61 protein-coding genes (2 of these 61 running past the window's edge) are annotated in these 56466 nt (G+C 56.8%); 27 read left to right on the forward strand and 34 right to left on the reverse strand.

All coding sequences use genetic code 11. From position 1 onward, the window contains the following. From efeB to putP, 4 genes are all read right to left on the reverse strand, one after another. Positions 1-1278 carry the 5' portion of an iron uptake transporter deferrochelatase/peroxidase subunit gene (gene efeB / locus FCL49_RS10480; RefSeq protein WP_174353551.1) on the reverse strand. The gene continues 15 nt to the left of window position 1, outside the view, so 1278 of the gene's 1293 nt are visible here — the first part of the coding sequence; its start codon is at positions 1276-1278; its stop codon lies beyond the left edge, outside the window. Between the two features lie 11 nt (positions 1279-1289). Next, positions 1290-2426: an iron uptake system protein EfeO gene (gene efeO, locus FCL49_RS10485; protein ID WP_135316999.1), complete on the reverse strand. Its 1137-nt coding sequence runs from the start codon at positions 2424-2426 to the stop codon at positions 1290-1292. An 18-nt stretch (positions 2427-2444) separates the two neighbouring features. Beyond that, positions 2445-3290: an iron uptake transporter permease EfeU gene (gene efeU / locus FCL49_RS10490; RefSeq protein WP_174353552.1), complete on the reverse strand. Its 846-nt coding sequence runs from the start codon at positions 3288-3290 to the stop codon at positions 2445-2447. Between the two features lie 392 nt (positions 3291-3682). Continuing rightward, positions 3683-5167 carry a sodium/proline symporter PutP gene (putP, locus tag FCL49_RS10495; RefSeq protein ID WP_174353553.1) on the reverse strand — a complete coding sequence of 495 codons (1485 nt, stop codon included), beginning with the start codon at positions 5165-5167 and terminating at the stop codon, positions 3683-3685. A gap of 545 nt (positions 5168-5712) precedes the next feature. On the opposite strand from putP, the gene putA reads away from it, so the two are divergent. The 3 genes from putA (at position 5713) to FCL49_RS10510 (ending at position 10473) form a co-directional block, all read left to right on the forward strand. After that, on the forward strand, positions 5713-9684 hold the full coding sequence (gene putA, locus FCL49_RS10500) for a trifunctional transcriptional regulator/proline dehydrogenase/L-glutamate gamma-semialdehyde dehydrogenase (RefSeq protein WP_174353554.1): 3972 nt from the start codon (positions 5713-5715) through the stop codon (positions 9682-9684). A 164-nt stretch (positions 9685-9848) separates the two neighbouring features. Beyond that, positions 9849-10031: a type II toxin-antitoxin system HicA family toxin gene (locus FCL49_RS10505; protein WP_174353555.1), complete on the forward strand. Its 183-nt coding sequence runs from the start codon at positions 9849-9851 to the stop codon at positions 10029-10031. Between the two features lie 28 nt (positions 10032-10059). Continuing rightward, positions 10060-10473: a type II toxin-antitoxin system HicB family antitoxin gene (locus FCL49_RS10510; protein WP_174353556.1), complete on the forward strand. Its 414-nt coding sequence runs from the start codon at positions 10060-10062 to the stop codon at positions 10471-10473. 31 nt (positions 10474-10504) lie between these two features. On the opposite strand, the gene tcyN is transcribed toward FCL49_RS10510, so the two are convergent. The 8 genes from tcyN to FCL49_RS10550 form a co-directional block, all read right to left on the reverse strand. Next, a complete protein-coding gene (tcyN, locus tag FCL49_RS10515) occupies positions 10505-11260 on the reverse strand; it encodes an L-cystine ABC transporter ATP-binding protein TcyN (protein ID WP_174353557.1) in 756 nt (251 codons plus the stop codon). Between the two features lie 2 nt (positions 11261-11262). Beyond that, entirely contained in the window at positions 11263-11925 is a 663-nt protein-coding gene (tcyL, locus tag FCL49_RS10520) for a cystine ABC transporter permease (protein WP_037419074.1), read from the reverse strand. Beyond that, positions 11925-12725: a cystine ABC transporter substrate-binding protein gene (gene tcyJ, locus FCL49_RS10525; RefSeq protein WP_174353558.1), complete on the reverse strand. Its 801-nt coding sequence runs from the start codon at positions 12723-12725 to the stop codon at positions 11925-11927. The genes tcyL and tcyJ overlap by 1 nt, the downstream gene beginning before the upstream one ends. Before the next feature lie 114 nt (positions 12726-12839). Beyond that, positions 12840-13832: a D-cysteine desulfhydrase gene (locus FCL49_RS10530; RefSeq protein WP_135317006.1), complete on the reverse strand. Its 993-nt coding sequence runs from the start codon at positions 13830-13832 to the stop codon at positions 12840-12842. 127 nt (positions 13833-13959) lie between these two features. After that, a complete protein-coding gene (fliZ, locus tag FCL49_RS10535; RefSeq protein ID WP_135317007.1) occupies positions 13960-14469 on the reverse strand; it encodes a flagella biosynthesis regulatory protein FliZ in 510 nt (169 codons plus the stop codon). Positions 14470-14526: 57 nt separating this feature from the next. Further along, complete coding sequence (locus FCL49_RS10540; RefSeq protein ID WP_012145661.1) at positions 14527-15249, reverse strand: RNA polymerase sigma factor FliA; 723 nt, start codon at positions 15247-15249, stop codon at positions 14527-14529. 183 nt (positions 15250-15432) lie between these two features. Further along, a complete protein-coding gene (locus FCL49_RS10545) occupies positions 15433-16488 on the reverse strand; it encodes a flagellin (RefSeq protein ID WP_174353559.1) in 1056 nt (351 codons plus the stop codon). Between the two features lie 44 nt (positions 16489-16532). After that, a complete protein-coding gene (locus tag FCL49_RS10550) occupies positions 16533-16757 on the reverse strand; it encodes a histidine kinase (protein ID WP_217434395.1) in 225 nt (74 codons plus the stop codon). A 12-nt stretch (positions 16758-16769) separates the two neighbouring features. Here FCL49_RS10550 and fliD point away from each other — a divergent pair, with 12 nt between their 5' ends. The 4 genes from fliD (at position 16770) to FCL49_RS10570 (ending at position 20187) form a co-directional block, all read left to right on the forward strand. Continuing rightward, a complete protein-coding gene (fliD, locus tag FCL49_RS10555) occupies positions 16770-18167 on the forward strand; it encodes a flagellar filament capping protein FliD (protein WP_174353560.1) in 1398 nt (465 codons plus the stop codon). Between the two features lie 27 nt (positions 18168-18194). Beyond that, the gene (gene fliS / locus FCL49_RS10560; RefSeq protein WP_012145664.1) at positions 18195-18605 is read left to right on the forward strand and encodes a flagellar export chaperone FliS; all 411 of its coding nucleotides are present in this window, start codon (positions 18195-18197) and stop codon (positions 18603-18605) included. Continuing rightward, on the forward strand, positions 18605-18973 hold the full coding sequence (fliT, locus tag FCL49_RS10565; RefSeq protein ID WP_174353561.1) for a flagella biosynthesis regulatory protein FliT: 369 nt from the start codon (positions 18605-18607) through the stop codon (positions 18971-18973). Before fliS ends, fliT begins: the two co-directional genes overlap by 1 nt. 347 nt (positions 18974-19320) lie before the next feature. After that, positions 19321-20187, forward strand: a complete 867-nt coding sequence (locus FCL49_RS10570; RefSeq protein WP_174353562.1) for a helix-turn-helix transcriptional regulator — start codon at positions 19321-19323, stop codon at positions 20185-20187. A 547-nt stretch (positions 20188-20734) separates the two neighbouring features. Here the strand turns inward: FCL49_RS10570 and FCL49_RS10575 are convergent. Then, positions 20735-21649, reverse strand: coding sequence for a LysR family transcriptional regulator (locus FCL49_RS10575; RefSeq protein WP_174353563.1), 915 nt, complete (start codon positions 21647-21649; stop codon positions 20735-20737). A 145-nt stretch (positions 21650-21794) separates the two neighbouring features. Between FCL49_RS10575 and FCL49_RS10580 the strand changes: the two genes are divergently transcribed. Further along, complete coding sequence (locus tag FCL49_RS10580) at positions 21795-22394, forward strand: FMN-dependent NADH-azoreductase (RefSeq protein WP_174353981.1); 600 nt, start codon at positions 21795-21797, stop codon at positions 22392-22394. A 45-nt stretch (positions 22395-22439) separates the two neighbouring features. Here the strand turns inward: FCL49_RS10580 and fliE are convergent, their stop codons facing one another. Next, positions 22440-22754 carry a flagellar hook-basal body complex protein FliE gene (gene fliE / locus FCL49_RS10585; RefSeq protein ID WP_174353564.1) on the reverse strand — a complete coding sequence of 105 codons (315 nt, stop codon included), beginning with the start codon at positions 22752-22754 and terminating at the stop codon, positions 22440-22442. A gap of 314 nt (positions 22755-23068) precedes the next feature. On the opposite strand from fliE, the gene fliF reads away from it, so the two are divergent. The 14 genes from fliF to sra all read left to right on the forward strand — a co-directional run bounded on the left by fliF (position 23069) and on the right by sra (position 34327). Further along, positions 23069-24757: a flagellar basal-body MS-ring/collar protein FliF gene (gene fliF / locus FCL49_RS10590; RefSeq protein WP_174353565.1), complete on the forward strand. Its 1689-nt coding sequence runs from the start codon at positions 23069-23071 to the stop codon at positions 24755-24757. Continuing rightward, positions 24754-25746 carry a flagellar motor switch protein FliG gene (gene fliG, locus FCL49_RS10595; protein WP_012145670.1) on the forward strand — a complete coding sequence of 331 codons (993 nt, stop codon included), beginning with the start codon at positions 24754-24756 and terminating at the stop codon, positions 25744-25746. Before fliF ends, fliG begins: the two co-directional genes overlap by 4 nt. Then, complete coding sequence (gene fliH, locus FCL49_RS10600) at positions 25739-26443, forward strand: flagellar assembly protein FliH (protein WP_135317017.1); 705 nt, start codon at positions 25739-25741, stop codon at positions 26441-26443. Before fliG ends, fliH begins: the two co-directional genes overlap by 8 nt. Next, a complete protein-coding gene (gene fliI, locus FCL49_RS10605; protein WP_012145672.1) occupies positions 26443-27804 on the forward strand; it encodes a flagellar protein export ATPase FliI in 1362 nt (453 codons plus the stop codon). Before fliH ends, fliI begins: the two co-directional genes overlap by 1 nt. 22 nt (positions 27805-27826) lie before the next feature. Continuing rightward, a complete protein-coding gene (gene fliJ / locus FCL49_RS10610; protein WP_174353566.1) occupies positions 27827-28273 on the forward strand; it encodes a flagellar export protein FliJ in 447 nt (148 codons plus the stop codon). After that, entirely contained in the window at positions 28270-29490 is a 1221-nt protein-coding gene (locus FCL49_RS10615) for a flagellar hook-length control protein FliK (RefSeq protein WP_174353567.1), read from the forward strand. The genes fliJ and FCL49_RS10615 overlap by 4 nt, the downstream gene beginning before the upstream one ends. Before the next feature lie 136 nt (positions 29491-29626). Further along, a complete protein-coding gene (fliL, locus tag FCL49_RS10620) occupies positions 29627-30112 on the forward strand; it encodes a flagellar basal body-associated protein FliL (protein ID WP_174353568.1) in 486 nt (161 codons plus the stop codon). Between the two features lie 5 nt (positions 30113-30117). Beyond that, positions 30118-31119 (forward strand): flagellar motor switch protein FliM, encoded by a 1002-nt coding sequence (fliM, locus tag FCL49_RS10625; protein ID WP_012145676.1) that lies wholly within the window; start codon positions 30118-30120, stop codon positions 31117-31119. Next, entirely contained in the window at positions 31116-31529 is a 414-nt protein-coding gene (fliN, locus tag FCL49_RS10630) for a flagellar motor switch protein FliN (RefSeq protein ID WP_135317022.1), read from the forward strand. The genes fliM and fliN overlap by 4 nt, the downstream gene beginning before the upstream one ends. Further along, complete coding sequence (gene fliO / locus FCL49_RS10635) at positions 31529-31933, forward strand: flagellar biosynthetic protein FliO (protein ID WP_174353569.1); 405 nt, start codon at positions 31529-31531, stop codon at positions 31931-31933. The genes fliN and fliO overlap by 1 nt, the downstream gene beginning before the upstream one ends. Then, positions 31930-32766, forward strand: coding sequence for a flagellar type III secretion system pore protein FliP (fliP, locus tag FCL49_RS10640; RefSeq protein WP_254611065.1), 837 nt, complete (start codon positions 31930-31932; stop codon positions 32764-32766). Before fliO ends, fliP begins: the two co-directional genes overlap by 4 nt. A 12-nt stretch (positions 32767-32778) precedes the next feature. Beyond that, a complete protein-coding gene (fliQ, locus tag FCL49_RS10645; RefSeq protein WP_037419012.1) occupies positions 32779-33048 on the forward strand; it encodes a flagellar biosynthesis protein FliQ in 270 nt (89 codons plus the stop codon). A gap of 2 nt (positions 33049-33050) precedes the next feature. Further along, positions 33051-33833 (forward strand): flagellar biosynthetic protein FliR, encoded by a 783-nt coding sequence (gene fliR / locus FCL49_RS10650; RefSeq protein WP_174353570.1) that lies wholly within the window; start codon positions 33051-33053, stop codon positions 33831-33833. A 362-nt stretch (positions 33834-34195) separates the two neighbouring features. Further along, the gene (gene sra / locus FCL49_RS24585) at positions 34196-34327 is read left to right on the forward strand and encodes a stationary-phase-induced ribosome-associated protein (RefSeq protein WP_017893223.1); all 132 of its coding nucleotides are present in this window, start codon (positions 34196-34198) and stop codon (positions 34325-34327) included. A gap of 479 nt (positions 34328-34806) precedes the next feature. On the opposite strand, the gene flgL is transcribed toward sra, so the two are convergent. The 11 genes from flgL to flgB form a co-directional block, all read right to left on the reverse strand. Then, positions 34807-35766, reverse strand: coding sequence for a flagellar hook-associated protein FlgL (gene flgL, locus FCL49_RS10655; RefSeq protein ID WP_012145682.1), 960 nt, complete (start codon positions 35764-35766; stop codon positions 34807-34809). Positions 35767-35824: 58 nt separating this feature from the next. After that, positions 35825-37471, reverse strand: a complete 1647-nt coding sequence (gene flgK / locus FCL49_RS10660) for a flagellar hook-associated protein FlgK (RefSeq protein ID WP_174353571.1) — start codon at positions 37469-37471, stop codon at positions 35825-35827. Between the two features lie 190 nt (positions 37472-37661). Further along, positions 37662-38603 carry a flagellar assembly peptidoglycan hydrolase FlgJ gene (gene flgJ, locus FCL49_RS10665; protein ID WP_174353572.1) on the reverse strand — a complete coding sequence of 314 codons (942 nt, stop codon included), beginning with the start codon at positions 38601-38603 and terminating at the stop codon, positions 37662-37664. Then, positions 38603-39703 (reverse strand): flagellar basal body P-ring protein FlgI, encoded by a 1101-nt coding sequence (locus FCL49_RS10670; RefSeq protein ID WP_174353573.1) that lies wholly within the window; start codon positions 39701-39703, stop codon positions 38603-38605. Before FCL49_RS10670 ends, flgJ begins: the two co-directional genes overlap by 1 nt. 10 nt (positions 39704-39713) lie before the next feature. After that, positions 39714-40415, reverse strand: a complete 702-nt coding sequence (gene flgH, locus FCL49_RS10675; protein WP_012145686.1) for a flagellar basal body L-ring protein FlgH — start codon at positions 40413-40415, stop codon at positions 39714-39716. A gap of 88 nt (positions 40416-40503) precedes the next feature. Beyond that, positions 40504-41286, reverse strand: a complete 783-nt coding sequence (gene flgG, locus FCL49_RS10680; RefSeq protein ID WP_012145687.1) for a flagellar basal-body rod protein FlgG — start codon at positions 41284-41286, stop codon at positions 40504-40506. Positions 41287-41304: 18 nt separating this feature from the next. After that, complete coding sequence (locus FCL49_RS10685; RefSeq protein WP_135317030.1) at positions 41305-42060, reverse strand: flagellar basal body rod protein FlgF; 756 nt, start codon at positions 42058-42060, stop codon at positions 41305-41307. Between the two features lie 12 nt (positions 42061-42072). Beyond that, on the reverse strand, positions 42073-43296 hold the full coding sequence (gene flgE, locus FCL49_RS10690) for a flagellar hook protein FlgE (RefSeq protein ID WP_174353574.1): 1224 nt from the start codon (positions 43294-43296) through the stop codon (positions 42073-42075). A gap of 70 nt (positions 43297-43366) precedes the next feature. Then, positions 43367-44044: a flagellar hook assembly protein FlgD gene (flgD, locus tag FCL49_RS10695; RefSeq protein ID WP_174353575.1), complete on the reverse strand. Its 678-nt coding sequence runs from the start codon at positions 44042-44044 to the stop codon at positions 43367-43369. Between the two features lie 12 nt (positions 44045-44056). Next, the gene (gene flgC / locus FCL49_RS10700) at positions 44057-44461 is read right to left on the reverse strand and encodes a flagellar basal body rod protein FlgC (protein ID WP_174353576.1); all 405 of its coding nucleotides are present in this window, start codon (positions 44459-44461) and stop codon (positions 44057-44059) included. A gap of 5 nt (positions 44462-44466) precedes the next feature. After that, positions 44467-44880, reverse strand: coding sequence for a flagellar basal body rod protein FlgB (flgB, locus tag FCL49_RS10705; protein WP_174353577.1), 414 nt, complete (start codon positions 44878-44880; stop codon positions 44467-44469). Between the two features lie 160 nt (positions 44881-45040). Between flgB and flgA the strand changes: the two genes are divergently transcribed. From flgA to FCL49_RS10730, 5 genes are all read left to right on the forward strand, one after another. Then, positions 45041-45694 (forward strand): flagellar basal body P-ring formation chaperone FlgA, encoded by a 654-nt coding sequence (gene flgA, locus FCL49_RS10710; RefSeq protein ID WP_174353578.1) that lies wholly within the window; start codon positions 45041-45043, stop codon positions 45692-45694. 122 nt (positions 45695-45816) lie between these two features. Beyond that, the gene (gene flgM, locus FCL49_RS10715; RefSeq protein WP_174353579.1) at positions 45817-46143 is read left to right on the forward strand and encodes a flagellar biosynthesis anti-sigma factor FlgM; all 327 of its coding nucleotides are present in this window, start codon (positions 45817-45819) and stop codon (positions 46141-46143) included. Between the two features lie 46 nt (positions 46144-46189). After that, the gene (locus FCL49_RS10720) at positions 46190-46624 is read left to right on the forward strand and encodes a flagella synthesis protein FlgN (RefSeq protein ID WP_174353580.1); all 435 of its coding nucleotides are present in this window, start codon (positions 46190-46192) and stop codon (positions 46622-46624) included. A 232-nt stretch (positions 46625-46856) separates the two neighbouring features. Further along, positions 46857-47243 (forward strand): type II toxin-antitoxin system RelE/ParE family toxin, encoded by a 387-nt coding sequence (locus tag FCL49_RS10725; protein WP_174353581.1) that lies wholly within the window; start codon positions 46857-46859, stop codon positions 47241-47243. Further along, on the forward strand, positions 47224-47526 hold the full coding sequence (locus FCL49_RS10730) for a helix-turn-helix domain-containing protein (RefSeq protein WP_174353582.1): 303 nt from the start codon (positions 47224-47226) through the stop codon (positions 47524-47526). Before FCL49_RS10725 ends, FCL49_RS10730 begins: the two co-directional genes overlap by 20 nt. Positions 47527-47530: 4 nt before the next feature. Here FCL49_RS10730 and FCL49_RS10735 read toward each other — a convergent pair whose 3' ends face one another. The 9 genes from FCL49_RS10735 to FCL49_RS10775 all read right to left on the reverse strand — a co-directional run. After that, a complete protein-coding gene (locus tag FCL49_RS10735; protein WP_174353583.1) occupies positions 47531-47935 on the reverse strand; it encodes a flagellar protein FlhE in 405 nt (134 codons plus the stop codon). Then, on the reverse strand, positions 47935-50013 hold the full coding sequence (gene flhA, locus FCL49_RS10740; RefSeq protein ID WP_174353584.1) for a flagellar biosynthesis protein FlhA: 2079 nt from the start codon (positions 50011-50013) through the stop codon (positions 47935-47937). The genes FCL49_RS10735 and flhA overlap by 1 nt, the downstream gene beginning before the upstream one ends. After that, positions 50006-51157 (reverse strand): flagellar biosynthesis protein FlhB, encoded by a 1152-nt coding sequence (flhB, locus tag FCL49_RS10745; RefSeq protein WP_174353585.1) that lies wholly within the window; start codon positions 51155-51157, stop codon positions 50006-50008. Before flhB ends, flhA begins: the two co-directional genes overlap by 8 nt. Before the next feature lie 176 nt (positions 51158-51333). Beyond that, positions 51334-51978 carry a protein phosphatase CheZ gene (cheZ, locus tag FCL49_RS10750; RefSeq protein WP_153859936.1) on the reverse strand — a complete coding sequence of 215 codons (645 nt, stop codon included), beginning with the start codon at positions 51976-51978 and terminating at the stop codon, positions 51334-51336. 11 nt (positions 51979-51989) lie between these two features. Continuing rightward, the gene (gene cheY / locus FCL49_RS10755; RefSeq protein ID WP_012145701.1) at positions 51990-52379 is read right to left on the reverse strand and encodes a chemotaxis response regulator CheY; all 390 of its coding nucleotides are present in this window, start codon (positions 52377-52379) and stop codon (positions 51990-51992) included. Between the two features lie 85 nt (positions 52380-52464). Beyond that, the gene (locus FCL49_RS10760; RefSeq protein ID WP_174353586.1) at positions 52465-53514 is read right to left on the reverse strand and encodes a protein-glutamate methylesterase/protein-glutamine glutaminase; all 1050 of its coding nucleotides are present in this window, start codon (positions 53512-53514) and stop codon (positions 52465-52467) included. Next, a complete protein-coding gene (gene cheR, locus FCL49_RS10765; protein WP_026142427.1) occupies positions 53514-54386 on the reverse strand; it encodes a protein-glutamate O-methyltransferase CheR in 873 nt (290 codons plus the stop codon). Before cheR ends, FCL49_RS10760 begins: the two co-directional genes overlap by 1 nt. A 28-nt stretch (positions 54387-54414) precedes the next feature. Beyond that, positions 54415-56040, reverse strand: a complete 1626-nt coding sequence (locus FCL49_RS10770; protein WP_174353587.1) for a methyl-accepting chemotaxis protein — start codon at positions 56038-56040, stop codon at positions 54415-54417. Between the two features lie 98 nt (positions 56041-56138). Continuing rightward, positions 56139-56466: the end of a methyl-accepting chemotaxis protein gene (locus FCL49_RS10775; protein WP_174353588.1), read on the reverse strand. It continues 1343 nt past the right edge of the window; only the last 328 of its 1671 coding nucleotides appear in the window; its start codon lies beyond the right edge, outside the window; it ends in the stop codon at positions 56139-56141.

Genomic DNA, 56466 nt, shown 5'->3' on the forward strand with positions numbered 1-56466 from the left:
GCCGCTGCCCAGGTAATCATTGGCATCTTTTACCCCCGGCAGCGCAAAGAAATAGCCGCCGCCGATCGGTTTAACATACTCTTCCAGCGCTTCACCATTCAGGCGTTTTTGCACCGTCAGGAAGCCTTTCTCCAGATCGGCCTGATAACAAACAAACAGCAGCCCCATCTCCAGCTGGCCAGAATTGGACACACCAAGTGAATAGCTGTAGCCGCGGCGCAGCATTAAATTGCTCTGGGTTTGCGGCGTGCGCGGGTTTGCCAGGCGAATATGCGCGTCCATCGGGATCATTTTCCCTTCAGGATCTTGCGCGTAGTCCGGCTCGTCGTGCTCATGCTTCATGCCCAGTGGTGCACCGCTGTGCTTGTCGCGGCCAAAGATGGTTTGCTGTTCCTGCAACGGCGTGCGGTCCCAGAACTCCACATGGAAACGGATAATACGCGCGGCCTGGTAGCTGCCCCCCACCGCCCATGCCGGCTCCCCGGCGTTGTCAGCTGTCCACACCACCTGATCCATCAAGGGCTTGTCGCTGGTTTTCGGGTTGGCGGTGCCGTCTTTAAAGCCCAGCAGGTTGATCGGCGTTTCTTTACCTTTGCTACGCGCGGCGTGGGCAGAAATAAACCCTTCCCGCTTCCAGCGTACGCTGAGCAGATCCGGCGAATGCTTGATAATATCGCGCAGCGCGTGGATCACCGTTTCATTGGTATTGGCGCAAATCTGCAGCACCAAATCACCGTGGCACAGGCTGGCATCCAGCGAGTCGTTAGGGAAGCGCGTCATTTTCTGCAACCGTAGAGGTTTTTGCGCCTGCAGCCCGAAACGTTCGTCAAACAGCGAGCTGCCGACCGACACGGTCACCGTCAGGTTATCCGGATAAATCTCCGGCCCCATGATACCCGAATCGAGCGGTGGCAGCTTGGGATCCACCACCGGCGCCCTGCCACCGGTGGTCAGGAAGGCAATACGGGTGGTCAGCAGCCGGAACAAACGCTCCAAATCCTGCTTGTTACTCGCCAGCACGTCGAACGCCACCAGCATCATCGCGGCCTGCTGCGGCGTGAGGATCCCGGCCTGATGCACGCCATAGAACGGCTGCTTCTGCCAACGCTCGTCCTGCGGTACTGCCAGCGGATCGGCGGTTTTATCCGCCGCCTGGGTCAGACGGCTGCCGCCCAGCGCCAGCACGCCCAGTCCTAACCCCTGCAACAAACGACGGCGCGACGGTGACGCCGCGCTCTGTGGATGCGGCCCGTTATCCAGGCCGATCTTGTTACTCATTATGCTTTGCCTCAATCCAGACCCAGAACGCCACGCAGTTGTGACAAGTCTTCCGCCAGGGTAGTGATCGGCCCTTTCATGGCATTGCGATCGGCATCGGTCAGCTTCTCGTAAGACTCATAACCCTCTTTGGTTTTGTACTTCGCCAAAATGGTATCAACGGTTTTAAAGTTGGCGTCGATCTTGTCCAGCAACGGTTTGTTGGCCTTGACCAACAGTGGGCGCAGCAGGTTAACGATTTTCTGCGCACCGTCGACGTTAGCCTGGAAGTCCCACAGGTCGGTACGGCTGTAACGGTCTTCTTCACCGCTGATTTTGCTCGCCGCGACTTCTTCGATCAGACCGGCCGCCCCGCCCACCACTTTGCTTGGCGGGAAGGTCAAATCGGTGACGCGTTTTTGCAGCTCGAGAGTGTCGTTGTACAGTTGGTCGGCGTATTTGCTCATGTCTTTGGTGGTGTTATCGGCAAACAGCGCTTTTTCCAGGCGGTGGAAACCGGTGAACTTCGGATCTTCCGCTTTCTTCTCGTAATCGTCTTCACGGGCATCGATACTGCCGTCCAGGTCGGAGAACAGTTCAGCGATCGGTTCAATGCGCTCGTAGTGCTGGCGTGTCGGCGCATAGAGTTTACGCGCCTGTTCCACGTTGCCGGCCTTGATAGCGTCGGTGAACAGCTTGGTCTGCTTGACCAAACCTTCCACTTCTTTGGTCACGTAAACCTTGTATTCGGCAATCGGCCCGACCAAATCCATCGCATTCGGTTTGCCGTCGGTGGCGGCACCTGCGGCAGCGGTCACAGTCAGCTTGCCCTTCGGATTACTGAGCAGCCCGCAGGTCATGTCATATTCGCCCGCATCCAGATTGGCGGTCATCTTCTGGGTGAAGCCCGGCGCGATGTTCTCGCGCTCTTCCACCACCATCACCCCTTTGAGGATTTCCCATTCGACGTTTTTCTGGCTGGTGTTATGCACCACAAACTGGGTTTTACCGGCCGGCACCGTCAACTGCATCGGCTCACACTGCTTGTCGTTAACGGTGATCTTCACCTGCGGCACGTCCGCCGCCTGAGCGTTGATGCTTAGCGCGAATGCTGGCAAAGCCAGTAATGCTGCGTGCAACGCCTTGCGGCGGAATAATGGAGTAGACATACGGATTCCCTATTAAAATTAATGATTGATTTTACGTTGCGCCGAAACTGCTGCCGGTTCCGCACGCTGAGGCAGGAAAAAGAAAATCAGTGTTGGGATCAGATACAGGAAATAGACCGCCACTTCACTCACCGTCGGCGCTTCCTGATAGCCGAAGATACCTTCGAGCAGGGTGCCAAACAGCGAATGGGTCGACAGATGGTTACTGAAGTCGAAGGCGATATCCTGGAAATGGTTCCACAGCCCGGCTTCATGGAAAGCGCGGATCGCCCCGGCAGCCAGACCGGCGGCCACGAACAGGATAAACAGGCTGGTCCACTTGAAGAACTTGGCCAGGTGCAACTTTACGCCGCCCCAGTAGATAACCATGCCCAGCACGATGGCCGCCACCAGGCCGAGTACCGCACCGATAGGCGCCGCAATGCCAACGTCTTGCTGGAAGGCCGCCAGCAGGAAAAACACCGACTCCAGCCCTTCGCGGGCCACGGCAAAAAACACCATCGCCACCAGCGCCCAGCCCTGGCCTTTACCGGAGTTAAGGGCGTTATCGATAGCGCCTTCCAGATGCACCTTGACCGATTTGGACACTTTGCGCATCCAGAACACCATATAGGTGAGGATCAGCACCGCCACCACCGCAACAATGCCTTCAAACAGCTCTTGCTGCTTTTGCGGGAATTCGCCGGTGGTTTCATTGATGAAAATACCGAGCGCCAGGCACAGGGCAGCGGCAACTATCACCCCTATCCATACCACGCCTAGCCATTGACCGCGCTGCGTGCGTTTCAGGTAACTGGCAATCAGGCTGACGATCAACGCCGCCTCCAGCCCCTCACGGAACATGATAAGGAAGGGAACAAACATAATTAATAACCCCTAAAAAGGCATCTGCTGCGAAGCGTCCGCACGCCAGAAATGGCGGCAACGCCAATGTAAAGAAAAGTAAAACACAACGATAGTGATTATCATTCTGGCTGGAAGAAATACAAGAGCCGCAAGGGTGATTTTTTCTAATCAAATGTCGCCAGGTGTTTCAGGCAGATGACAGAAAACCGCGGAATAGAAAATGACAAAGGACGCATTAAGCGCCCCCAGACTACGGACAAAGCCAATTATTAGGGAGAGCGTGCCGAAGGGGTCGTAGCGGCTTGCCCGCCGGAGCGCCCCTCGGTGTGCTAGGCCCGAGTATCTCGGACTAATAAACAACTTTATAAAGGGCGCATTAAGCGCCCTTTGAGATGATTAACTCGAGAGGATTAAACGGTTTTGAACTCGGCTTCTGCCTGATCAAAACGTTCGGTGATGGTTGCCGAAGGCTGACGCCCCATCAGGCTCACCACCACGATGGCGATACAAGCGAACAGGAAGCCAGGGATAATTTCATACAGATCCAACCAGGCAAACTGTTTCCAGACGATCACCGTTACCGCACCCACCAACATACCGGCCAACGCGCCGTTACGTGTCATGCGTGACCACATTACCGAGATCAACACCACCGGACCAAAGGCTGCACCGAAACCGGCCCAGGCGTAGCTCACCAGACCCAGCACGCGGTTTTCCGGGTTTGCCGCCAGCGCGATGGCAATCAGCGCCACCAGCAACACCATGAAGCGCCCGACCCACACCAGCTCACGCTGGCTGGCACCCTTACGCAGGAAGGCTTTGTACAGGTCTTCGGTAATCGCGCTTGAACACACCAACAGTTGGCAGCTCAGAGTACTCATTACCGCTGCCAAAATGGCCGACAGCAGAATGCCCGCTACCCATGGGTTGAACAGGATCATCGCCAATTCGATAAACACGCGCTCACCGTTCTGCGATACATTGCCCGCCTGATCCGGGTTATTGGCGAAGTAGGCAATACCGAAGAAACCGACGGCAATGGTACCGGCCAGACACAGGATCATCCAGGTCATGCTAATGCGGCGTGCGCTGCGAATGGTGCGGTGAGAGTCTGCCGCCATAAAGCGCGCCAGAATGTGTGGCTGACCGAAGTAACCCAGGCCCCAACCCAACAGTGAGAGGATCGCTACAAAGTTCAGGCCTTTGAGCATATCGATATTGGCCGGGTTCTTGGCCTCAATCACCAGCATCGAGGTATCAATACCGCCAACCGCGAAAATAACAAACACCGGCGTCAGGATCAGCGCGAAAATCATCAGGCTGGCCTGCACGGTATCGGTCCAGCTTACCGCCAGGAACCCGCCGATAAAGGTATAAAGGATAGTGGCCGCAGCACCGGCCCACAGCGCAGTTTCGTAGCTCATCCCGAAGGTGCTTTCGAACAGACGCGCACCGGCCACGATGCCGGAAGCACAGTAGATAGTGAAGAACACCAGGATAACAATGGCGGAAATCACCCGCAGCAGCTTGCTGTTGTCTTCGAAACGGCTGGTGAAGTAATCCGGCAGCGTCAGAGCATTATTGTTGGCTTCGGTATGAACACGCAGCCGCCCCGCCACCAGTTTCCAGTTGAAATAAGCGCCGATTGTCAGGCCAATGGCAATCCAGCTTTCGGAGATGCCGGACAGGAAGATGGCGCCCGGCAGGCCCATCAACAACCAGCCGCTCATGTCTGATGCGCCGGCAGAAAGCGCGGTCACTACGCTACCCAGGCTACGACCGCCCAGAATGTAGTCGTCAAAGTTATTGGTTGCCCGATAGGCAAGTAAGCCGATTAACACCATCCCGAAGATATACACCAGGAAGGTCACCAGCATCGGTGTGCTCATTATCATGAAATTCTCCACTCTCATTATTATTTCGCGCTGTATTGCGATAGTTACTGCTTGCCAATCCGCCGGAACGTGGCGAAATTGCGGGCCCCCGCAGGTGAAAATAGTTTCCGCCCGCAATTGTCTGACTGCCGGCTATCCTAGATGACCCATTCATTATCCAACAAGATATTTAACAACAAAGTTACACAAAGTTTACCCTGCGTCACATTTAACCGCTCTCAGGGTTACACCCGACACCGCCAAATGGAGTTGCACCTAATACAAATCTGATGTTATCCCTGATATCACTGGGGACAACACACTCAAGTCCCTTCCCCCAGCAGCATCGCGCCAAGGGTTACGCAAGAACCATGCCGGTTGTTGATGTTAAAAAATCGATGGAACTCACACTTCGTTCATCCGCCTGATTTAACACGGTTGCACAAAGTTGCAACATGCTGGATATTGTCTGCATTCATCACAGCACACAACGCACGAACCTATCCCAGCAGCCTATCTGGCCCGCCGTTTGTATATAGGTTCTTAAACACAGGAGTTGGATTGGCATGGGCACTACCACCATGGGCGTAAAGCTCGACGAGGCAACTCGCGATCGCATCAAAAGCGCAGCACAGCGTATCGATCGCACCCCGCACTGGCTGATCAAACAGGCCATTTTTAATTATCTCGAGCGTCTCGAGAACGGTTCCGACATTCCTGAAATCCCTGCCATTGCCGCTGCCGGCCAGGCCGAAGCGGACGACATTATGCCGCAACTGCAGGAAGAGTCCCACCAGCCATTCCTTGAATTTGCTGAACAAATTCTGCCGCAGTCGGTAAACCGCGCGGCGATCACCGCCGCCTATCGCCGTCCTGAGACCGAAGCGGTGCCGATGTTGCTCGAACAGGCGCGTTTACCTGCCGATCTCGCCAAAGCCACCCATAAGATGGCTTACGATATTGCCGAGAAGCTGCGTAACCAAAAGAGTGCAAACGGCCGCGCCGGTATGGTGCAAGGCCTGCTGCAGGAGTTCTCACTTTCCTCACAGGAAGGCGTGGCACTGATGTGCCTGGCGGAAGCCCTGCTGCGTATTCCAGACAAACCAACCCGTGACGCGCTGATCCGCGACAAAATCAGCAACGGCAACTGGCATTCTCACCTTGGCCGCAGCCCGTCGCTGTTCGTAAATGCTGCCACCTGGGGTCTACTGTTCACCGGCAAACTGGTCGCGACCCATAACGAAGCCAATCTGTCGCGTTCACTGAACCGTATTATCGGCAAGAGCGGTGAGCCGCTGATCCGTAAAGGCGTGGACATGGCGATGCGCCTGATGGGCGAACAGTTCGTGACCGGCGAAACCATCGCCGAAGCGCTGGCCAATGCCCGCAAGCTGGAAGACAAAGGCTTCCGCTACTCCTACGACATGCTGGGTGAAGCCGCCCTGACCGAAGCCGATGCTCAGGCCTACCTGGTGTCCTACCAGCAGGCGATTCACGCCATCGGCAAGGCCTCTAATGGCCGTGGGATCTATGAAGGGCCGGGCATTTCGATCAAGCTTTCCGCCCTGCACCCGCGCTACAGCCGCGCGCAGTACGAACGCGTGATGGAAGAGCTTTACCCTCGCCTGCTGTCATTGACCCTGCAAGCGCGCCAATATGATATCGGCATCAATATCGACGCCGAAGAAGCCGACCGCCTGGAGATCTCACTCGACCTGCTGGAGAAGCTGTGCTTTGAACCACAGTTGGCCGGCTGGAACGGTATCGGCTTCGTGATCCAGGCTTATCAAAAGCGCTGTCCGTTCGCCATCGACGCCGTGATCGACATGGCGCAACGCAGCCGTCGTCGCCTGATGATCCGTCTGGTGAAGGGGGCCTACTGGGACAGCGAGATCAAACGCGCCCAAATGGACGGGCTGGAAGGCTATCCGGTCTACACCCGCAAGGTTTACACCGACGTTTCCTACCTGGCCTGCGCCCGCAAACTGCTGGCGGTGCCAAACCTGATTTATCCGCAGTTTGCTACCCATAACGCCCACACCCTGAGCGCGATTTACCATATGGCGGGCAACAACTACTACCCAGGTCAGTATGAGTTCCAGTGCCTGCACGGCATGGGTGAACCGCTGTATGAGCAGGTAGTAGGTAAAGTAGCCGAAGGTAAGCTAAACCGCCCTTGCCGCATCTATGCTCCGGTCGGTACCCATGAAACGCTGCTGGCGTACCTGGTGCGCCGCCTGCTGGAAAACGGGGCCAACACCTCATTCGTTAACCGTATCGCCGACGCTACCCTGCCGCTCGACGAACTGGTGGCCGATCCGGTCGGCGCCGTTGAAGCCATGGCCGCCAGCGAAGGGCAAATTGGCCTGCCGCACCCACGTATCCCGCTGCCGCGCGAGCTGTATGGCGAGAAACGTACCAACTCCAGCGGCCTGGACCTGTCCAACGAACAGCGTTTGGCATCACTGTCCAGCGCATTACTGACCAGTGCCACACAGCCATGGCGCGCAGAACCGATTATCGATGCCGAGCTGGATCAGGGCGTGGAACAACCGGTGATTAACCCTGCCGAACCGGGCGATATCGTCGGTTACGTGCGTGAAGCCACCGAAGGGGAAGTCAGCCGGGCACTCGACGCCGCTGCCGCTGCCGGCCCAATCTGGTTCGCTACCCCGCCGTCCGAACGCGCCGCCATTCTTGAACGCGCCGCTGAACTGATGGAAGGCCAGTTGCAAAGCCTGCTGGGTATTCTGGTACGCGAAGCGGGTAAAACCTTTAACAACGCCATTGCCGAAGTGCGTGAAGCGGTCGATTTCCTGCATTACTACGCCGGTCAGGTACGCGATGACTTCGCCAATGACAGCCATCGTCCACTGGGCCCGGTAGTTTGTATCAGCCCGTGGAACTTCCCGCTGGCGATCTTCACCGGCCAGATTGCCGCTGCGCTGGCAGCAGGCAATAGCGTGCTGGCCAAACCGGCTGAGCAAACCCCGCTGATCGCCGCGCAGGCGGTACGTATTCTGCTGGAAGCCGGCATTCCACAAGGCGTGCTGCAACTGCTGCCAGGCCAGGGTGAAAGCGTCGGCTCAGTGCTGGTCAATGATGCCCGCGTGCGTGGCGTGATGTTTACCGGCTCTACCGACGTTGCCGGTATTCTGCAACGCAATATCGCCGGTCGTCTGGATCCGCAAGGTCGCCCAACGCCGCTGATCGCCGAAACCGGTGGTCTGAACGCCATGATCGTCGACTCTTCCGCCCTGACCGAACAGGTGGTGACGGACGTGGTCGCCTCCGCCTTCGACAGTGCCGGCCAGCGCTGTTCTGCCCTGCGTATCCTGTGCATTCAGGAAGACGTGGCGGAGCATACGCTGCAAATGCTGCGCGGCGCGATGGCCGAGTGCCGCATGGGTAACCCGGAGCGCCTGTCTACCGACATTGGCCCGGTGATCGACGCCGAGGCCAAAACTGGTATCGAACGCCATATTCAGGCGATGCGCGCCAAGGGCCGCAAGGTCTATCAGGCGGCGAAAGGCAATGCGCAAGATGAGAAAGAGTGGTCACGCGGGACCTTTATCAAGCCAACGTTGATCGAACTGGACAGCTTCGACGAGCTGCAAAAAGAGATCTTCGGCCCGGTACTGCACGTGGTGCGCTTCCAACGCTCCAATATGGAATCGCTGGTCGATCAGATCAACGCCGCCGGTTATGGTCTGACGCTGGGTATCCACACCCGTATCGACGAGACCATCGCCCGTGTCACCGAACGCGCCAAGGTCGGTAATCTGTACGTTAACCGCAACATGGTTGGTGCCGTGGTCGGCGTGCAGCCGTTTGGTGGCGAAGGCCTGTCCGGCACCGGTCCGAAAGCCGGTGGCCCACTGTATCTGTACCGCTTGCTGGCCAACCGTCCGGATGATGCGGTGCTACGTACCCTGAGCCGTCAGGACGAAGAACGCCCGCTGGAGGCTACCGCACGGCCACAACTGCTCAAAGCCCATCAGGCGCTGGAGCAATGGGCCGTTGCCGAAAAACAATCCGAGTTGGTGACGCTGGCACAACGCTACGCCGAACTGGGTCAGGGCGGCACCCTGCGCCCTCTGCCAGGCCCGACCGGCGAGCGCAATACCTACGCCCTGTTGCCGCGTGAGCGGGTACTCTGCCTGGCCGATAACGAAGCCGATGCCCTGACTCAGTTGGCTGCGGTACTGGCCGTGGGCAGCAGCGTGCTGTGGCCGGAAGCCGAGCTGCAACGCGCCCTGTATCGCCGCCTGCCGGCTGCGGTTCAGGCCAGCATCAGTTTCAGCAAGGACTGGCAGCAGGACAAGGTGGAGTTTGACGCCGCCATTTACCACGGCGACGCCGATCAGTTGCGTACCCTGTGCGAGCAAATCGCCCAGCGCAGCGGCGCGATCGTCTCGGTGCAGGGCTTTGCCCACGGCGAGACCAATATCCTGTTGGAACGTCTGCTGATCGAACGCTCACTGAGCGTCAACACCGCCGCCGCCGGCGGTAACGCCAGCCTGATGACCATTGGTTAACCTCTGACAGCGGGTTACTGAAGAAGGTAACCCGGTATGCGAGGCTTCACGCAAACCCTGCACTTGTGCAGGGTTTTTTATTGTCTGCCTGAAATTTGCACGTTAGCGTACTAATCCCGTTGCCATCAAGTGTGTATGGTGTGTACATTAAGGATAATGAACGCGTGAAAAGTTCAGAGCTGATCAAGCGGTTGGAAAATAGCGGCTGGGTTTTAGAACGGATAAAGGGAAGCCATCATCAGTTTAAACACCCGAACTTTCCGATGGTGATCACCGTTCCGCATCCCCGCAAGGATCTCAAACCGGGAACTCTGCGCCAAATAATGAAAGATGCAGGGTTGTTTTGACTCGTGCCAAGCGTTAGCAGGAGAAACTATGTTCTACCCCTCTTATATCCACTCAGATCCAGATGGCAGCGCCAGCGGCTTCTTTCCCGACGTACCGGGCTGCTACTTTGCCGGTGACACCCTGGATAAAACTTTCGAAGATGCAAAAAAAGCGCTAGACGCGCATTTTGAATGTTTAAGCGAAGACAACCAACCGATACCTCGCCCGCAATCCGTTGCCTTTCATCTGGCGCAGGAAAGTGACACCCTGGTCGGTGGACAATGGCTGCTGGTTGATATCAATATGGATAAATTTGATGGCCGGGCTGAACGCATTAATATCACCCTGCCGCACCGCCTGTTGAATCGCATTGATTCTCTGGTGCAACAACATCCGGCTTACGGTAGCCGCAGTGCGTTTCTCGCCACGGCTGCACGCAATGAGTTATTAAAAGCCATTTAGTCGCCGGATCAGGGGGCCAGGCCCCCTGCGGTTAAGACTGATTCAGGAATTTATCGAGGAATTGCTGGGTGCGCTGGTGTTGCGGATTAGCGAACAGCTCTTTCGCCGGGCCCTGTTCGACGATACGGCCGTGGTCCATAAAGATGGCGCGGTCGGCCACATCACGGGCAAAGCTCATTTCATGCGTCACGATCACCATAGTGCGCTTTTCTTCCGCCAGCGACCGGATGGTATTGAGCACCTCGCCCACCAGCTCCGGATCCAGCGCAGAAGTGGGTTCATCAAACAGGATCACTTCCGGTTGCATCGCCAGCGCGCGGGCAATCGCCACCCGTTGCTGTTGGCCGCCGGAAAGACGACGCGGATAGGCGGACTCTTTGCCGTTCAACCCTACTTTCGCCAACAATGCCCGTGCGCGCTGTTCGGCACTGGCTTTTGACTCGCCTTTAACGATAACCGGGCCTTCAATAATGTTCTCCAGCACCGAACGGTGTGGGAACAGATTGAAGCTCTGGAACACAAACCCGACTTGCTGGCGTAACGCCCGCACCAGATTTTTCTGTTTGCTCAGCGATTTGGAACTGTCGATCTGAATATCGCCGACGCGAATGGTGCCGGAATCCGGGACTTCCAGCAGGTTGATACAGCGCAACAAGGTGGTTTTACCCGAGCCGCTGGGCCCGATAATCGCCACCACTTCACCCGCGCCGACTTCCAGATCAATCCCATGCAGCACCGTTTGACCTTTGAACTGCTTGATCAGCTGTTTTACTTCGATGGCACTCATGGTTACTCCTGATCCTGACGGTTGACGTGGGCTTCCAGACGATTTTGCAGCGCAGAAAGCAGCGTCGCCATCACCCAGTAAATCAGCGAGGCCGCCAGATACATGGTGAACACTTCCAGCGTGCGCGAGGTAATCAACTGCGCCTGACGGAACAGTTCCGGTACCTGAATGGTCGCCGCCAGCGAGGTGTCTTTCACCAGACCGATAAAGCTGTTACCCAGCGGAGGCAATGCGGTACGTGCCGCCTGTGGCAAGATCACCCGGCGCAGCGTCTGCCAACGGGTCATACCGATGCTGGCCGCGGCTTCCCACTGCCCTTTTTCGATCGACGAAATCGCCGCCCGCAGGGTTTCGGAGGTATAAGCCGCGGTGTTGAGCGACAGGCCAATCAGCGCCGCCGGGAAGGGATCAAACTCGATGCCGAACTGCGGCAGACCGTAGTAAATCATGAACAGCTGGGCAATCAGCGGCGTACCACGGAACAGCGACACGTAGAAACGCGACAGCCAGGACAGCGGCCATAACGGCGAAAGGCGCATCAGCGCCAGCAGAAAACCGAGCAGTAAACCGAGCGCCATGCCCCCCAGACTGAGCTGGAGAGTGAGTATCGCGCCCCTCAATAAAAATGGCGCTGAATCCAGCGCCAGTTGAATACTTTCGTGCATTATTTAGTTACGTCCGCGCCAAACCATTTGTCAGAGATCTTCGCCAGCGTGCCGTCTTTTTGCATTTCGGCAATCGCCTGGTTAATCGCGGCCAGCAGTTCCGGGTTGTTTTTACGTACCGCAACGCCAGACTCCTGACGAGAGAACGCCGGGCCGGCTACCGCCAGCGTATCGCCGGTTTTCTTCACCAGATCCAGAGCCGCCAGACGGTCAACCAGAATGGCATTGATACGGCCTACGCGCAGATCCTGGTATTTGGTCGGGTCATCATCATAGGTGCGCACGTCCACGCCCTGCACATTGTCACGCAGCCACTGTTCGTAGTTGGTGCCCAGGCCAACGCCGACCTTCTTGCCCTTCAGATCGTCCGGCTTGGTGATGGTGCCTTCATTGCCCTTCTTCACCAGCGCCTGAATACCGGAGACGGTATAAGGCGTGGAGAAATCATATTTCTTCTGGCGCTCTGGCGAAATGGTCACCTGGTTGATCACCACGTCGATACGTTTTGAATCCAGCGAGGCCAGCATGCCGTCCCACTTGGTCGGGTTCAGCTTGGCTTTTACGCCAAGATGCTGCGCCAATGCATTGGCGAAATCCACTTCGAAGCCGGTCAGTTTGCCGTCTTCCCCCTGGAAACTGAACGGCGGGTAAGTCCCTTCCAGCCCTACGACCAGGGTCCCGTGATGCTTCACCTGCTCAAGCAGGTTATCGGCGGCATAGGTTTGCGTGCTCAAACCGGCGGTCAGCGCCACGCCCATCACACCCAGCAGCAATTGACGACGAACTTTAGAAAACATCATAAACACCCCATCTGTTGTTTATCTTTTTTGATATCAGCACTTTAACAGCCACAACATCTGAACATAGGAATATAACATTATAAATATAGTTCAAAATGGAATAACCAAGCGCACTCACACCTGTGGATGGTAGGCAAATAACGCCGGTGCCCCGCCGGTGTGGATGAACAGAATCGGGCCGTCATCGCGGAAACGCTGCTGAGCTACGCCGTCTATCAGACCAGCCATTGCCTTGCCGCTATACACCGGATCCAGTAACACCCCTTCCTGCTGTGCCAGCAACTGTATCGCCGCCAGCCCTTCTTCATTGGGCATGCCGTACTGCGGAGCAAAGTAATCATCCCACAGTGTGATGGGCGCCAGTTCATCGATGGCCAAACTGCTGGCCAGCGCTTTTTGGATCAGTTCCACCTTGGGCAATTGATCGATAACTTTACGTGAAACGGTCACACCGACAAGTTCAGTCTCAGGCAACAGTTGCTGCAGACCGACCGCCAACCCGGCATGGGTACCGGCACTGCCAGACGCCACCACTACCGAGCTGAAAGCGACATTGCTGCGTCGACTCTGCTCGGCAATTTCCAGCGCACACTGTATGTAACCCAACGCACCCAACGCATTAGAGCCACCAACCGGCACTACATAAGGTCGGAAACCTTGTGCTTCGAGGCGCGTAGCCAGATCGGCCAACTGCTGCTGCGGATCGTGCAGCGCTTCGCACATTTCCACCTGCGCGTTGAACAGCCCGAGCAGCAGACGGTTGCCGTTGGTCAGGTAATTTTCTTCCTGGGTGTCGATCGGATTTTCCAGCAACGCCACGCAGTGCAGACCCAGCTTGGCCGCCACCGCCGCCGTTTGGCGTACATGGTTGGATTGGATAGCACCAGCGGTAACCAAAGTATCGGCTCCCTGACGCAGCGCATCGGCGGCCAAAAACTCCAACTTTCTCAGTTTGTTACCGCCCATCGCCATCGGCGTGACGTCGTCACGTTTGATGTAAATTTCACGGCCAAGGTAGTCTGAGAGGCGAGACAGCTTTTCGAGCGGTGTGGCAGAACCGACTAAATCGAGACGCGGGAACTGCGCCAATTTTTGTTGCAGATTCACAACTTCCCCCAGGGAATCAGGTATCAATAGCTAAAGGATAGATTTAGCAGATGTGAACCTAATAATCACTCTTTATTAGTAATGGGAGAGCGGTGGAAACCCCGGCAGGCCTGCCGGGGAGGCAAGGTCAGTAGCTTCTTTGCCAGGCGAGATATTGGTCGTATTTACGCAGGGCAATGCGGTAATTGTTGTGCGCCGCAGAAGGCAGGTCTTCAATAATGCGTTGATGGCTGGCGTTGCTGGCAAACTTGTCGGCCGGGTAGTTGCGCTCCACCAGCATTTCGTCCAGTCGGCGCAGGCGCACCACGTACTCGCGAATGGTGCTGTGGCTCATTTCGGTCTGTTCAAACAGATACTGCTTGAAGGCCATAATGTCGAAATAGCTCGGATGGCTGTTGCAGGAAATTTCACTGCAGAAACGGCACAGCGCGGTCAGCTCATTCTGCACGTTCAGCCAGACATGATCGTCAATCGGCTGATCCATACGCGCGATGGCGTCTTTATTGATGATCTTGCCACGAAACACCAACGCCATGCGATCCAACAACTTGCCGCACTGGGAGCAATGAGTCTGGCTGTGTTTGTAATCTTTTAAATAACGGCTCAGCGGCCGCTTTTTCAACAATATTCCTGGCATTGGGCAGTCCGGTTTTCGCAAGGGTGGCAAGGTTGAAGGTTCAGAGTTGAATACATGTCAGTTTTCGCTCGCCAAACGGGCGCGCAGGCGTTTGATCGCCTGACTGTGCAGTTGGCTGACACGCGACTCCCCCACGTCCAGCACGGCACCGATCTCCTTCAGGTTCAACTCTTCCTGGTAATACAGCGTCAGCACCATTTTCTCGCGTTCCGGCAACGCCTCGATGGCGTCGATCACCCGTTGGCGCAGATTGCCCTCCAGCAGATGATGTAACGGATTGGCCTCTTCGTGCCCTTCCAGCAGCGGTTCCGCGCTTTCGCCATGCTCTTCCCGCCATTCGTCGTAGGAGAAAAGTTGGCTGTTATTGGTGTCCAACAGAATTTGACGGTACTCATCCAGTGACAGATTCAGCGTCTGCGCAACTTCCACTTCGCTAGCCGGGCGGCCCAGTTGCTGTTCCAATTGCCGCATGACCTGCGCCACTTCACGCGCGTGGCGGCGCACACTGCGCGGCACCCAGTCGCGGCTACGCAGTTCATCAAGCATCGCGCCACGGATACGTTGCACCGCGTAGGTAGTAAAGGCCGTGCCCTGCATGGCGTCATAACGCTCAACGGCGTTCAACAGGCCGATTCCTCCGGCCTGCAGCAGATCGTCGAGCTCCACGCTGGCGGGCAGCCTGACCTGCAGGCGCAACGCCTCGTGGCGCACTAACGGAACGTAGCGTAGCCAGAGAGAATTTTTGTCCATCACGCCTTCGGCGGTATACAAATCGCTCACTATGTCTAAAACCTGCGGATAAGAGAGTCAGCGCTATTATCCGTAGGGGGCAAAATGCCAATCGACTGAACAGTCGTACAAAACAGGCCTTATTTGCGCCATGCACTCTCCCGGCGGCAAGCGACCATAAAAAAACCCCGCCGAGGCGGGGTTCTTTGCGACAGGTTAATCGGGGAGAGTCGATTAACGCAGCAGGGACAACACGTTCTGAGTAGACTGGTTAGCCTGTGCCAGAACAGAGGTGCCAGCCTGTTGCAGGATGTTGGCACGGCTCATGTTGGACACTTCGGTCGCGTAGTCAGCATCCTGAATACGAGACTGGGAAGCAGACAGGTTGTTCACAGTGCTGTTCAGGTTGTTGATAACAGAATCGAAACGGTTCTGTACCGCACCCAGAGAAGAACGCAGACCGTCAACCTGAGACAGTGCTTTGTCCAGGGTAGCCAGTGGGTTTTTGATGTCGGTAACTGCTGCACCTTCGGTGACTTTACCATCGGCAGCAACGGTAGCCGCTGCATAGGATTTAGTACCGTCAGCAGCAACAGTTTGCACGTAGAAACCATCTTTGCCGTCTTTGTCTTTACCGGCAACGACAGTTTTACCTGCTGTCAGAGCAGAGCCTGCTTTGTCATAAGCTACATCAGCACCGCCGGCGGTAACTTTCAGCGTTGCGCCATCAGCAACTTCAGCGCCAATTTTGGTGCCTTTGTCGGTCACGTTGAAGGTTTCCAGACCCAGTTGCTTGGAATCGATCTTTTTCAGGTCGATATCGATGGTTTCACCGTCGTTAGCGCCAACCTGGATGGTCAGTTTCTGATCGCTGCTCAGTACTTTCACGCCATTGAAATCAGTCTGCTCAGAGATGCGGTTGATTTCAGACATACGCTGAGTGATTTCGTCCTGGATAGATTTCAGGTCGCTGCTGGAGTTAGAACCGGTTTGTGCCTGTACAGTCAGACGACGAATGTTCTGCAAGTTGTCGTTGACTTCGTTCAGTGCACCTTCAGTGGTCTGCGCCAGAGAAATACCGTCGTTAGCGTTACGGGAAGCCTGAGTCAGGCCTTTGATGTTAGCAGTGAAGCGGTTAGAGATTGCCTGACCCGCGGCATCATCCTTGGCGCTGTTGATACGCAGGCCAGAAGACAGACGCTCAATCGCAGCACCCAGAGAAGACTGTGATTTGTTCAGGTTGTTCTGCGCCATCAGCGACAGGCTGTTGGTGTTAATTACTTGTGCCATTGTATGCTTTCCTTACGAGTCAATTGCGATCTTCGCAACAGGGTTTAAATGGTTCGGGCTGCTTTACCCACGGCGTCAACCACCGTCCCATCAGGTATCGGCCCCCCCCCTGCAACCTTTAGAAATTTTTTATTTTTTTTTGCATATTCAGCAATAGGGTAAATAACGCTGTTTTTCCCTCTTCTATTGCGCCATCGGTTTTTTATTTTTTCGGTAAACTTTTTCTCCACTGGGCCGATAACGCGTAAAGCGAATAAAGTCATTATCAAGGAGAATTACTCATGGCATCGATCAGTTCATTAGGTCTCGGCTCAGGACTCGACCTCAACGGTTTACTGGATAAACTGACCAAGGCAGAGCAGCAGCGCCTCACCCCTTACACTAGCAAACAGTCGAGCTACAACTCTCAAATCACCGCCTACGGTACGCTGAAAAGCTCGCTGGAAAAGTTCGATAACTTGAGCAAGGAGATGGCGAAAGAGGACTTCTTCAAAGCCACCACAGCCACCGAACACGACGCCTTCAAAATCACCACCAACGCCAAGGCAGTGCCGGGCAACTATGTGGTGGAAGTGAGCCAACTGGCTCAGGCGCAAACCCTGACCACGCAGACCCCAATCAACGATCAAGGCGCTAAATTAGGCACTGAGGGCGCTACCGATCGTTCTCTGACGATTACCGCAGGCAACCCACCCAAAGAGACCAAGATCCCGCTCAGCGACGATCAAACCTCACTGGTGGAAATGCGCGACGCCATCAACAGCGCCAAAGCCGGTGTAACCGCCAGCATCATGCGCGTGGGCGACAACGACTATCAGTTGGCGATCAGCTCCTCCACCACCGGTGAAAACAACAAGGTCTCCATTAAAGTCGATAATGACGACAAGTTGGGTGACATCCTGAACTACGATTACACCCGCGGCCTCACTTCGATGAAAGAGACGGTGCCTGCGCAAGATGCCAAATTGGTGGTTAACGGCACGGCGATCAAACGCAGCACCAACTCGATCAGCGACGCCTTGCAGGGCGTGACCATCGATCTGAAAACAAAAACCAAGCCAGACGAAAAACAAAACCTGGTAATCAGCACCAATACCGCGGGTACCACCGACAAGATTAAAGAGTGGGTCGACGGCTATAACTCGCTGCTGGATACCTTTAACTCGCTGACCAAATATACTCCGGTCAAAACCGGCGAGGCGCAGAATGCCAGCAACGGCCCCCTGCTGGGTGATAACACCCTGCGCGGTATTCAGTCATCTATTAAAAGCGCGCTCAGCGCAGCCCAGGACAACCCCGAACTGAAAGGCCTGGGCAATCTGGGGATCTCAACCAATACCAAAACCGGTAAGTTGGAAATCGACAGCACCAAGCTGAAAAAAGCTCTGGATGATAAACCAGACCAGGTCACCAACTTCTTCGCCGGCAACGGCAAAGATACCGGCATGGCCACCGAGATCCACAACGAGATCCAAAATTACATCAAGTCCGGTGGCATCATCGAGAACTCGACCAAAAGCATCAATACCAACCTCGACCGTCTGAATAGCCAGATCACTACGGTCACCGCCAGCATTCAAAACACCATAGATCGTTATAAACAACAATTCGTACAGCTGGATACCATGATGTCAAAAATGAATGGCACCAGTAACTATTTGAGCCAACAATTTAAATAACCACTTTTTAACCAGGTAATAAATCACATGTATAACCGAAGCGGAACTCAAGCCTACGCCCAGGTCAGTCTGGAAAGCGGCGTAATGAGCGCCAGCCCGCATCAGTTAATCGTGATGCTTTTCGACGGGGCGCTTAGCGCCCTGTTACGCGCACGGATACTGATGAACCAGGGTGATATCGCCGGCAAAGGGCTGGCATTGTCAAAGGCCATCAATATCATCGATAACGGCCTTAAAAGCGGTCTCGACCACCAGCAGGGCGGCGAAATGGCCGATAATCTGGCGGCGCTGTATGACTATATGAAGCGGCGCCTGATGCAGGCCAACCTGCATAACGACGAGGCGGCGATCACTGAAGTGGTCAAACTGCTGGAAAATATTGCCGACGCCTGGCGCCAAATCGGCCCCAATTATCACCCTTCTCAGGACGCCGTATAATGGAACGTCAACAGCAATTGCTAGCCGCGTATCAAAAAATACATACCCTGAGCAGCCAAATGATCGCCCTGGCGCAAACCGAACGATGGGAGGACCTGGTCGAACTGGAATTGGCCTACGTCACTGCGGTGGAAAGCACGGCCGCCTTTACCGGGCAGGCCGGCCCGTCGATGGCATTACAGGAGTTGCTGCGCCATAAGCTGCAGCAGATCCTGGACAACGAAACCGAGCTCAAACGCCTGCTGCAACAACGTATGGACCAATTAAAAGAATTGATCGGCCAGTCAACGCGTCAGAACGTGGTTAACAGCACCTATGGTCAGTTTAACGATCGCGCCCTGCTGTTGGGAGAACCGCAAATCAGATGAGTTCAAAACAATAACGGAAAAAGAAGAATAAATAGCACTATGCACTATTCTTCTGCGGTTAAGTCAGGATATTAATCCATGGCATTTGAATTATATACACCTATAATATTTCTCACCCCGGCCTGGTAGGGCGCAATATATACGCCCCGACCTACACGGGCGCGGCATGCAACGCCCCGACGAGACGGATAAATATTACGCCGACACGGACGTTTTCTGTTCAGCAGGAAATTGATTTTTGATAGATAAAACACGTCGTTGTGTTACACAACGCATGGAAAAATGTTGCTCCAACGCCGATCAAAGCGTAAAGATATTCTCAGATACTGGCTGCGAAATGAATATCGATGGAACGTACAATTAATTTTTGTCCTGGAATTGGCGCCTCGGCGCATATCATTCAGCATACTGAATTATTATTCCCTTCAGTCTATTTTGAACAACCCCATCTGTATTTGGTACAGCAAGGCCACAAACGCGTGCGTTGGCAACAGCGTGAAATCGTGGCCCAGACCGGGGAATTGTTGATTATCGACGGAGGGCAAACCGTAGATATTATTAATGAGCCCTCAGAGGAAGGGGTGTTCAGCTGTCAGTTGTTGACCTGCGATCCGTTGCTGCTCGCCGCACCACCGGCCCAGGTTGAACCCCAGCCCCCAACTGCTTTTGACGCGGTGTTGGCGTTGTGCAACCTGCCCTGCGCGTTGATTCACAGTTTTGAAACCACCAGTCTGGCGCTGGCCCTTAAACATCGTTTCCCTGCGGTCATCATTCGCCACAAAATGCTGGAGATTCTTTTGTGGTTGAAACAGTTCAATATCAGCTTCATGCATAACGAGGCCAGAGACTTAACCCAGCGGGTGCGCCGTTGCCTGGCAACCGATCCGCATAATATCTGGACGGCGGCCGAGGTGGCAGACACCTTGTCGATGAGTGAGGTGATGCTGCGCCGTAAACTGTCGGCAGAGAATACGTCGTTGCGTAATCTGATGATCGACGTACGTATGAGCAGCGCACTGGCATTGCTGCAATCAACAGATTGGCCAATCTCCGCCATCGCCCAGCACGTCGGTTATGAAAGTTCTTCGCGGTTTGCAGAACGTTTTCGCAAACGTTTTGGCTTTGCCCCCACGGCCATTCGCGGCCACCAACGGGCAATGGAAGCAGGCGTTATTCGCCCCGACCATCTCAGCATGATGGAAGCACAGGAATGACAACCATGGGCATAAGTTAAATCATTGAACAACGGGAGCGTCGTTTATGCGGAGCGGGTTAGCGGAAAACAGCCGGGTGGGATAGCATCGCCGAGCATTATTTCAATCAGGGGTGATAAACCGTGCTCAACGAAAAATTGCTGTTTTCCCTGGCCATATTGTTGCTCGGCATGTGGCTGCTGGGTCTGAGCTACGAGGAAGACGCCATGCGGATACTGGCGGGAAAATAAATCGGCAAGGCCACAAAAGTGGCCCGGTTTTTTTAGCTTTGTTTAATTAAAACGATTATTAATACGACCAAAACGGCCAGAATTAAAATACTCAACAGTCGCCATCTTTGTTCACTTTTGCTGCTCATTGTCTTTCCCGCTAATTAAAACTTCCTTAATCCGAAAATTATAACTCCGCGACAAGCGCCACAATGTGAATTGAACCGGGATTTCTGCCCTGTTACTCCGGCGATTGGTGAACGCTATGCCGAGGGTAATACGCCTAATATGCTAACTCAGTGTTTAAACCTCACCACTTAAAAACCCACCACCGCAGCCTAAGGCCCGATCTGTGCCAATCTGGCCGGCAGTTGCGCCAGCAATTGATCTACTGCCAGCCGGACTTTTAAGGGTTGATAAGCGGCATAGGGCCAGACGGCATTAACCGGAAAATCTACGCTGTGGCAGTCGCGCATTAGCGCCATCAATCGACCGTCGGCAAGCTGCTCGCGAACCAGCCAATAAGGCAGCCAAACCACGCCGGCCCCGCTGATGGCAGCATTGGCAATGGCCTGCATATCGTCCATGACTATTCTTGCCTGTGGCCTGATTTCCTGCAGGTGACCACTGGTGTCTCTGAGGTGCCATTTCTGCAAGATACCGGCCCGCAAATAACCCACCGCCTGATGCTGGCCAAGCTCTGCTGGCGATTGCGGCTCACCATAGTGTTGTAAATAGGCCGGTGACGCGCAAAAAGTCATGCCGTGCTGGCCTAGCTGGCGAGCAATCAGACTACTACTGTCCGGCAAGGCACCTATGCGAATAGCCAGATCGAAACCCTCATCAATCAGATCCACCGTTCGATCGCTAAACGACAATTCCAGGGTCAGTTGTGGATGCTGCTGTGCCAGGTCCGTCAGCAAGGGGGCAATGCACAGATGACCGAACAGCACCGGCATCGACACTCGTAGTCGCCCACTGGCCTGCACTTTACCGCTATCGAGCAAGCTTTCCGCACTGTTGATGGTTGCCAATGCTTGCCGACAGTGCTCGTAGAACAACACCCCTTCATCCGTCAGGCTTTGGCTGCGGGTAGTACGCAGAAATAGCATCACCCCAAGCCGTTGTTCCAGCCGGGAGATGATTTTACTGATGGCTGAACGCGTCAGATGCAGCTTTTCCGCGGCGTTTGCAAAGCTGCCGGCCTCCGCCACGGCGACAAATACCGGTATCCCATTGAGTTCGGTTCTCACCTTATCGCGTCCATTTTGGCACCAATGATGTGAAACACTATCACCACTGGTGAATATCAAGCAATGCTAGCATGAGTTATCTCGAATGCCCCGGCGGCAAAGTTGGCGCCAGGGGGTTTACCCTAGCCACAATCAGGAAAATATGATGAACAATATTCTGGTACTCAAATCCAGCATCATGGGCGACCAATCTCACACCAATAGTCTTATCGACAGCTTGGTGAGCGAACGTAGCGCCAGAGGGATGAAGGACAATATAGTGGTGCGCGATTTGGTGGCGCTCAACCCGCCAGTACTGGACGCTGAGTTATTCAGCGCGTTGCGCGGCGGTGAAATATCGAGCCAACGGATCAAGGATGGGGTCGCGCTTTCAGACCAATTAATTACCGAACTCAAAGCCAGCGATCTGGTGGTGATTGGCGCACCTATGTACAACCACAACGTGCCGACACATCTAAAGAACTGGTTTGATTTGGTGGCACGGGCGCGCGTGACATTCAATTACACCGCGACTTATCCGGTCGGTCTGGTGGAAGGCGTGCAAGCTCTGGTGATCAGTTCCCGTGGCGGTGTGCATGTCGGACAAGAAACCGATGCGGTCACGCCCTACCTGCGTTCCGTTTTAGGTTTGATGGGTATCAGTGAGGTGCAGTTCGTTTATGCTGAAGGCCTCGATATGAAACCGCATGGACGCGACAGCGGCCTGGCAGCGGCTCGTAAGCAAATCGTTGAACTGATCTCCTGAAGCAAACAGTCGATAGATCCAGGCCTCAACCTCGGGGCCATTCCATTACACCGCCATATTCATCACTTCCTGGTAGGCGGAAACCAGCTTATTACGCACCTGCACACCCATCTGCAACGAGATAGATGATTTTTGCAGATCGACCATCACATCATTCAGACTGATACCCGGCACGCCAATCTCAAAATTCTGCGCCTGCTTGCGTGCGGTCTGCTGGGTATCGCTGATCTTGTCAATAGCCGTTTTCAGCTCGCTGGCGAAACTGACGCCCGGCGCGACAGCACCGCGATCCCTTTGCCCAGCCTGAATCGCGGTGGCTTGCAACTGCTGCAATACCCCTTCAATACCCTGAATTGCCATGGTGACTCCAATAAAAACGCGGCGGCCGGACGTTGTTGCATCAGGCACTACTTTGATGCTGCACACCCTAACACAGCGTTTTTATCCTAAAGCGGCTAATTAACTGCAAAAAACCCGGCTTATCGGGCCATCGAAATAGTGAGTAAGGGGAAATAATGGCATGCCCAGAAATGGGAGCGCCGCTATTTAGAAGAAATGTGTATCAGGGAGTCTGTTTTGTCACACAACGCTAACCACATCGTTCATCAGCCTGGCAGGGAGCTACGCCGTGGCCCGAACCGGATCCTGAGCGTCATTGAAGGACACTGGCTAAAATGAGTGCTTCAATCTCCGCCACCGAAAGCCGCGATAATGGCCTGCAAGCCATGTGGAACCGTCTGCGCGCCAACCCGAAAATCCCACTGCTGATCGCCGCTTCCGCCGCCATCGCCATTGTGGTTGCGCTGCTGTTATGGGCAAAAAGTCCTGACTACCGGGTGCTGTACAGCAACATTAACGATCGCGACGGCGGTGCCATCGTCACCCAGCTGACGCAGATGAATATCCCCTACCGCTTTGCCGAGAACGGCGCGGCGCTGCTGATCCCGGCAGACAAAGTGCACGAAACCCGCCTGCGTTTGGCGCAGCTGGGCCTGCCGAAAGGCGGGGCCGTAGGCTTCGAACTGCTGGATCAGGAAAAATTCGGCATCAGCCAGTTCAGTGAGCAAATCAACTACCAGCGTGCGCTGGAAGGCGAATTGTCGCGTACTATCGAATCACTGGGGCCGGTACAAAATGCCCGGGTGCATCTGGCACTGCCAAAACCCTCGCTGTTCGTGCGCGAGCAAAAATCCCCTTCCGCCTCGGTGACCCTGACGCTGCAACCCGGCCGCGCGTTGGATGACGGCCAGATCAACGCCATCGTTTATATGGTCTCGAGCAGCGTCGCCGGCCTGCCGCCGGGCAACGTGACCGTGGTCGATCAATCCGGTCGCCTGCTGACCCAGTCTGACGGTGCCGGGCGCGATCTGAACGCCGCACAGCTCAAATACGCCAACGAAGTGGAAAGCCGCTACCAGCGCCGTATCGAAGCGATTTTGGCACCAATGGTCGGTAACGGTAATGCGCGCGCTCAGGTCACTGCGCAGATTGATTTTGCCACCCGCGAACAAACCGACGAAGAATACCAGCCGAACCAACTGCCGAATAAGGCCGCCGTCCGCTCCAAACAGATGAGCCAAAGCGATCAAATTGGCGGGCCACTGGTCGGCGGCGTACCGGGTGCCTTGTCCAATCAACCTACCGCACCGGCGACCGCGCCCATTGAAACCGCCAAACCGGCGGCCACCGGCAATAACGCCACCACCCAGCCCAATGCCGCGACCACCCGCAGCGCAGCCTCGGGGCCGCAGAATTCTCGCCTGGATGAAACCACCAACTACGAAGTCGATCGCACCATTCGCCATACCCAGCAAAAAGCCGGGACGGTACAGCGGTTGTCGGTAGCGGTGGTGGTTAACTATCGCGGTACCGATAAAGACGGCAAACCACTGCCGATGAGTAAGGAGCAGTTGGCGCAGATCGAAGCGCTGGTGCGCGAGTCCATGGGCTTCTCCAGCAGCCGCGGCGACACGCTCAACGTGGTCAACACGCCGTTTACCGATAACGAAGTCACCGGTGGTGAGCTGCCGTTCTGGCAAAGCCAGGCGTTTATCGATCGCCTGTTCGACGCCGGTCGCTATCTGTTGGTGTTGCTGGTCGGCTGGTTGCTGTGGCGCAAACTGGTACGTCCGCAGTTGCAAAACCGTCAGGCAGTACAAAAAGCCGCTATCGCCGCCGCCAATACGCCAATGGCCAAACCGGCAGACAGCAATAAACAGAGTAATGAGGAGCTGGCGCAGCACCGCAAATCACAGCAGCGCGTCAGTGCAGAAGTCCAGAGCCAGCGGATCCGCGATCTGGCTGATAAAGACCCACGCGTGGTCGCTCTGGTAATCCGCCAATGGATGAGCAACGAATTATGAGTCTGACCGGAACCGAAAAAAGCGCCATCCTGCTGATGACCCTGGGTGAAGATCGCGCCGCCGAGGTGTTCAAACACCTCTCCTCGCGGGAAGTCCAGCAGTTGAGCGGCACCATGGCCAGCATGAGCCAGGTCTCGCACAAACAGCTGAATGAAATACTGCGCGAATTTGAAGATGACGCCGAACAATATGCGGCACTGAGCGTCAACGCCAGTGACTACCTGCGTTCGGTGCTGGTTAAAGCCCTGGGCGAAGAGCGTGCCGCCAGCCTGTTGGAGGATATTCTCGAATCCCGCGAGACCACCACCGGCATGGAAACGCTCAACTTTATGGAGCCGATGAGCGCCGCCGATCTGATCCGCGACGAACACCCGCAAATCATCGCCACCATTCTGGTCCACCTGAAGCGTGGCCAGGCGGCGGATATTTTGGCGCTGTTCGACGAACGCCTGCGCAACGACGTGATGCTGCGTATCGCCACCTTCGGCGGCGTGCAACCGGCAGCACTGGCGGAACTGACCGAAGTGCTGAACAACCTGCTCGACGGCCAGAACCTCAAGCGCAGCAAAATGGGCGGGGTACGTACCGCAGCCGAGATTATCAACCTGATGAAAACTCAGCAGGAAGAAGCGGTTATCGACGCCATGCGCGAATACGACGGCGAACTGGCACAGAAGATCATCGACGAAATGTTCCTGTTCGAAAACCTCGTGGAGGTCGACGACCGCAGTATCCAGCGCCTGTTGCAGGAAGTGGAAGGCGAATCCTTGCTGGTGGCGCTCAAAGGGGCGGAACAGCCGCTGCGCGAGAAGTTCCTCAAGAATATGTCGCAACGCGCCGCCGATATTCTGCGCGACGACCTGGCCAACCGTGGCCCGGTGCGTATGTCGCAGGTCGAGAACGAACAGAAAGCCATCCTGCTGGTCGTCCGTCGTTTGGCGGAAAGCGGCGAAATGATTATCGGCGGTGGCGAGGACACCTATGTCTGATCGCATTAACACCCTGCCCTGGCAGCCCTGGTCGCTCAACGATTTGACCGAGCCGAAAGCGGTGGTCGAACCGCTGCCGTTACCGCCAGTGGAATCTTTCGGCACACCACTGGACGACACCGTGGTTCAGGAACAGCAATTGGCCCAATTGCGCCTGCAGGCAGAGCAGCAAGGCCAGCAGTTGGGCTATGCCGACGGCCAGCAAAAGGGTTACGAAGCCGGATTCCAGGCCGGTATGGAAGAAGGCCGTCAACAAGGTTTGCTGGAGGCGCAACAGCAACAGCAACCGCTGACCGCCCACTGGCAACAGCTGGTGACGGAATTCCAGCACACGCTGGACGCGCTGGACAGCGTGATCGCCTCGCGCCTGATGCAGTTGGCGCTGACCGCCGCCAAACAGGTGCTCGGTCAGCCGCCGGTGTGTGACGGCACCGCCCTGCTGGCGCAGATACAGCAGTTGATCCAACAGGAGCCGATGTTCAGCGGCAAGCCCCAGCTGCGTGTGCATCCGGATGATTATCAGCGGATAGAGCAACAGCTGGGCGCGACGCTCAGCCTGCACGGCTGGCGGCTGCTGGCAGATGGCCAACTGCACCCTGGCGGTTGCAAGGTCAGCGCCGATGAAGGCGACCTGGATGCCAGTCTGGCAACCCGCTGGCACGAACTCTGCCGCCTGGCGGCTCCGGGAGAAGTGTAATGACGCTGCGACTTGGCCGCTGGCTGACCTCACTGGATACGTTGGAAAAACGCATTACGCACGCGCCGAAGGTTCGTCGTTACGGCCGTCTGACGCGGGCTACCGGGCTGGTGCTGGAGGCCACCGGGCTGCAACTGCCGATTGGCGCTACCTGCCTGATCGAACGTCACGACGGGGGGGAAGTTCAGGAAGTCGAGAGCGAAGTGGTCGGTTTTAACGGCCAGCGACTGTTCCTGATGCCGCTGGAAGAAGTGGAAGGTATTGTGCCCGGCGCACGGGTTTATGCCCGCGTCTCGCCGGAAGGGCAAAGCGCCAGCAAACAGCTGCCGCTCGGCCCGGCATTGCTGGGTCGGGTGCTGGACGGCAGCGCCAAGCCGCTCGACGGCTTGCCCGCACCGGAAACCGGCTATCGCGCACCGTTGATCACCGCCCCGTTCAATCCGTTGCAACGTACGCCGATCGAACAGGTCCTGGATGTCGGTGTCCGCACCATTAATGGTCTGTTAACCGTTGGCCGTGGTCAGCGCATGGGGTTGTTCGCCGGTTCCGGCGTCGGTAAAAGCGTGCTGTTGGGCATGATGGCGCGTTACACCCAGGCCGACGTGATTGTGGTCGGGCTGATCGGCGAACGTGGCCGCGAGGTCAAAGACTTTATCGAAAACATCCTCGGCCCCGAAGGCCGGGCACGCTCGGTAGTGATTGCCGCACCGGCAGACGTCTCACCGCTGCTACGCATGCAGGGGGCAGCCTATGCCACGCGTATCGCCGAGGACTTCCGCGATCGCGGTCAGCACGTGCTGCTGATTATGGATTCGCTGACCCGTTATGCCATGGCGCAGCGTGAAATTGCCCTGGCCATCGGCGAGCCACCGGCCACCAAAGGCTATCCGCCGTCAGTGTTCGCCAAATTACCTGCGCTGGTGGAACGCGCGGGCAACGGCATCAGCGGTGGCGGTTCAATTACCGCCTTCTATACCGTACTGACCGAAGGCGATGACCAGCAGGATCCGATTGCCGACTCGGCGCGCGCCATCCTCGATGGTCACGTGGTGCTGTCGCGACGGCTGGCGGAGGCCGGTCACTACCCGGCAATCGACATTGAAGCCTCGATCAGCCGTGCCATGACCTCACTGATCGATGAGGAACATTACCGCCGGGTGCGTAACTTCAAACAGATGCTGGCCAGCTATCAACGCAACCGCGATTTGATCAGCGTCGGCGCCTACGTCTCAGGCAGCGATCCGCTGCTGGACAAGGCGATGGCGCTGTACCCGCAAATGGAAGCTTATCTGCAACAGGGCATTTTTGAACGCAGCGGTTATGACGACGCCTGCCAACAGTTACAGCAGTTGATCGTCTAACGTCACCAAAGGCGAAAATCCGATGAAACCACAGTCCCCCCTGATTACCCTGCGCGATTTGGCGCAGGACGCAGTAGAACAGGCGACGCAGCAGTTGGGCCAGGTGCGCAAGGCACAGCAGGCGGCAGAGCAGCAGCTTTCCATGCTGCTCAATTATCAGGATGAGTACCGCCAGAAGCTGAATAACCAACTGAGTGGCGGCATGGAATCGTCCAACTGGCAGAACTATCAGCAGTTTATCGGCACGCTGGAGCAGGCCATCACCCAGCATCGCCAGCAACTGACGCAGTGGGGGCAAAAGGTCGAGAGCGCCATGAAGCACTGGCAGGACAAACAGCAACGGCTGAATGCCTTCGAAACCCTGCATACCCGTGCCCAAAGTGCGGAACTGCAGCTGGAGAATAAACGGGATCAAAAACTGATGGATGAGTTTGCTCAACGCAGTGCACAAAGGAATACCCACCAATGAACCTCAACCTATTGCCAGGAATGTCGACCCCAGGCGACAGCGGATTACTGCCCGACGCGCAGTTGCCGCTGGATGAATCCTCCCTTTCGTCCGCCTTTGCTCAACTGCTCGGTGCACGGGTGCTGCCGGCCGATAAGGCTGCAGGCAAACTGTCACCGATGACGCTGAGCGCAGACGAGGACACCACGCCGCTGAGCCGCAACCAGCTAACCCAGCTACTGGCCACCTTCGGCGAACGTGATGGGCTTTTGGCACCCTCGCTATTAACCAGCGGTCAGCAGGCAGCCGCAGCGCCGGGTGAAGAGCCGCTGAAAGATCAAACTGAGGAAAATACCGCCCTGCGCCCCGCTGGTGAAATCGACGCGGCCACCTTACAGGCGCTGTTCGCCATGCTACCGATCGCCGTAACGCCAGTGATGCCGGCTACCGCGGCGGGCGTTGGGGAACTGAGCGTTGAAGGCGAACCGGGTGTGACACAACCCACGGCTGTGCTGAACGCCACGCTGGGCCGCCCCTCGGATGCCTCCGGTAGCCCGATAACGGACACGCAGAAAACCCCGCCGACCCTGAGCAAAGATCCTCTCAGCAAGGATAGCCGCACCGATGCCCCACAACAGACTGCGGCAACCGATAAGCCGGATGCTACCGCGTTGAAATTCAGCGCCGATACGCCGACACCGGTCAATCACCTGATGGCACCACCAGTCTCCAGCCCGACGGTGGCAGCCGCTCCAGCCTCTTCGCTGGTCACCGCCCCGCCCACGCCGCAGCTAAATGCTCAGCTTGGCAGCCCCGAGTGGCAACAGGCGTTGAATCAGCAGGTGCTGATGTTCCATCGCAACGGCCAGCAAAGCGCTGAACTGCGCCTGCATCCGCAGGAACTGGGGGCATTGCAGATCACCCTCAAGCTCGATGACAGCCAGGCACAGTTGCACATTGCCTCCGCCCACGGTCAGGTGCGTGCCGCCGTGGAAGCCGCCATGCCGCAACTGCGCCATGCGCTGGCAGAAAGCGGCATCAATCTGGGCCAAAGCAGCGTCGGCAGTGAATCCATGCCACAGGGGCAACAGGCGCAACAACAAAATGCCGGGCAACAGGGCCAACCGAGTTATCGCGATAGCCACGCAGGTAGTGAACCTGCCGCAGAAGCCCTTAGTGCCCCACAGGCATTGCAGGCGATGGCTCGGGCCGTCAGCGGCGTTGATATTTTCGCCTGACTGACCGCAAACGCCCAAGCTGGCACGCTTTTCCCCGCCTATTCTGGCTATTGCACGCCGGAATAGACGGGATAATAGCGCTACATGTCATGCGTGCGGTTTTCATGTACGCAGAAAACAGGAATTTGGCTTAGCAATGTCTCAGAACTCCCTTCCAACAGCCTCAAAAAAACGTCCGTTACTGGTGATCCTGCTGGTGTTGATTACCCTGGTCGCCTGCGCCGCAGCCGGCTACAGCTGGTGGCAGCTCAAACAGCACCAGAGCGGCGCACAACCCGCAGACAAGCCGCAACCGCCGGCCGCGCCGGTGTTTATGCCGCTGGACACCTTTACCGTCAATCTGATGACGCCGGATAACAACCCCGATCGCGTGTTGTATATCGGTCTGACATTACGCTTGCCGGACGAGAACACCCGCCGCCAACTGAACGATTTCCTGCCGGAGGTGCGCAGCCGTCTGCTGATGCTGCTGTCCCGTCAGGAAGCGGGTCAGTTGAGCAGTGAACAAGGGAAACAGCAACTGGTGGCGCAGATTAAGGACGTACTTAGCCCGCCGCTGGTTAAAGGACAACCGAAGCAGGTGGTCAGCGACGTGCTGTTCACCGCCTTCATACTGCGGTAATCACTATGGGCGACAGCATTCTTTCACAGGCAGAGATCGACGCCTTGCTCAACGGCGACAGCGCGGGAGATGAACCCGTCGCGGTCACCAGCAACGAGAGCGAGGTCAAGCCTTACGATCCGACAACCCAGCGCCGCGTAGTACGCGAGCGTCTGCACGCGCTGGAAATCATCAACGAACGTTTTGCCCGGCAGTTCCGCATGGGGTTATTCAACCTGCTGCGTCGCAGCCCGGACATTACCGTCGGCCCGATCAAAATTCAGCCGTACCACGAATTTGCCCGCAACCTGCCGGTGCCCACCAACCTCAATCTGGTGCACCTGAACCCGCTGCGCGGTACCGCGTTGTTCGTGTTCGCGCCGAGCCTGGTGTTTATCGCGGTCGATAACCTGTTCGGTGGCGACGGCCGCTTTCCGACCAAAGTGGAAGGCCGCGAATTCACCCCCACCGAACAGCGGGTGATCAAGCGCATGCTGCGTCTGGCGCTGGATGCTTACGGCGACGCCTGGAGCGCGATTTACAAGATCAACGTGGAATACGTGCGCGCCGAAATGCAGGTGAAATTCACCAATATCACCACCTCGCCAAACGACATTGTGGTCACCACTCCGTTCCAGGTGGAAATCGGTGCGCTGAGCGGTGAATTCAACATCTGTATCCCGTTCGCGATGATCGAGCCACTGCGCGAACTGCTGACCAACCCGCCGCTGGAAAACTCACGGCAGGAAGACAGCCACTGGCGCGAAACGCTGGTGAAGCAGGTGCAGCATTCCGAACTGGAGCTGATTGCCAACTTCGTTGATATCCCGATGCGGCTGTCAAAAATCCTGAAGCTGCAGCCGGGTGACGTATTACCGATTGATAAACCGGATCGCCTGATCGCCCACGTGGACGGCGTACCGGTACTGACCAGCCAATACGGCACGTTAAACGGGCAGTACGCCCTGCGTGTTGAACATTTGATTAACCCTATTTTGAATGCTCTGAGTGAGGAACAGCCCAAATGAGTGATCCTAAGCAACCGTCTGGCGAAGGAAAGGAATCCGTGGACGACCTGTGGGCTGATGCGTTTAACGAACAGCTAGCAACCGACAAAACCTCTGCCAGCGACGCGGTATTCAAATCGCTGGAACCCCAGGAGGCCGGCGGTAGCCTGCAGGACATCGATCTGATCCTGGATATCCCGGTCAAACTGACCGTCGAACTGGGCCGCACCAAAATGACCATCAAGGAACTGCTGCGTCTGTCGCAGGGTTCGGTGGTGGCGTTGGACGGGCTGGCGGGTGAACCCCTGGATATCATGATCAACGGTTATCTGATTGCCCAGGGCGAAGTGGTGGTGGTGGCCGACAAATTCGGCGTACGCATCACCGACATCATTACCCCATCCGAACGTATGCGCCGCCTGAGCCGCTGATGAACCCAAACGCCACCGCGCCCGCTCAGGGCACTTTGCAACCCGCCACCCCGGCACTGCCGGCCGGTTCGGTGCTGACACAGGTCAGTACCGCACTCGGCGGGATCCTGCTGCTGATCCTGCTGGCAGGCTGGCTGTTTCGCCGATTGGGGTTCGCCCCACAGGCACGCAACAGCAAACTGTTAAACCTGCGGGCCAGCTGCCAGGTCGGTCAGCGTGAACGCGTGGTGGTGGTCGAAGTGGACAACACCTTGCTGGTGCTGGGCGTCACCGCCCAGCAAATCACCCCGCTGCATACCATGCCGGCCCCTGCGCAAGATGGCAGCGCAACTGACAGCGCAGCGCCGGCTGATTTTCGCCAACTGATGCAAAAAGTTTTGAAACGTCCGGAAAAATCGGCATGACTCACACTCAACAATCAGCCTCCCCGGCTATTGCCCCCCTCGGCTCGAATTGCCAGAAGGTCACCGCCTTCCCCCTCTCCTGCCGGGAGAGGGTCGGGGTGAGAGGAAAACACCTCTTTGCCGCCGCCCTGCTGCTAATCAGCCCGGCGGCTTTCGCGCAGTTGCCTGGACTTATCAGCCAGCCGCTGGCAGGCGGCGGCCAAAGCTGGTCGTTGCCGGTGCAAACGCTGGTGCTGCTGACCTCGCTCAGTTTCCTGCCCGCGATGCTGCTGATGATGACCAGTTTCACCCGTATCATCATCGTGCTCGGGCTACTGCGCAACGCGCTGGGTACCCCGTCCGCACCACCGAATCAGGTGATGCTGGGTCTGGCGCTGTTTCTGACCTTTTTCATCATGTCGCCGGTATTCGACAAGGTCTATCAGGACGCCTACCTGCCGTTCAGTCAGGACAAAATCAGCCTGGACGTGGCGATGGATAAAGGTTCGCAGCCGCTGCGTGAATTTATGCTGCGCCAGACGCGTGAAACCGATCTGGCTCTGTACGCCAAGCTAGCCAACCTGCCGCCACTGGCCGGGCCGGAAGCGGTGCCGATGCGGATCCTGCTGCCGGCTTACGTCACCAGCGAGCTGAAAACCGCGTTCCAAATTGGCTTCACGGTGTTTATTCCGTTCCTGATTATCGATCTGGTGGTGGCCAGCGTGCTGATGGCGTTGGGGATGATGATGGTGCCCCCGGCAACTATCTCGCTGCCGTTCAAACTGATGCTGTTTGTGTTGGTGGATGGCTGGCAGTTGCTGCTGGGCTCGCTGGCACAAAGTTTCTATTCATAACCGGAGCCGCCAATGACCCCTGAATCCGTAATGGCACTGGGCACCGAAGCGATGAAAGTGGCGCTGGCGCTGGCTGCCCCGATGCTGCTCGCCGCGTTGGTCAGCGGTCTGGTGGTCAGCCTGCTGCAGGCCGCCACCCAGATCAACGAAATGACGTTGTCGTTTATCCCCAAAATTCTGGCAGTGGTTGCCACCATCGTGATTGCCGGGCCCTGGATGCTCAACCTGCTGCTGGACTATATGCGCACGCTGTTCACCAACCTGCCGAATCTGATTGGTTAACCATGCTCACATTTGACAGCGCGCAGTTCGGCGTCTGGCTTAGCCAATACTTCTGGCCGCTGCTGCGCATTCTGGCGTTGATCAGCACCGCGCCGGTGTTCAGCGAAAAGCAAATCAGCAAGAAGGTAAAAATTGGCCTGGGCGGACTGATCGTGATCCTGATCGCCCCAGGGTTGCCCATCAGCACCGTCCCTATCTTCTCCGCCGCCGGACTATGGCTGGCCGCACAGCAGATCCTGATCGGCGTGGCGCTGGGCCTGACCATGCAGTTCGCCTTCGCGGCAATCCGCCTGGCCGGCGAAGTGATCGGCATGCAGATGGGCCTGTCGTTCGCCACCTTCTTTGACCCCAGCGGCGGGCCGAACACCCCGGTGCTGGCACGGCTGCTCAACCTGCTGGCCATGCTGCTGTTCCTCAGTTTTAACGGCCACCTGTGGCTGATTTCGCTGCTGGTCGACAGCTTCCATACTCTGCCTGTCCAGGCCGAGCCGCTCAACGGCAACGGTTTTCTGGCACTGACCCAGGCCGGTTCGCTGATTTTCATCAATGGTCTGATGCTGGCACTGCCACTGATTTGCCTGCTGCTGACGCTGAACATGGCGCTCGGCCTGCTCAACCGCATGACGCCGCAACTGTCGGTATTTGTCATCGGCTTCCCGGTCACCATGACTATCGGCATTATGACCATTGGCATGATGATGCCGATGCTGGCGCCGTTTTGTGAGCACCTGTTCGGCGAGTTCTTCGACAGGCTGGCTGATGTCATCGGCAGCATGACCCCCTAGCGTTCCCCTCATTCGTGCGGCTTAACGGCCGCACCTCGCCGGACAAACTGGCAGTAAAACCCCTTTCTCGCTATAAAAAGTTGGAAAAACCAAATTAACACGATTTGGCTTCGATTATTTTTATGGTCTTGAATAATAAAATACCCACCTTAGAATGGCCTTGTTAAATAAAAAGCCATCAGTAAAAACAGCCGTCAAAAATAAAGGAGTGAATTTAAATATTAAATAACGCACAGGGAGGTTAAATAAAAACTCTGACATCCATCATCCGCAGGGATAAAAATACTTTTTCACCTGGGTCAGCCGGCGGGACAGGCATATTTATTATCTGCGGTTTTACCTCTACCCTCAGGAGCACAGAAATGAAAGCGAAAACCAACCGAAGAGCACGCAGAGCCTTAGGCATGGCGCACTGGGCAACCAACCGTATTCAAATTTCACTATCCTCTTCGCCGAACGGTGAAAAATGGACCATGGTGAAAAAGAAAAAATAACAGCTGCGCTATAAATAAAAATATAGCCTCTGGTGTTATTACCCCCTTCCCGTCTGAATATTTTAACGTTTCCCGACGTTAAATCAGGCGAAAAAAAAGCACGTCACTCAAACCTTCGTGGGGGAAAGAGTGACGTGCCAAAAAAGTGCGCCCGGTTTCAAGAATGCTCTACAGAGATAGCGCCTTCTAAGCACACCCAAGAGTGACCCGCTATGGCTTCACAACGGATGTTTATTATTGCCATTCATTCTGTAGGGGCGCTGCATGTGAACTGCACCCCAGATATTGGATAATCATCTGACATTTGGTGGAGTGTGCCCTACCCAACGGAGATTTATCATTACCATACCCTATGGATTTCAAGTTGCAGCTAGGCGCCCAGCTCACGCATCCCCAGGAGCTTACTTAAGTAAGTGACTGGGGTGTGTGAGTGCAGGTAACAACGCTGCAGCTTGAAAGACGACGGGTATTGACGGGTATCAGCGGTTCATCTGGAACAACGACATACCCTGCATATCACCGAAGGTTTTGTACGACGCCTGCAAGGCCGCCTGCTGCATAAAGTAGCTCGATATCGACTCGGCCAGATCGGCATCCACCAGCGCACTCATTTGCGTTTGGTTTATCATGTCGCGATCTTTGCCGATGCTGTCCAGCGTGTCCATTTCCTGCAGTTGGTTACCCAGCTCGGCACGTACGCTGAGCACTTTGTTGTAGGAGTTGTCCAGGCCACGGTTGGCCTTGGCCAGCGCATCATTCACCTGCTGTTTGGTGGCGTCGTCAGCATCCTTCAAAGGGGTTTTCAACGCCTTCAGCGCGATATCAATGCTTTCAAACACGTTAGAAACCGGTGCACTGCCGTCCGGCTCCGGCTTCGGGTTGCTGGTCAAGGACATAAACACCGTATCGCCGGTATGGCCAATGGTCATGGTGCGGTTGGCATCCACTTTCTGCTCAACGGCCTTGTTACCGCCGGCGTAGCTGACTGAACCGCCGTTATCGACAAACGGGGGCTTGTCATTGACGAAGCCGCCAAACATGTAGCGGCCGTTGCCGTCGGTGCTGTTGGCCTGGTTGAGCAGTTGGTCTTTCAGCCCCTGCAGTTGGGTCGCCAGCGAATCGCGGTCGTTATCGCTTTCGGTACCGCCGGCATTGACGATCAGCGCCTTCATATCGGCGATGGTACTGGTTGCCCCGCCCAGCACCGTCTCTTCCATCGACACACTTTGGCGGGCAAAGGTTCGCGCCAGCGCATACTGGGTGTTTTCCGACTGGGACTGGGCCAGCATCACCGCTTGCGAAGCCGCCAGCGGATCGTCGGACGGATTGCTGACCTTTTTGCCGCTGGAAAGCTGCTGGGCCGCCTTCATAAACAGTGATTGGTTGTCGGTGATACCGGACATGTTTTGTTGGTACATCATGCTGGTGCTCATACGCATGGTGCAGATTCCTCAAAATCGGTGACCGGAGTCGACGTGGCTCCAGTCAAAATGAAAATCAACGGATATTCAGCAACGCATCAAACATCGAGCTGGCGGTCTGGATCACCTGCGCATTGGCCATGTAATACTGCTGGAAACGTAACAGTTCGCCGTACTCTTCATCCAGGTTCACACCAGACATCGACTGCTGCTTTTCAGTCAATTGCTTGACGATATTGTTCTGTGAGGTCACCGAAACCTTGGCCGATGCCGTTTGGTTACCGACACTGCTAACCATGCTGGCGTAGGCGCCGCTGAAGGTAGCTTTGCCGTCAACCAACTTTTTGGTTTGCAGATCGAGCAGCTTTTTGGCGTTTTCGTTATCACCGCGACCGCTGTCATCCTTACCGGCAGCGGCGATGTTTGAAGAGTTGGTGATGGCGACCTTCAGGCTGCCCGCTACGTCGCTGACCGGCTTCACGGTGAAGCTGTCATTCTTTTGCGCATTACCTTCGATACCGACCTTCAGGCCGTCAAAACTTAACGTCGCTTTGCCATCGGCATCGGTACCCGCGGTGGCGTTAACCTTAACGTTGTCCGGCAGACGGCTTACCTGCCAGTTGCTGCCGTCAAACTCGACCCGGTAATCATTGGCTTTCACCTTGCCGGTATCGGTATAGGACACCGACAACGCCGCATCGCCGGTATTGCGGCTGTTATCCACCACGCGCCCGCCGCCAAAGTTGAAGAAGTCGGTCCCGGCGTCGCCGTTGAGATCGAACCCGGCGCGGTGTTGCTGGTTAAAACTGTCCGCCATCACCAGCGCCAGTTGCCCCAGTTGATTGCGTGTGGCATCCAGCGATTCAGTGCGGAATTTCAGTACGCCGCTAACGCTGCCGCTGGTAATTTGCCCTTCAGGCACTTCGCTGACGCCATTGCCGCGGTTATAACCCAGAGTCAGGCGGGCCGGATCGCCGCTGGAGGGGATGGCTTCAACCTGGTAGGCGTTGTTGCCCTGCACCAGGGTCAGGCCGTTGGCGAAAGAGACCGTATAAGCATCGCCGTCCTGCTGGGTCACCTGCACCCCCACCACCTGGTTTAGCTCGGTGACTAACTGGTCGCGCTGATCGAGTAAGGCATTCGGCTCACCGCCACTGCCGCGCAGGCGGGTGATTTCATCATTGAGTTTGGCAATCTGCTGGCTGTAGCTGTTGATCTGCGTCGCGCTGTCGCTGAGCTGCTGATTAACGCCGCTGTCCATATCGCGCAGATATTTATCGGTGTTATTGAACTGATTGACCAGGCCATTGGCTTTGCCCAGCACCGTCTGACGCGCTGCGTCATCACCGGCGTTGCTGACCAGATTCTCCAGGTTACTGAAGAAGTCCTGCATGTTGGTCGACAGGGTGTTGGTCTTACTGGCCAGCAGGTTGTCGATCTGCGAAATTTTCTCGAAATAGGCGTTCTGCGCCCCGGCCTGGCTCTGCGCGCCGCGCAGCTGATTGGTAATGAACTGATTGTATTCGCGGTTGACGCTGGTCACGGTAACGCCATTGCCAATAAAGCCGTTCATGGTGCTCATGCCGCCATTTTGCGCCAAAATCGCCGTTTGGCGGTTATAGCCCGCCACGTTGTAATTGGAGATGTTGTTACTGACGGTGCTGAGCGCCACCTGAGCCGCATTCAGCCCGCTCATCGCGGTATTGATTAAGCTATTGGACATAGAAGTTCCTTTTGCTGCGGCGCCGCTGGCCCACAGAAGTCAATTAATCTGCTGAACCCATTCGCCCAGCCTGTGTTGGTTATCGGCAAAAAGCGGGGAAACTTGAGGAAAAAAAACGGGTCCAGCATGCTGAACCCCTACGTTTAAATACGGCCTATTGCGTAGGGGCGCTGCATGCCACGCCCAATGGCTAGAACAGATCCTTCAGGTCATGGGTATAAGCCTTGACCACCTGCTCGCCGCTGTTTTTCATCTGCTGGATCACGCTGACCAGCTTGTTGGCGTATTGCGGATCGGTAGCGTAACCGGCCTTCTGCAACGCATGTGCCGCCTGTTCGGGGCTGCGCGCATTGGCTACTTCGGCGTAGCGCGGGTTATTGGTCAACAGCTTGACGTAGTCGGCAATCGCTTCAACGTAAGAGCCGTACACCCGGAACTGCGCCTTGATCTTCTTCGCGGCCCCCTGCTCAAACTCGGTGGTGGTGACCTCGGTAACCGGTCCGCTCCAACTGCTGCCGGCCTTGATGCCAAACAGGTTGTAGCTCGGCGTGCCGTCGGCAGTCGGGATCTCGCGCTGGCCCCAGCCCGACTCCAGCGCGGCCTGCGCCACAATCAACTGATGTGGAATGCCGCTCTGCTGGCTGGCAACGCGCGCCGGAACGGACAGCCGGGCGACAAAGTTGCCGTTATTGAGCGACAGCGGCGACGCGGCAGGCGCTTTTGGCACTGCACGACGGATCATTTGCTCCAGCGCCTGATTCGGCAGCGTTTGCAACACCTCGTTGTCCAGCGCCATTGGCGACATGCCCGCCGTCTCACTCGGCACCGCGTTGGCGTTGCTCATCTGCCTGACCATCATGTCGGCCATCCCCAACCCCTTCTGCGACATCTGCTGGGCAATCTGCTGGTCATACATTGAGGTATAGAGCCGGGACTGATCGCTGCTCAGCACCCCGTCCTTGGGTAGCGCGGCACGCATACTTTTCAGCATCATCTGCACGAACATGCCTTCAACCTGCTGCGCCACCTGTTTGAGATTGCCCTGCGGATCGCTCGCCGCGTCACGCTTAAGCCCGTTTAGCGCCTGTGCATCATAAGCGGCGCCCGACATTGCCATCAGATCGCCAGCCATCAGATAATTTCCAACTTGGCGCGCAGACAGCCGGCGCTTTGCATTGCCTGCAGGATTGACATCAGATCGATCGGTGTAGCCCCCAGTGCATTCAGCGCGCGGATCACGTTGTTCAGATTGGCGCTGGCATTAACCTTCTGCAGCGAGCCGCCCTGCTGCTGCACCGAAATCTGGGTATTCGGCGTCACCACGGTCTGCCCGCCGCCAAACGGCGTTGTTGGTTGGCTGACGGTATTTTGCCGATCGACCACCACCGACAGATTGCCCTGCGCCACCGCACAAGAATCCAGGATCACGTCGCGGTTCATCACCACCGACCCGGTACGCGAGTTGATGATCACTTTGGCATCCATCGCCCCGACGCTGACGTTAATGTTCTGGATCTCCGCCAGGAAACGCACCTGCGAACTGTTGCCCTGCGGCACCAGTACCTGAATAGTGCGGGCGTCCAACGGTGAGGCGGTGCCGCCACCGCGCTGGCGGTTAATGGCATCGCTGATCTGCTGCGCCAGGGTGAAATCTTCATCGTTCAGTTGCAGATTAATCACGCCACCGGCACCGAAGGTGGTTGGCAGTTCGCGTTCAATGGTGGCCCCGTTACTGATGCGGCCACCGGCCAGTTGGTTGACCTGCACGCTGCTGCCGCCGGACGAGGCACCAGCACCGCCCACCAGCACGTTGCCCTGCGCCAGTGCGTAAACCTGGTTATCAACGCCTTTCAGCGGCGTCATCAGCAAGGTACCGCCGCGCAGGCTCTTGGCGTTGCCCATTGAGGACACCACCACGTCAATATTCTGTCCGGTACGCGAAAACGGCGGCAGCCTGGCGGTCACCATCACCGCCGCCACGTTTTTCAGCTGCATATTGGTGCCCGGCGGCACAGTGATCCCCAACTGCGACAGCATATTACTCAGGCTCTGGGTGGTGAACGGCGTCTGCATGGTTTGGTCACCGGAACCATCCAGCCCGACCACCAACCCGTAACCGATCAGCGCGTTATCACGCACGCCTTGCACCGTGACCAGATCGCGAATGCGCTCCGCCGTTGCCGGTAAACACACCAGCCCAATCCACAGCGTAAGCAGTATTTTTTTCAGCATCGGTCAATCCTTAGAACGGTGAGACATTTAAGAAGAAGCGTTGCAACCAACCCATGGTCTGCGCCTCGTTGATATAGCCGTTGCCGACGTATTCAATGCGCGCATCTGCCACCTGAGTGGAAGTGACCGAGTTACTGCCGCTGATGGTGCGTGGATTCACTACCCCGGAGAAACGAATGAACTCGGTGCCCTGATTGATGGCGATCTGTTTTTCACCCACTACGTGCAGGTTGCCGTTAACCAACACCTGATTGACCGTGACGGTAATGGTGCCATTGAAGGTATTGTTGGCATTGGCTCCGCCCTTGCCGCCGAAGGTGCTGTCGCCGGACATCTCCATGTCGGCACGCGCATTGCCCAGCAGGCCATCGAGATAGCGCGGTGCAGTGGCAACGCCAAACTTGCTGGCACCATTGCGGCTGGCATTGGCGGAAGAGCTTTTGCTGGCGCTGACGTTTTCCTGCAGCGCGATGGTCAGGGTGTCACCAACGTTACGCGGGCGGCGGTCTTCAAACAGAGGCTGATAGCCGTAGTTCATCGGTTGTACCGTCTGGAAAATCGAGCCATTGGGTACCGGTGCGCCCGCCGGAGCCGGTTGCGCCGTGGTCGTGCCATCCACCAGCGGTTTATGCGGAATATAAGCACAGCCGCCCAGCGTCAGCATCACCATCGCCGCCAACCAGCGTTTGCCTTGCGGCGGCACGTTTGCCATCAGAGTTGTGGTTACCACGGGTATCGCCTTTGTTTCACAAAATCTTGAGGTTTGTTAGCTGTCTGACGGGCGCAACCGCGCCCGTCAATTACAGTTGCGTCAGTTTTTGCAGCATCTGATCGGAAGTCGATACCGCTTTGCTGTTGATCTCATAAGCACGCTGGGTCTGGATCATATTAACCAGCTCTTCCGCCACGTTGACGTTGGAGGTTTCCACATAGCCCTGATACAGCAGACCGGCCCCGTTTAACCCTGGCGTACTCTCGTTCGGCGCGCCTGAGCTCTCGGTCTCCTGGTACAGATTCTCGCCCATGCTTTCCAGGCCGCTGTCGTTGATAAAAGTGGTCAACGTCAGCTGGCCCACCTGCTGGGCCGCGGTCTGGCCTTGCTGGGTAACGCTGACAATGCCGTCGCGGCCTACGGTGATGCTCAGAGCATTGGCCGGAATGATGATTGCCGGCTGCACCTGGAAGCCGCTGGCGGTCACCAATTGGCCGTTCTGATCTCGCTGGAACGAGCCGTCGCGGGTGTAGGCCAGGGTGCCGTCCGGCATCATCACCTGGAAAAAGCCTTGCCCCTTGATGGCGATGTCTTTGCTGTTATTGGTCTGCGACAGATTGCCCTGGCTGTGCAGGCGCTCGGTTGCCACCGGACGTACACCGGTACCAATCTGCAAACCGGACGGCAGCGTTGTCTGCTCGGAGGACTGCGCCCCCGGCTGGCGCATGGTCTGATACAGCAGATCTTCAAATACCGCGCGTTGGCGTTTGAAGCCGTTGGTGCTGACGTTGGCCAGGTTGTTGGCAATCACGTCCATGTTGGTCTGCTGCGCATCCAGACCGGTTTTGGCAATCCATAAAGATGGGATCATGGGTTATTTCCTTGCAGCTTAACTCATTGATAACAACGAGTTGGCGCGTTGTTCATTTTCATCCACGCTGTGGATGACCTTCATCTGCATTTCAAAGCGGCGGGCGTTGGCGATCATGTCAACCATGGTTTCCATCGGCTTGACGTTGCTGCCTTCCAGCACCCCCGGCATGACCCGTACCAAAGGATCGTTCGGTAACTGATTACCACGCTGCTGCTGGGTTTCCGGCGTCAGACGGAACAGACCGTCATCGCCGCGCATCACTTCGCGCGCGTCGGCCTTGACCAGTTTCAGCCGACCAATCTGTGCGAGGGTATTCGGCGGATCGCCAGCATTCAGTGCCGAAATAGTACCGTCGGCGGCAATGGTGATCTCTGCCGACGGCGGTACCTCAATCGGCCCGCCATCGCCCATCACCGGCCGACCCTGCACCGTCAGTTGCCCGGTGGAGGAAATCTGAAGATTGCCGTTGCGGGTGTAGGCTTCAGTGCCGTCCGGCAGGCTGACCGCCAAAAAACCGTCCTGCTGCAACGCCACGTCCAGCGGGCGCGCGGTATAGTTCAGCGCCCCCTGGCTCATGTCGGCACCCGGCGTTGACGCGGTAACCAGCGTGCGCGTCGGCAGGCTTGGTCCGTCTACCGGCACCGCACGCAGCGCCGAAAGCTGAGCACGAAACCCCGGCGTCGAGGCATTAGCCAGGTTGTTGGCCGTCACCGATTGCTGCTCCAGCGTCTGCCGCGCCGCACCCATCGCGGTATAAATCGCGTGATCCATAAATCAATCCTATTAGCGCAGGCTGACCAGCGTTTGCAGGATCGAGTCCTGCGTTTTAATGGTCTGGGCGTTCGACTGGTAGTTACGCTGGGCGACGATCATATTCACCAACTCCTGGCTCAGATCGACGTTGGAGGCTTCCAGCGCGCCGCTGGTCAACTTGCCAAAACCACCGCCACCCGCAATACCCACACGCGGCTGGCCCGATGCACCGGTTTCCTGCCAGACGTTATCGCCCTGCGAGGACAGGCCTTCCGGGTTGGAGAAGTTGGCCATCACAATCTGCCCCAGCACCTGAGTCTGCTGGTTGGAATAGATGCCCACCACCGTACCGTCGTTGTTAATCTGGAAATTGGTGTACTCACCGGCGCCATAGCCGTCTTGCGACACCTTGCTGACCGAGTCGGCGCTGACGCTCTGTTGCATGCTCTTGGCAAAGCTCAGGCTGAGGTTCTGCGCCGGAGCACCGTCTTTGGCGGACATAGGGATCAGCATGCTGAACTCGGCGGCGGTGCCTTGTTTACTGGTGGTACCGGTCAGGTTGCCGCTGGTATCGAAGGTCATGGTGCCGGCATCGACAGGTGCTGCGGAGCCATCCTGGGTATACACCTGCCACTTGTTTTCGTCAGTCTTCACGAAGTAGGCATTGATGTTATGGGCATTACCCAACGAGTCGTAGGCAGTGATGGTGTTGACGTAGTTATAAGAATCCTGCTTGGTCGGATCGAAGGTCTTGTTGTCCGGTACCTTATGGGTGGATTTCAGGTTGGTTACCATGGTGCCGGAGGTGGACGCCTTGGCGTTCATCATGCCTTCAGGAATGCTGAGCGGCACCGGGTTGGCGCCCTGCTGAATGGTCGGCGGCGTACCGGCAGCCGGATAACCGGTCAACTGCAGGCCCTGCATGTTGGTCAGGTTGCGGTTTTCATCCAGCTTGAACTGGCCGTTACGGCTGTAGAACACGCCACCGTCCTGGTCCTGCATGCGGAAAAAACCGTTGCCGGAAATTGCCACGTCCAGCGCACGACTGGTCCCGGTGGTGGTGCCGCCCTTAAAGTTCTGGGTGATACCCGCAACCTTGACGCCCAGCCCTACCTGCGAACCGGCAAACATGTCGGCAAAGGAAACGGTGCCTGATTTAAAACCGGAAGTGGCGGAGTTAGCGATGTTGTTACCGATCACGTCCAGATTGGTTGCTGCTGCGTTCAAGCCGCTTACTGCCTGAGAAAAGGCCATGTCATTCTCCGAATAATGTTTAGGCTATCGTCCGATAACGCCCTGTGAATGGGTGAAATAAAAAATCGAATTAAAGAATTTGGCGGACTTCTTCCAGCGTGGTGCTCCCCGCCAGGCCCAGATCCAGCTTCGCGCCGTTCGCGTCGCGGATAACGCCGTTGACCATGCCAAAGTGCAGGCTGCGCGCCACCAACTGCTCACCGTTGCCCTTGGCGTTGATGGTGAAGCTGTAGGCTCCGTCGGGTGCAGCGGTGCCGTCCGTCATCGAACCGTCCCAGCTAAACGAATGCACCCCGGCGGTCAAACCACCGAGTTCGATAGTGCGTACCGCTTTGCCGGTGGCGTCGGTAATGGTGGCGGTCACCGAGTCGGCCGCACGCTCCAGTTCCAGACCAAACGGCGTGGTGCTGACCTTGCCGTCTTTGCTGCCGGCCAGGATATTACTGCCGGGGACCATCACGCCGTGACCGATCAGGGCACTGGCCTGCAATGACTGATTGCTGTTGATCTGGCCGGAAATAGAGCCCAGCGTGGTATTGAGTTTCTCGATGCCCTGAACGGTGTTGATCTGCGCCAATTGGCTGGTCAGCTCATTGTTCTGCATCGGGTTGGTCGGATCCTGATTCTTCAACTGCGCCACCAGCAGCGTCAGGAAGCTGTTGTTCAGATCCTGGCTGGTGTTATTTTTGGCGTCAGCGCCGATGATGCTGTTATCCAGCGATTCATTGGTTGTTGCGGCAATGGCCATGGCAAGCTCCGGTTATTGACCCAGCGTCAGGGTTTTCATCATCATCGACTTGGTGGTGTTGAGCACCTCGACGTTGGCCTGATAGCTGCGGGAGGCGGAAATGGTATTGACCATCTCCCCCACCACATCCACGTTCGGCATACGGACATAGCCTTTGCCGTCTGCCAGCGGGTTGCCCGGTTGGTAAACCAGACGCTCCGGTGCGGGGTCATCTACCACCTGCGCTACGCGTACACCGCCGGTTGGCTGGCCGGGGGCGGCGGCGACTTCAAACACCACCTGTTTGGCGCGATAGGGCTGGCCGTCCGGGCCGGTGACGCTGTCGGCGTTGGCCATGTTGCTGGCGCTGACGTTCAGGCGTTGCGACTGGGCGGACAGCGCCGAGCCGGAGATATCAAAAATATTCAGTAGCGACATGCGCCTTATCCTTGTTGTAACACTGACATCATCCCTTTGATCTGACCGTTGAGCAGCGTCAGGTCGGTCTGATATTTCAGGCTGTTATCGGCGAAGTTGGTGCGTTCGCGATCCATGTCCACCGTATTACCGTCCATGGACGGTTGATCCGGCACGCGGAACAGCAAGTCGAGCTGTGGCGGCTGCATGTTCTGCGCTGGAATGTGGCGTGCGGACGTCATGTTCAGCGCAATGCCACTGCCGCTGACACGGCCCTGTTCCATCACCTTGTTCAATTGGCTGGCGAAATCTATGTCCCGCGCCTGATAGCCCGGAGTGTCTGCGTTGGCGATGTTGGCGGCCAGAATTTCCTGCCGCTGGGCGCGCAGGTTCAGCGCCTCTTGACCAAAGCGCAGAGCAGCGTCCAGTTTGTCGATCATGCTCCCTCCGCGAGGTTAGAATTTGGAGCCGACAGCATAAACGCCTCTTCTACCAGCCTATCGTGGGAATAAGAGCAAAATGCGTCGCTATTTATCTGCTTAGCCTGAACGCAGTCCGGGTACACTTACGCGTATCCTGATGGTTGTGGTGGAAGCGAAGATGAAAGGTAAAATGCTGCTGTTGGCAGCGCTGCTGTGCAGCCTGAACGCACGGGCCGAGGATCTGGCGGCGCAGATTGAAAGCTTCGTCACCAGCCAGTTCAGCGGCAGTCCGGTACAGGTTAAAGTGCTGGTGCGCACGCCTGTGGCCCTGTGGCCAGCGTGCGAATTTCCGCAGCTGTCTCTCGCCTCCAGTGCCCGCCGTTGGGGCAACATCAGTATTTCGGCGCGCTGTGGTCAGGAACGGCGTTTCATCCAGACGCAGGTTCAGGTGATCGGCAAATACCTGGTGTCGGCTCGCTCAGTCAATGCCGGCAGCAAGCTGGCGGCGGCGGATATCAAATTGAAAAGTGGTCGACTCGACACGCTGCCACCCCGTACGCTGTCTGAAGCCGGCAAGGCGCTGGGTGCCGTCAGCCTGCGCAATATCAGCCCCGGCCAGCCGCTGACCCTGGCCATGCTGCGCCGCGCCTGGGTGATCAAGGCCGGTCAGGCCGTGCAGGTGACTGCGCAGGGGGACGGATTTAACATCAGCGGATCTGGCAAGGCGATGAACAACGCCGCCACAGAAGATAGCGTCCGCGTGCGCATGGCCTCCGGACAAATTGTTAACGGTATTGTCGGTGACGACGGTGCTATTCGCATCACCTTATAAAAAGGTAAAGGTTTATCAAATCTTGCCGATAATAAAATCATAAGCAGTATCTTACTGGCCGCCAGGGCCACAAAAAGTATCAGCCATTGCCTGCCAGGTGACGGCATTGATGGAGATTGACCATGAGTATCGATCGCACCCAGCGGCTGCAACCCGTTCCCACGGTGCAACCGCGTGAGACGCCGGCGGAGAATCAACTTCAGCCACGTAAAGCCGCCCAGACGGAAAGCGCCGTCAGCGGCACCCAGGTAAAATTGAGCGATGCGCAAGCGCGCCTGATGCAACCGGGGACGCAGGATATTGATATGAACCGGGTGGACGCCATTAAACAGGCGATCCGCAACGGCGAGCTGAAAATGGATGCCGGCAAAATTGCCGATGCACTGCTGCAGGACGTGCAAGGCGATGCCCAGTGGATGTCGAACGGCAACCCATCGCCAAAGGTTTGACCGCCAGGTTAAACATCTGGAACTCTTTGAAAGGTGATTTATCGTAATGGAAAATCTGGCGCAACTGATTAATAAGCTGCTGGAAACCCTGCAAGCGCTGGATACGGTGCTAACGGAAGAACATCATTTGCTGTGCTCTGGCCAATTGCCAGGCGTGGCATTGCAACGTGCTACCGACGCCAAGAGCCAACTGCTGGCTACGGTAAACTATCTGGAACAACAGCGGCTGCAGTTGGAAAGTGCGTTGGGGCAACAGGCCCCCTATTCCGCGCATCCACGTCTGGCAGACGCCTGGCAACGGGTGCAGGCGCTCAGCCAATTGCTGCGGGAAAAAAACCAGCATAACGGCATGCTGCTCAATCAGCAGATCGATCACAACGCTCAGGCGCTGGCGATCCTGAGCAAGCAAAACAAATCGCTGTACGGCCCGGATGGCCAGTCGCGTAACGCCAGCCTGCTGGGGCGTAAAATCGGCGTTTAAATCAACGAAACCTCACCCGGTAATGTCACCGTTTCGCCGGGTGTCCCTTCCTCATTGCGAGACAACTCGCACTTCAATTGCCACTTTATCCAGCCACCTGATTTTGTTTTAGTAACACTACACATACATGGTATTTCCGTCTGTCCTCCCCCATCCCGTTCCCCCACCCTGTGTTGGTTTTTAAACCACTTGATCTATACCCATAAAGGGGATAGTTTGACAGGGAGTGTGAATGACCGATATTTACCTCACCAAAACATTCCAGGCATTCGCTACTCACGAACGTATTAGCGACGCCACGGTGATCAAAGCTGCACGTGAAATACAAAACCAACTGTACGATGCCAATTTGGGCAGTTGCGTTTATAAGAAACGAGTCGCCCGTGCCGGCGCCGGTAAACGCGGCGGTTACCGGGTGCTGATCGCCTTTCGAGATGAGGACCGGTTTTTTTTCATGCGGGGATTTGCCAAAAATGAAATGGACAACATTGCCAGTGATGAATTAGTGGCGTTGAAGCGCCTTGCCGCGCTTTATCTGGACTATTCGCCTTTCAGGCTTTATCAGTTGGTTAATGACAAGAGGTTGAGGAGACTGACCTATGAGCAAGATTCTTGCTGAAATCCACCAGGAAGTGCAGGAGCTGTATCAGGCCGGATTTGTCGATACCGGCACCATGCGCACCTTCGACATACTGTGCTTACGCCCGGTCAAACAATATACTCCAGCGGACATCCGTGCCCTGCGCGAGCGTGAAAACGTCAGCCAGCCGGTGTTTGCCTTGCATCTGAACGTCAGCAAAAAGGCGGTGCAAAAATGGGAACGTGGCGAAGCCGTGCCCAACTCTGCCGCAATGAAACTACTTTCGCTGGTCGACCGCAACGGTCTGGCGATCCTCGCCTAGACCGTTACTGGTAATTGACAATCACCTGATTACTGATCACCCGCAGCGGCGGGTTCAAACTGCCGCGCGCCTGCACATAATAGACAAAACGCAGCTCGGCGTTCGCCGGTTCGCCCTGCAACCCGGTACTGCTGCCGCTGCCGCCGCTCAGCGCAATACAGCGGGTCAAAGTACAAAGCTGCGCCTGCATACCGGCCGGTTCGGCGGCCAGTAACCGGTAACGCCAACTGACGCTGGTAATACGCGCATTGGCATTCGGTAACTCGTTGGGTGCACGCAGCCCCGGTGATTCTCCCCGCTCCCCGCCCTGTTCCAGCGTGGCACCCACGCTGTCGGCTACCCAGGAACCGGACGCCGCCTGCAAGCTCAGCGGAGCCAACAGGCAGATTACCGCCATGCTGTATTTCATTATGCAGCCCCAATGGTCGAGGTCATGCGGATTTGACGGTCGTCGTTGATTTCCAGATTCGACAGCACCACCAGTTGCGGCAGGCTACGACGCAGGAAGCGTGCCAGCAAGGCCCGTAGCGCATGGTTCACCAGTAACACCGGTGGCGCACTGAGCATTTCCTGACGCTGCAACGCCTGTTTGGCCTGCTCCAGCAGACGATCCGCCAACCCTGGCTCCAGACCGCCACCGCCCTGCAACGCCTGCAATAACAGACGCTCAAGTTGGGTGTCCAGACCAATGACCTGAATTTCACCGTTGCCCGGGAACCACTGCTGGGTGATGGCCCGTCCCAACGCGACCCGCACCACGGTCGTCAGTTCATAGGGGTCGGTTTGTGTCGGTGCATGCTCCGCCAGAGTTTCGATAATGGTGCGCATATCTCGGATCGAAACCCGTTCAGTCAGCAGGTTCTGCAACACCTTGTGCAAGGTGGTCAGCGTCACCACGCCCGGCACGAAATCTTCGGTCAATTTCGGCATGTCCTGCGCTACACGATCCAACAGCTGCTGCGTTTCCTGGCGACCAAACAGCTCGCTGGCGAACTGACCAATCAGATGATTCAGGTGGGTTGCTACCACGGTGCTGGCTTCTACCACGGTAAAACCCTGGATCTGTGCCTGCTCACGCAGCGCACTGTCAATCCATACCGCTTCCAGCCCAAACGCCGGATCGGTGGTTTTATCCCCCGCCAATTCACCCACCGCGTTGCCGGGGTTAATCGCCAGCCAACGTCCCGGTTGGGCTTCACCGCTGCCGATTTCTACCCCCTTCATCAGAATGCGGTAACTGGCAGGCGGCAATTCCAGGTTGTCGCGAATGTGCACCACCGGCGGCAGGTAACCCATCTCCTGCGCGAACTTTTTACGGATACCGCGGATACGGCCAAGCAGTTCGCCGTTCTGCTGGAAATCCACCATCGGGATCAATCGATAACCGACCTCCATCCCCAGCGGATCTTCCAACTGTACGTCAGACCAACTGGCTTCCACCGCCTGCGGGTTGTCCTGCGTTATCGGCGTTTCCTGCTCTTTGGGGGCTTGCTGGTCCCGCCCACGCAGCCACCAGGCCAATCCCAACAGAGCGGCGGTGAACAGCAGGAAGACCAGGTTCGGCATCCCCGGCACCATGCCAAGCAGGCCGAGTACTGCAGCACTGAGCAACATGACGCGCGGATTGTTGAACAGTTGGCCGACCATTTGCTCGCCAACGTCCTGATCGGTCGCCACGCGGGTCACGATAACGCCGGCCGCGGTCGAAATAACCAACGCCGGGATCTGCGCCACCAAACCGTCACCGATAGTCAGCAAGGTATAGGTTTCCGCCGCCGTACCCACTTCCATCCCGTGCTGGATCACCCCGACCAGCAGACCCCCGACCACGTTCAGTATCATGATCATCAGGCCGGCGACCGCATCGCCACGAACGAACTTACTGGCACCGTCCATCGAGCCGTAGAAGTCGGCCTCTTGCGTGACTTCAGAACGGCGTTTTTTCGCTTCTTCTTCACCGATCAAACCGGCGTTGAGATCGGCATCGATCGCCATCTGCTTGCCCGGCATGCCGTCCAGCACAAAACGCGCGCCTACTTCGGCGATACGTCCGGCACCCTTGGTGATCACCATAAAGTTGATCAGCACCAGAATGATAAACACCACAATACCAATGGCGAAGTTACCGCCCACCAGGAAGTGGCCGAAGGCTTCTACCACACGCCCGGCCGCGGCGGAGCCGGTATGCCCTTCCATCAGGATGATGCGCGTCGAGGCTACGTTGAGCGACAGACGCAGTAAGGTCGAGAACAGCAAGATGGTGGGGAATGCGGCAAATTCCAGCGTACGCTGGGTAAACATCGCGACCAGCAGCACCATGATCGACAAGGCAATATTGAAGGTGAACAACAGATCGAGGATAAATGCCGGCAACGGCAGCACCATCATCGACAGGATCATCAAAATCAGTATCGGGCCGGCCAATACCTGCCACTGCGTATCTTTAAAACTGCCCGGCAAACGAAGCAAGGCGGCCAAATTAGCCATTAGTGTCACTTTCTCCAGCAAAATCCAGTGCTTCCGGCACCGGTAAACGTTCAGGTTTTTTCGGGATCAGCCCACCTTCGCGCCGCCAGCGTCTTAGCTGGTAAACCCAGGCCAGAACTTCGGCCACGGCGGCATACAGGGTGGCGGGAATGTGTTGTCCAATCTCGCTGTGTCGATACAGCGCACGCGCCAGCGGCGGCGCCTCCAGCATCGGGATACGGTGTTCCATACCCAGTTCGCGGATACGCAGCGCAATTTCGCCGGCGCCCTTGGCCAGCACCTTCGGCGCGCTCATTTTTTTGTCGTTGTACTGCAGTGCGACGGCGTAATGGGTTGGGTTGGTGACGATAACATCAGCCTTGGGTACGTCGGTCATCATGCGCCGCCGGGCTATGGCACGCTGCTGTTGGCGAATACGCCCTTTAACGTGCGGATCGCCCTCCTGGTCCTTGAACTCGTCGCGGATGTCCTGCTTGGTCATCTTCAACTTTTTGAAGTGGCTCCAAAGCTGATAAAACACGTCAAACGCCACCATCGGCGTTAGCGCCAGCACCACCAGCAAACCGCAAAAGATGATCATCTGCAGCGCATTAGCCAGCGCGTCGAGCGGCTGTTGCGTCACCAGATGCAGCATCGCCGCCCAGTTGTGCCACAGGTATAAACCGGTGACCCAGCCCACCAACGTCGCCTTCAGGATACCCTTCAGCAGTTCTGCCAGTACCTGGCTGGAAAAGATCCGTTTCAGACCGGACAGCGGATTCATACGCTTTAAATCGAACTTGAGCGATTTGCCGCTGAGCAGCAGGCCGCCCAACAGCATCGGCGCGGTGATGGCCACCAGCGTAAGCCCCGCCATCACCGGCAACAGCGCCCATACCGCCTGGCGTAACAGCATCCCCAGCTGGCGCAGCATCTGTTTATCATTGCTGACCATGCTGTGATCGAAATTCAGACCCTGCGTCAGCATCATCGCCAGCTGTTGCGACATATTGCCGCCGGCTACCCAGATGATCGATAAGCCCGCCACCAGCATCAACACCGACGTCAACTCGCGCGAACGCGGGATCTGGCCATCTTCACGCGCCTTTTCCACCCGGTGGGGTGTGGGGGCCTCGCTCTTTTCCAGATCGCTGTCTTCAGCCACGGATGCGCTTCCTGTGCCGGGAGGGAATAAAATTGCCGCCAGCATGCCAAAAAATCGCGGATTTCATTGATGGAACAGCGGGGAAAAAGGCGGGTTATTTGCGGGATGAGTGAATGGGGAAACGTTAAGACCCTTTCTGATACCTGGGACGCAGCAAAGCCGCGCCCCAGAGAACATCAGAAACCGAGGCTGTCGAGCAGGTCGTCTACCTGCGCCTGGTTGGCGATCACACCGGCACCGTTCTGGTCGAGCTGCGGGCCATTAAGCAGGCTGTCGTTCGGCTTTTTCTCTTTCGCCGGCTGTTCAGGAATATTTTCCATCAGCACCATCAGCAACTGTTTTTCAATCTCCTGCACCACGTCCATCATGCGTTTGATCACCTGACCGGTCAGATCCTGGAAGTCCTGCGCCATCATGATTTCCAGCAACTGGGCATTGGTGAATGCCGTATGCTCCGGCACCTGCTCCAGGTATTGACGGGTGTCTGTGACCAGCTCGCGCGCGTCGTCCAGTTCGATCGGATCGGCGAACCAGTCGTCCCAGCGGCCTTTTAACGCCTTGGCTTCTGATTCCAGCGACGCCTGACGCGGCTGCGCGGCTTCCACACAGTTCAACGCCCGTTCCGCTGCCTGCGCCGTCATGGTGACCACGTAATCCAGACGATCGCGTGCATCCGGGATTGCCTCTGCCGCCTGGGCGATCGCCTGATCAAGCCCCAGTTCGCGCATGCTGTCGCGCAACATGCGCGTCAGTTGGCCAATGCGGGAGATAATCTCTCCCGCGGTTGCCGCATCGCTGGCAGGCATTGGAATGTCTCTCATCGCCCCTCTCCTTACATGCCCAGTTTTTCAAAGATCTTGTTGAGCTTTTCTTCCAGCGTTGCCGCCGTAAAAGGTTTCACCACGTAACCGCTGGCACCGGCCTGCGCCGCCGCGATAATGTTTTCTTTCTTGGCTTCCGCCGTGACCATCAGTACCGGCATGCTCGCCAACGCGCCGTCGGCACGAATGGTTTGCAACAGCTCCAGGCCGTCCATGTTCGGCATGTTCCAGTCGGAGACCACAAAGTCAAAATCACCGGCACGCAGTTTGTTCAGTGCGTCAGCGCCGTCCTCAGCTTCTTCAACGTTGTTGAATCCCAACTCTTTCAGCAAGTTTCTGACGATGCGACGCATAGTGGAAAAGTCATCGACCACCAGAAACTTGAGGCTCTTGTCTGCCATTTTTATTCCCAACCTTTTAATTATTCAAAACAACGGCCACCTCGCGGCGGCCATTAGCGATAGCCCTGTCAAAAAGGGCATAAAATCAAATACGTAGTGCCTGACCACCGGAAATTTGCGCCAGCATGCGTTGGCTCATGCGATCCAACTCCACCACTTCGTTGACGCCACCGGTAGCAATCGCCTCGCGCGGCATACCGAATACCACGCAGCTGGCTTCGTTCTGCGCCAGGGTATAAGCACCGGCGCGATGCATTTCCAGCATGCCCATCGCGCCGTCATTACCCATGCCGGTCAGGATCACGCCCACGGCATTGCGTCCGGCGTACTGCGCGACCGAGCGGAACAGCACGTCCACCGAAGGCCGGTGCCGGTTGACCGGTGGGCCATCGTGCAGTTTCACCTGGTAATTCGCCCCGCTGCGTGACAATTCCAGATGGCGATCGCCCGGTGCGATATAGGCATGGCCCGGCAGTACGCGTTCGCCGTCTTCGGCCTCTTTCACCGTGATCTGGCACAGCTTGTTCAGCCGTTCGGCAAACGAACGGGTAAAGCCCGGTGGCATATGCTGGGTGATCAATAACGCCGGGCTGGTCGCCGGTAGCGGCTGCAACACCTGGCGGATCGCTTCGGTACCGCCGGTAGAGGCGCCGATGGCGATCAGTTTTTCACTGCTCAACAGCGGTGTATGACTGAGTATCGCCGGGGCTGGGCTAGTGGAGCGCTGTGGTAGCCGCGCCTTGGCCGCCGTGCGGATTTTCTCGGCAATCAGTTCGCTGTAGGCCAGCATGCCCTCACGAATACCCAACTGCGGTTTGGTGACGAAATCCACCGCCCCCAACTCCAGCGCACGCAGCGTAATTTCTGACCCCTTGCCCGTCAGTGATGACACCATCACCACCGGCATCGGCCGCAGACGCATCAGTTTCTCAAGGAAGTCGAGGCCATCCATGCGCGGCATTTCGACGTCCAGCGTCAGCACCTGGGGGTTAAATTTTTTGATCAGATCGCGTGCGACCAGCGGATCCGGCGCGCTCGCCACCATCTCCATATCGGGGTGGCTGTTGACAATTTCGGTCATCAACTGCCGCATCAGGGCCGAGTCGTCCACGCACAATACTCTGATTTTATTCATTACCTCTCCTTGGTCAGCCCATACACGGTCTGCCCACGCAAGTAGAAATCCCGGCTGATCTGGCTGAAGTTCTCTGAGTGGCCGGCAAACATCAGCCCCCCAGGTTTAAGCAAGGGCACGAAGCGACGCAGAATGCGCTCCTGTGTCGCCTTGTCGAAATAGATCATCACGTTGCGGCAGAAAATGGCGTCAAATTGCCCCGGCAGTGCCCATTCGGGTGCCAATAGATTGAGCGACTGAAAATTCACCCGCCCCGCCAGTTCCGGTCGCACCCGCACCAACCCCTGATGCGGCCCAGTGCCGCGCAGGAAATAACGCTGCATCTGCGTCGGCGTCAAGGTGCGCAAGTCTTCCTGGCGATAAACCCCCGCCTCGGCCTTTTCCAGTACCTGGGTATCGATGTCACTGGCCCACACCTGGCAACCGGTGGCACGTTGCCCCAGCACTTCACTGAGCGTGATGGCGATCGAGTAAGGTTCTTCACCGGTCGATGCCGCGGTGCTCCACACGCAGTAACCGTTAGGCCGCGATCGCGCATGCTCCGCCAGGATCGGGAAGTGATGCGCTTCGCGGAAAAAAGCCGTCAGGTTGGTGGTCAGCGCGTTGATAAACGCCTGCCATTCGGCGCTGTTCGGATCGCTTTCCAATAGCGCCAGATAGTCGCCAAAATCGTTCAGGCCCAACAGTCGCAGACGTCGTACCAAACGGTTGTAAACCATCTCGCGTTTGTGCTCTGCCAGCACGATACCGGCGCGCTGGTAAATCAGCTGGCTGATACGGCGAAAATGCACATCCAGCAACGGCAGACGCTGTACCATCTGCGTCAATAAGGTCGCAGGATCTCGGTTAGGGGTCGAGGGTGCCGGCTTCATACCATGTCACTCAAAAAAAACGGGCTGCTTATGCGGTTTGACAATCTGGGGCTTCCTTTACCACGGGTGAAACTGCGTTTTGAGAGTTGGCCGGAGCGGTGAAGTTATCGTCCGCCAGGCGGAATACCGATACCGCGTCGGCCAGGGTAATAGCCTGTTCCTCCAGCGCGACGGCCGCCGAGGCCGCTTCCTCCACCAGTGCGGCGTTTTGTTGTGTTACCTGATCCATCTGGGTTACCGCCTGCGTCACCTGTTCAATACCGCGGCTCTGCTCATCAGACGCCGAGGCGATTTCACCCATAATGTCGGTAACCCGGGTGACCGAACGCACGATGTCCTGCATGGTGGCACCGGAGTTTTCCACCAGCACCGACCCTTGCTTGACGCGGCTGACCGATTCGTCGATCAGCCCTTTGATTTCTTTCGCCGCCTGCGCGCTGCGTTGCGCCAGGTTGCGTACTTCACCGGCCACCACCGCAAAACCTCTGCCCTGCTCACCGGCGCGCGCCGCTTCTACCGCTGCATTCAGCGCCAGTATATTGGTCTGGAAAGCAATACCGTCGATCACGCTGGTAATGGCGCCAATCTTCTGCGAACTGTTGGCGATATCATGCATGGTGGTCACCACGGCCCCTGCCATCTCACCGCCTTTGGCCGCGGTGCTTGAGGCGTCACGCGCCAGTTGTGAAGCCTGACGTGCGTTATCGGCGTTCTGTTTCACCGTGGCGGTCAGTTGCTCCATGCTGGCGGCGGTTTCTTCCAACGAGGCGGCCTGCTGTTCGGTACGGGAAGAGAGATCGTTGTTGCCCTCGGAAATTTCCTGCAGGCCGATCAGGATCGACTCCGCCCCGTCGCGCACCGCACCCACGGTGCCGATCAGCGACTGCTGCATGCGCTGCAGGCTGGCGAACAGTTGGCTGATTTCGTTACGGCCGTACACCTGGATCGGCGTAGCCAGATCGCCGGCGGCAATGCGGTCAAAATGACTGCGCATGATATCCAGCGGTCTTACCAACATGTTACGCAGCCACCACAAGGCACTACCGGTGACCACAATCAGCATCAGTACCGCACCGGCCACCAGCCAGCCGGACAGGGTAAAGGAGCGCTGATTCGACGCATTGGCGTCGCTGACGTTGGCGCTCACCAATTGCAGATACTGGACAAAATCGGCTTCAAACAGGTCCTGGGTTTTCTGCGTCGGCTGGTCCATAAACGCCTGCAGGTTATCGTTCTCCAGGAAGCCAATCAGCTCACGCAGGGTGTTGCGCAGCCGGTCATAGCTGGCCTTGGTGGTTGCCGTCAGCTGTTGTTCCTGTTCGCTGTTACGCGGTACCGCCAGGAACTGGTTGAAATAGAGGTCGGCTTTTTGCAGCGAACTGCGCGCGTTGCCCATCAGCGCATTGACCTGATCCTGCGGCAGCTTGAGCGCCGCACGGGTTCCGGCGCGGTTGAGCGTATTACGAGCCTGTAACAGCGATACCCAGCTCAGGCTGAGGGCATCGCGCTGCTGGCTGCCGAGGGTGATCAGATTCAGGTTGTGGTTATCGGAACGAAAAGCGGTGTACGACAAGCCGCTGGTGGCCAACTGCATAACACAAAAAGTCATCAACAACAGAAACAGACTGGTAGAGACGCGGATTCGGTTAAACACTGTGAACCTCCTTGCAGCCGGCCGGTGGCCAGCTCAGATTTCTGGCTAAGCAGACGGGGATTCGGCCTCCCCCTGACAGGAAGGAGGCCCAATGCCGGTTAGAACGTTTCCCAGTTATCCTGCGGATCGCTGGCGTTCATTTTTTTATGATTGAGTACCGGGGTGACTGTTGCCTTGCTGCTGGCGGGCATTTTGAATTCGTCCTGGCCTGCCGCTTTCAGACGGAACACCGCCACCGACTGGGTCAGCATGCTGGCCTGCTCTTCCAGCGCCGCCGCCGCAGACGCGGACTCTTCCACCAACGAGGCGTTCTGCTGGGTGACGCGGTCCATTTCCGCAACCGCCTGGCCGACCTGATCGATACCACGGCTTTGTTCGTCGGACGCCGAGGCGATCTCCCCCATGATGTCGGTAACGCGGGTGACT

This window comes from Serratia proteamaculans (genome assembly GCF_013337185.1).
Lineage (GTDB): Bacteria > Pseudomonadota > Gammaproteobacteria > Enterobacterales > Enterobacteriaceae > Serratia > Serratia proteamaculans_D.

Coding starts and splice junctions, on each gene's coding strand:
- efeO (WP_135316999.1), bottom strand. CDS start 2,426: ATGTCTACTCCATTATTCCGCCGCAAGGCGTTGCACGCAGCATTACTG.
- efeU (WP_174353552.1), bottom strand. CDS start 3,290: ATGTTTGTTCCCTTCCTTATCATGTTCCGTGAGGGGCTGGAGGCGGCG.
- putP (WP_174353553.1), bottom strand. CDS start 5,167: ATGATAATGAGCACACCGATGCTGGTGACCTTCCTGGTGTATATCTTC.
- putA (WP_174353554.1), top strand. CDS start 5,713: ATGGGCACTACCACCATGGGCGTAAAGCTCGACGAGGCAACTCGCGAT.
- FCL49_RS10510 (WP_174353556.1), top strand. CDS start 10,060: ATGTTCTACCCCTCTTATATCCACTCAGATCCAGATGGCAGCGCCAGC.
- tcyN (WP_174353557.1), bottom strand. CDS start 11,260: ATGAGTGCCATCGAAGTAAAACAGCTGATCAAGCAGTTCAAAGGTCAA.
- tcyL (WP_037419074.1), bottom strand. CDS start 11,925: ATGCACGAAAGTATTCAACTGGCGCTGGATTCAGCGCCATTTTTATTG.
- tcyJ (WP_174353558.1), bottom strand. CDS start 12,725: ATGATGTTTTCTAAAGTTCGTCGTCAATTGCTGCTGGGTGTGATGGGC.
- fliZ (WP_135317007.1), bottom strand. CDS start 14,469: ATGCCAGGAATATTGTTGAAAAAGCGGCCGCTGAGCCGTTATTTAAAA.
- FCL49_RS10545 (WP_174353559.1), bottom strand. CDS start 16,488: ATGGCACAAGTAATTAACACCAACAGCCTGTCGCTGATGGCGCAGAAC.
- fliD (WP_174353560.1), top strand. CDS start 16,770: ATGGCATCGATCAGTTCATTAGGTCTCGGCTCAGGACTCGACCTCAAC.
- fliS (WP_012145664.1), top strand. CDS start 18,195: ATGTATAACCGAAGCGGAACTCAAGCCTACGCCCAGGTCAGTCTGGAA.
- fliT (WP_174353561.1), top strand. CDS start 18,605: ATGGAACGTCAACAGCAATTGCTAGCCGCGTATCAAAAAATACATACC.
- FCL49_RS10570 (WP_174353562.1), top strand. CDS start 19,321: ATGGAACGTACAATTAATTTTTGTCCTGGAATTGGCGCCTCGGCGCAT.
- FCL49_RS10580 (WP_174353981.1), top strand. CDS start 21,795: ATGAACAATATTCTGGTACTCAAATCCAGCATCATGGGCGACCAATCT.
- fliE (WP_174353564.1), bottom strand. CDS start 22,754: ATGGCAATTCAGGGTATTGAAGGGGTATTGCAGCAGTTGCAAGCCACC.
- fliF (WP_174353565.1), top strand. CDS start 23,069: ATGAGTGCTTCAATCTCCGCCACCGAAAGCCGCGATAATGGCCTGCAA.
- fliG (WP_012145670.1), top strand. CDS start 24,754: ATGAGTCTGACCGGAACCGAAAAAAGCGCCATCCTGCTGATGACCCTG.
- fliH (WP_135317017.1), top strand. CDS start 25,739: ATGTCTGATCGCATTAACACCCTGCCCTGGCAGCCCTGGTCGCTCAAC.
- fliI (WP_012145672.1), top strand. CDS start 26,443: ATGACGCTGCGACTTGGCCGCTGGCTGACCTCACTGGATACGTTGGAA.
- fliJ (WP_174353566.1), top strand. CDS start 27,827: ATGAAACCACAGTCCCCCCTGATTACCCTGCGCGATTTGGCGCAGGAC.
- FCL49_RS10615 (WP_174353567.1), top strand. CDS start 28,270: ATGAACCTCAACCTATTGCCAGGAATGTCGACCCCAGGCGACAGCGGA.
- fliL (WP_174353568.1), top strand. CDS start 29,627: ATGTCTCAGAACTCCCTTCCAACAGCCTCAAAAAAACGTCCGTTACTG.
- fliM (WP_012145676.1), top strand. CDS start 30,118: ATGGGCGACAGCATTCTTTCACAGGCAGAGATCGACGCCTTGCTCAAC.
- fliN (WP_135317022.1), top strand. CDS start 31,116: ATGAGTGATCCTAAGCAACCGTCTGGCGAAGGAAAGGAATCCGTGGAC.
- fliO (WP_174353569.1), top strand. CDS start 31,529: ATGAACCCAAACGCCACCGCGCCCGCTCAGGGCACTTTGCAACCCGCC.
- fliP (WP_254611065.1), top strand. CDS start 31,930: ATGACTCACACTCAACAATCAGCCTCCCCGGCTATTGCCCCCCTCGGC.
- fliQ (WP_037419012.1), top strand. CDS start 32,779: ATGACCCCTGAATCCGTAATGGCACTGGGCACCGAAGCGATGAAAGTG.
- fliR (WP_174353570.1), top strand. CDS start 33,051: ATGCTCACATTTGACAGCGCGCAGTTCGGCGTCTGGCTTAGCCAATAC.
- sra (WP_017893223.1), top strand. CDS start 34,196: ATGAAAGCGAAAACCAACCGAAGAGCACGCAGAGCCTTAGGCATGGCG.
- flgL (WP_012145682.1), bottom strand. CDS start 35,766: ATGCGTATGAGCACCAGCATGATGTACCAACAAAACATGTCCGGTATC.
- flgK (WP_174353571.1), bottom strand. CDS start 37,471: ATGTCCAATAGCTTAATCAATACCGCGATGAGCGGGCTGAATGCGGCT.
- flgJ (WP_174353572.1), bottom strand. CDS start 38,603: ATGGCTGGCGATCTGATGGCAATGTCGGGCGCCGCTTATGATGCACAG.
- FCL49_RS10670 (WP_174353573.1), bottom strand. CDS start 39,703: ATGCTGAAAAAAATACTGCTTACGCTGTGGATTGGGCTGGTGTGTTTA.
- flgH (WP_012145686.1), bottom strand. CDS start 40,415: ATGGCAAACGTGCCGCCGCAAGGCAAACGCTGGTTGGCGGCGATGGTG.
- flgG (WP_012145687.1), bottom strand. CDS start 41,286: ATGATCCCATCTTTATGGATTGCCAAAACCGGTCTGGATGCGCAGCAG.
- FCL49_RS10685 (WP_135317030.1), bottom strand. CDS start 42,060: ATGGATCACGCGATTTATACCGCGATGGGTGCGGCGCGGCAGACGCTG.
- flgE (WP_174353574.1), bottom strand. CDS start 43,296: ATGGCCTTTTCTCAGGCAGTAAGCGGCTTGAACGCAGCAGCAACCAAT.
- flgD (WP_174353575.1), bottom strand. CDS start 44,044: ATGGCCATTGCCGCAACAACCAATGAATCGCTGGATAACAGCATCATC.
- flgC (WP_174353576.1), bottom strand. CDS start 44,461: ATGTCGCTACTGAATATTTTTGATATCTCCGGCTCGGCGCTGTCCGCC.
- flgB (WP_174353577.1), bottom strand. CDS start 44,880: ATGATCGACAAACTGGACGCTGCTCTGCGCTTTGGTCAAGAGGCGCTG.
- flgA (WP_174353578.1), top strand. CDS start 45,041: ATGAAAGGTAAAATGCTGCTGTTGGCAGCGCTGCTGTGCAGCCTGAAC.
- flgM (WP_174353579.1), top strand. CDS start 45,817: ATGAGTATCGATCGCACCCAGCGGCTGCAACCCGTTCCCACGGTGCAA.
- FCL49_RS10720 (WP_174353580.1), top strand. CDS start 46,190: ATGGAAAATCTGGCGCAACTGATTAATAAGCTGCTGGAAACCCTGCAA.
- FCL49_RS10725 (WP_174353581.1), top strand. CDS start 46,857: ATGACCGATATTTACCTCACCAAAACATTCCAGGCATTCGCTACTCAC.
- FCL49_RS10730 (WP_174353582.1), top strand. CDS start 47,224: ATGAGCAAGATTCTTGCTGAAATCCACCAGGAAGTGCAGGAGCTGTAT.
- FCL49_RS10735 (WP_174353583.1), bottom strand. CDS start 47,935: ATGAAATACAGCATGGCGGTAATCTGCCTGTTGGCTCCGCTGAGCTTG.
- flhA (WP_174353584.1), bottom strand. CDS start 50,013: ATGGCTAATTTGGCCGCCTTGCTTCGTTTGCCGGGCAGTTTTAAAGAT.
- cheZ (WP_153859936.1), bottom strand. CDS start 51,978: ATGAGAGACATTCCAATGCCTGCCAGCGATGCGGCAACCGCGGGAGAG.
- cheY (WP_012145701.1), bottom strand. CDS start 52,379: ATGGCAGACAAGAGCCTCAAGTTTCTGGTGGTCGATGACTTTTCCACT.
- FCL49_RS10760 (WP_174353586.1), bottom strand. CDS start 53,514: ATGAATAAAATCAGAGTATTGTGCGTGGACGACTCGGCCCTGATGCGG.
- cheR (WP_026142427.1), bottom strand. CDS start 54,386: ATGAAGCCGGCACCCTCGACCCCTAACCGAGATCCTGCGACCTTATTG.